The organism is Paenibacillus marchantiophytorum, assembly GCF_014640555.1.
GTDB lineage: Bacteria > Bacillota > Bacilli > Paenibacillales > NBRC-103111 > Paenibacillus_E > Paenibacillus_E marchantiophytorum.
The window spans coordinates 1-57,671 of the sequence record NZ_BMHE01000044.1 but is presented as its reverse complement, the minus strand read 5'-3'; the positions used below and the strand labels follow the sequence as shown (position 1 = coordinate 57,671).

48 protein-coding genes and 2 pseudogenes (1 of these 50 running past the window's edge) are annotated in these 57,671 nt (G+C 45.5%); 33 read left to right on the top strand and 17 right to left on the bottom strand.

Annotated features, from left to right (window positions below; all coding sequences use genetic code 11):
- A protein-coding gene (locus IEY34_RS28180; protein ID WP_189018388.1) for an ABC transporter substrate-binding protein crosses the window boundary here: on the top strand, positions 1 to 926 show its 3' portion. The gene continues 100 nt to the left of window position 1, outside the view; the window shows 926 of its 1,026 coding nt (coding positions 101-1,026); its start codon lies off the left edge, out of view; it ends in the stop codon at positions 924 to 926.
- Positions 927 to 1,050: 124 nt separating this feature from the next.
- Here IEY34_RS28180 and IEY34_RS28175 read toward each other — a convergent pair whose 3' ends face one another.
- On the bottom strand, positions 1,051 to 1,497 hold the full coding sequence (locus IEY34_RS28175; protein WP_189018385.1) for a bactofilin family protein: 447 nt from the start codon (positions 1,495 to 1,497) through the stop codon (positions 1,051 to 1,053).
- Entirely contained in the window at positions 1,494 to 2,507 is a 1,014-nt protein-coding gene (locus IEY34_RS28170) for a M23 family metallopeptidase (RefSeq protein WP_229757889.1), read from the bottom strand. The genes IEY34_RS28175 and IEY34_RS28170 overlap by 4 nt, the downstream gene beginning before the upstream one ends.
- Positions 2,508 to 2,736: 229 nt before the next feature.
- Here IEY34_RS28170 and IEY34_RS28165 point away from each other — a divergent pair, with 229 nt between their 5' ends.
- Both IEY34_RS28165 and IEY34_RS28160 read left to right on the top strand, forming a co-directional pair.
- Positions 2,737 to 3,933 carry a beta propeller repeat protein gene (locus IEY34_RS28165; protein ID WP_189018382.1) on the top strand — a complete coding sequence of 399 codons (1,197 nt, stop codon included), beginning with the start codon at positions 2,737 to 2,739 and terminating at the stop codon, positions 3,931 to 3,933.
- A gap of 157 nt (positions 3,934 to 4,090) precedes the next feature.
- Entirely contained in the window at positions 4,091 to 5,968 is a 1,878-nt protein-coding gene (locus IEY34_RS28160) for a DUF6583 family protein (RefSeq protein ID WP_189018379.1), read from the top strand.
- A 506-nt stretch (positions 5,969 to 6,474) separates the two neighbouring features.
- On the opposite strand, the gene IEY34_RS28155 is transcribed toward IEY34_RS28160, so the two are convergent.
- The 5 genes from IEY34_RS28155 to IEY34_RS28135 all read right to left on the bottom strand — a co-directional run bounded on the left by IEY34_RS28155 (position 6,475) and on the right by IEY34_RS28135 (position 10,837).
- Complete coding sequence (locus IEY34_RS28155) at positions 6,475 to 7,200, bottom strand: polysaccharide deacetylase family protein (RefSeq protein WP_189018376.1); 726 nt, start codon at positions 7,198 to 7,200, stop codon at positions 6,475 to 6,477.
- Positions 7,201 to 7,460: 260 nt separating this feature from the next.
- The gene (locus tag IEY34_RS28150) at positions 7,461 to 7,964 is read right to left on the bottom strand and encodes a hypothetical protein (protein WP_189018373.1); all 504 of its coding nucleotides are present in this window, start codon (positions 7,962 to 7,964) and stop codon (positions 7,461 to 7,463) included.
- A 25-nt stretch (positions 7,965 to 7,989) separates the two neighbouring features.
- Complete coding sequence (locus IEY34_RS28145) at positions 7,990 to 9,171, bottom strand: MGDG synthase family glycosyltransferase (protein ID WP_189018370.1); 1,182 nt, start codon at positions 9,169 to 9,171, stop codon at positions 7,990 to 7,992.
- A 64-nt stretch (positions 9,172 to 9,235) separates the two neighbouring features.
- Positions 9,236 to 9,814, bottom strand: coding sequence for a thymidine kinase (locus tag IEY34_RS28140; RefSeq protein ID WP_189018367.1), 579 nt, complete (start codon positions 9,812 to 9,814; stop codon positions 9,236 to 9,238).
- Between the two features lie 45 nt (positions 9,815 to 9,859).
- A complete protein-coding gene (locus IEY34_RS28135) occupies positions 9,860 to 10,837 on the bottom strand; it encodes an HD domain-containing protein (RefSeq protein ID WP_189018364.1) in 978 nt (325 codons plus the stop codon).
- Between the two features lie 299 nt (positions 10,838 to 11,136).
- Here IEY34_RS28135 and gltB point away from each other — a divergent pair, with 299 nt between their 5' ends.
- The 20 genes and pseudogenes from gltB to IEY34_RS28040 all read left to right on the top strand — a co-directional run bounded on the left by gltB (position 11,137) and on the right by IEY34_RS28040 (position 31,046).
- Positions 11,137 to 15,729, top strand: a complete 4,593-nt coding sequence (gene gltB, locus IEY34_RS28130; protein WP_189018361.1) for a glutamate synthase large subunit — start codon at positions 11,137 to 11,139, stop codon at positions 15,727 to 15,729.
- 53 nt (positions 15,730 to 15,782) lie between these two features.
- Entirely contained in the window at positions 15,783 to 17,267 is a 1,485-nt protein-coding gene (locus tag IEY34_RS28125; protein ID WP_189018358.1) for a glutamate synthase subunit beta, read from the top strand.
- Positions 17,268 to 17,534: 267 nt separating this feature from the next.
- Positions 17,535 to 18,887 carry a sensor histidine kinase gene (locus IEY34_RS28120; protein WP_189018355.1) on the top strand — a complete coding sequence of 451 codons (1,353 nt, stop codon included), beginning with the start codon at positions 17,535 to 17,537 and terminating at the stop codon, positions 18,885 to 18,887.
- 28 nt (positions 18,888 to 18,915) lie between these two features.
- Entirely contained in the window at positions 18,916 to 19,539 is a 624-nt protein-coding gene (locus IEY34_RS28115; RefSeq protein ID WP_189018351.1) for a response regulator transcription factor, read from the top strand.
- 213 nt (positions 19,540 to 19,752) lie between these two features.
- Positions 19,753 to 21,528, top strand: coding sequence for a hypothetical protein (locus IEY34_RS28110; RefSeq protein WP_189018348.1), 1,776 nt, complete (start codon positions 19,753 to 19,755; stop codon positions 21,526 to 21,528).
- A gap of 18 nt (positions 21,529 to 21,546) precedes the next feature.
- Positions 21,547 to 22,302, top strand: coding sequence for an ABC transporter ATP-binding protein (locus IEY34_RS28105; RefSeq protein WP_189018346.1), 756 nt, complete (start codon positions 21,547 to 21,549; stop codon positions 22,300 to 22,302).
- Between the two features lie 203 nt (positions 22,303 to 22,505).
- The gene (locus IEY34_RS28100; RefSeq protein ID WP_189018345.1) at positions 22,506 to 22,712 is read left to right on the top strand and encodes a circular bacteriocin, circularin A/uberolysin family; all 207 of its coding nucleotides are present in this window, start codon (positions 22,506 to 22,508) and stop codon (positions 22,710 to 22,712) included.
- A 36-nt stretch (positions 22,713 to 22,748) separates the two neighbouring features.
- Positions 22,749 to 22,955 carry a circular bacteriocin, circularin A/uberolysin family gene (locus IEY34_RS28095; RefSeq protein ID WP_189018343.1) on the top strand — a complete coding sequence of 69 codons (207 nt, stop codon included), beginning with the start codon at positions 22,749 to 22,751 and terminating at the stop codon, positions 22,953 to 22,955.
- A gap of 109 nt (positions 22,956 to 23,064) precedes the next feature.
- The gene (locus tag IEY34_RS28090) at positions 23,065 to 23,583 is read left to right on the top strand and encodes a stage II sporulation protein M (RefSeq protein ID WP_189018340.1); all 519 of its coding nucleotides are present in this window, start codon (positions 23,065 to 23,067) and stop codon (positions 23,581 to 23,583) included.
- Positions 23,584 to 23,602: 19 nt separating this feature from the next.
- Positions 23,603 to 24,322: a YIP1 family protein gene (locus IEY34_RS28085; RefSeq protein ID WP_189018337.1), complete on the top strand. Its 720-nt coding sequence runs from the start codon at positions 23,603 to 23,605 to the stop codon at positions 24,320 to 24,322.
- Between the two features lie 222 nt (positions 24,323 to 24,544).
- Positions 24,545 to 25,699 (top strand): efflux RND transporter periplasmic adaptor subunit, encoded by a 1,155-nt coding sequence (locus IEY34_RS28080; protein WP_189018334.1) that lies wholly within the window; start codon positions 24,545 to 24,547, stop codon positions 25,697 to 25,699.
- Entirely contained in the window at positions 25,683 to 26,366 is a 684-nt protein-coding gene (locus IEY34_RS28075) for an ABC transporter ATP-binding protein (protein WP_189018331.1), read from the top strand. The genes IEY34_RS28080 and IEY34_RS28075 overlap by 17 nt, the downstream gene beginning before the upstream one ends.
- A complete protein-coding gene (locus IEY34_RS28070) occupies positions 26,363 to 27,577 on the top strand; it encodes an ABC transporter permease (protein WP_189018328.1) in 1,215 nt (404 codons plus the stop codon). The genes IEY34_RS28075 and IEY34_RS28070 overlap by 4 nt, the downstream gene beginning before the upstream one ends.
- A gap of 32 nt (positions 27,578 to 27,609) precedes the next feature.
- Positions 27,610 to 27,735 (top strand): annotated as a pseudogene (locus IEY34_RS37945) (FAD-dependent oxidoreductase); the annotation flags it as partial.
- Positions 27,735 to 27,982, top strand: a pseudogene (locus IEY34_RS28060) (glutamate synthase); the annotation flags it as partial. The pseudogenes IEY34_RS37945 and IEY34_RS28060, both read left to right, overlap by 1 nt.
- Before the next feature lie 246 nt (positions 27,983 to 28,228).
- A complete protein-coding gene (locus IEY34_RS28055; protein WP_189018325.1) occupies positions 28,229 to 28,420 on the top strand; it encodes a response regulator in 192 nt (63 codons plus the stop codon).
- Positions 28,421 to 28,714: 294 nt separating this feature from the next.
- Positions 28,715 to 29,680 (top strand): signal peptide peptidase SppA, encoded by a 966-nt coding sequence (gene sppA, locus IEY34_RS28050; protein WP_189018322.1) that lies wholly within the window; start codon positions 28,715 to 28,717, stop codon positions 29,678 to 29,680.
- Between the two features lie 17 nt (positions 29,681 to 29,697).
- The gene (locus IEY34_RS28045; protein WP_189018319.1) at positions 29,698 to 30,162 is read left to right on the top strand and encodes an RDD family protein; all 465 of its coding nucleotides are present in this window, start codon (positions 29,698 to 29,700) and stop codon (positions 30,160 to 30,162) included.
- Positions 30,163 to 30,272: 110 nt separating this feature from the next.
- Positions 30,273 to 30,407 carry a hypothetical protein gene (locus IEY34_RS37395; protein WP_268240192.1) on the top strand — a complete coding sequence of 45 codons (135 nt, stop codon included), beginning with the start codon at positions 30,273 to 30,275 and terminating at the stop codon, positions 30,405 to 30,407.
- A 174-nt stretch (positions 30,408 to 30,581) separates the two neighbouring features.
- Positions 30,582 to 31,046, top strand: coding sequence for a hypothetical protein (locus IEY34_RS28040; protein ID WP_189018316.1), 465 nt, complete (start codon positions 30,582 to 30,584; stop codon positions 31,044 to 31,046).
- 211 nt (positions 31,047 to 31,257) lie between these two features.
- Here IEY34_RS28040 and IEY34_RS28035 read toward each other — a convergent pair whose 3' ends face one another.
- Positions 31,258 to 32,925, bottom strand: coding sequence for an O-antigen ligase family protein (locus tag IEY34_RS28035; RefSeq protein ID WP_189018313.1), 1,668 nt, complete (start codon positions 32,923 to 32,925; stop codon positions 31,258 to 31,260).
- 162 nt (positions 32,926 to 33,087) lie between these two features.
- On the opposite strand from IEY34_RS28035, the gene IEY34_RS28030 reads away from it, so the two are divergent.
- Complete coding sequence (locus IEY34_RS28030; protein WP_189018310.1) at positions 33,088 to 35,976, top strand: S-layer homology domain-containing protein; 2,889 nt, start codon at positions 33,088 to 33,090, stop codon at positions 35,974 to 35,976.
- A 157-nt stretch (positions 35,977 to 36,133) separates the two neighbouring features.
- On the opposite strand, the gene IEY34_RS28025 is transcribed toward IEY34_RS28030, so the two are convergent.
- Together IEY34_RS28025 and IEY34_RS28020 are read right to left on the bottom strand one after the other, a co-directional pair.
- Entirely contained in the window at positions 36,134 to 36,823 is a 690-nt protein-coding gene (locus IEY34_RS28025) for a response regulator (protein ID WP_189018307.1), read from the bottom strand.
- A gap of 132 nt (positions 36,824 to 36,955) precedes the next feature.
- Complete coding sequence (locus IEY34_RS28020) at positions 36,956 to 38,158, bottom strand: sensor histidine kinase (RefSeq protein WP_189018304.1); 1,203 nt, start codon at positions 38,156 to 38,158, stop codon at positions 36,956 to 36,958.
- A gap of 111 nt (positions 38,159 to 38,269) precedes the next feature.
- Between IEY34_RS28020 and IEY34_RS28015 the strand changes: the two genes are divergently transcribed.
- Together IEY34_RS28015 and IEY34_RS28010 are read left to right on the top strand one after the other, a co-directional pair.
- Positions 38,270 to 39,205 (top strand): ABC transporter ATP-binding protein, encoded by a 936-nt coding sequence (locus tag IEY34_RS28015; protein ID WP_189018302.1) that lies wholly within the window; start codon positions 38,270 to 38,272, stop codon positions 39,203 to 39,205.
- On the top strand, positions 39,189 to 40,133 hold the full coding sequence (locus IEY34_RS28010; RefSeq protein ID WP_229757888.1) for an ABC transporter permease: 945 nt from the start codon (positions 39,189 to 39,191) through the stop codon (positions 40,131 to 40,133). The genes IEY34_RS28015 and IEY34_RS28010 overlap by 17 nt, the downstream gene beginning before the upstream one ends.
- A gap of 73 nt (positions 40,134 to 40,206) precedes the next feature.
- Here IEY34_RS28010 and IEY34_RS28005 read toward each other — a convergent pair whose 3' ends face one another.
- The 3 genes from IEY34_RS28005 to IEY34_RS27995 all read right to left on the bottom strand — a co-directional run bounded on the left by IEY34_RS28005 (position 40,207) and on the right by IEY34_RS27995 (position 42,504).
- Positions 40,207 to 40,941 (bottom strand): HAD family hydrolase, encoded by a 735-nt coding sequence (locus tag IEY34_RS28005; protein WP_189018297.1) that lies wholly within the window; start codon positions 40,939 to 40,941, stop codon positions 40,207 to 40,209.
- Positions 40,942 to 41,027: 86 nt separating this feature from the next.
- Positions 41,028 to 41,480, bottom strand: a complete 453-nt coding sequence (locus IEY34_RS28000; RefSeq protein ID WP_189018294.1) for a bactofilin family protein — start codon at positions 41,478 to 41,480, stop codon at positions 41,028 to 41,030.
- A gap of 4 nt (positions 41,481 to 41,484) precedes the next feature.
- Positions 41,485 to 42,504 carry a M23 family metallopeptidase gene (locus IEY34_RS27995; protein ID WP_189018291.1) on the bottom strand — a complete coding sequence of 340 codons (1,020 nt, stop codon included), beginning with the start codon at positions 42,502 to 42,504 and terminating at the stop codon, positions 41,485 to 41,487.
- Positions 42,505 to 42,536: 32 nt separating this feature from the next.
- Here IEY34_RS27995 and IEY34_RS27990 point away from each other — a divergent pair, with 32 nt between their 5' ends.
- Positions 42,537 to 42,968, top strand: a complete 432-nt coding sequence (locus tag IEY34_RS27990; RefSeq protein ID WP_189018288.1) for an acetate and sugar kinases/Hsc70/actin family protein — start codon at positions 42,537 to 42,539, stop codon at positions 42,966 to 42,968.
- Between the two features lie 354 nt (positions 42,969 to 43,322).
- Here the strand turns inward: IEY34_RS27990 and IEY34_RS27985 are convergent, their stop codons facing one another.
- From IEY34_RS27985 to IEY34_RS27975, 3 genes are all read right to left on the bottom strand, one after another.
- Positions 43,323 to 44,693 carry a GerAB/ArcD/ProY family transporter gene (locus IEY34_RS27985; protein WP_189018286.1) on the bottom strand — a complete coding sequence of 457 codons (1,371 nt, stop codon included), beginning with the start codon at positions 44,691 to 44,693 and terminating at the stop codon, positions 43,323 to 43,325.
- 261 nt (positions 44,694 to 44,954) lie between these two features.
- Positions 44,955 to 46,127, bottom strand: coding sequence for a Ger(x)C family spore germination protein (locus IEY34_RS27980; RefSeq protein ID WP_189018283.1), 1,173 nt, complete (start codon positions 46,125 to 46,127; stop codon positions 44,955 to 44,957).
- Positions 46,114 to 47,790, bottom strand: coding sequence for a spore germination protein (locus tag IEY34_RS27975; protein WP_229757887.1), 1,677 nt, complete (start codon positions 47,788 to 47,790; stop codon positions 46,114 to 46,116). Before IEY34_RS27975 ends, IEY34_RS27980 begins: the two co-directional genes overlap by 14 nt.
- A 219-nt stretch (positions 47,791 to 48,009) precedes the next feature.
- Between IEY34_RS27975 and cls the strand changes: the two genes are divergently transcribed.
- The gene (gene cls, locus IEY34_RS27970; RefSeq protein WP_189018280.1) at positions 48,010 to 49,437 is read left to right on the top strand and encodes a cardiolipin synthase; all 1,428 of its coding nucleotides are present in this window, start codon (positions 48,010 to 48,012) and stop codon (positions 49,435 to 49,437) included.
- Here the strand turns inward: cls and ligD are convergent.
- Positions 49,429 to 50,316 (bottom strand): non-homologous end-joining DNA ligase, encoded by an 888-nt coding sequence (gene ligD, locus IEY34_RS27965; RefSeq protein ID WP_189018277.1) that lies wholly within the window; start codon positions 50,314 to 50,316, stop codon positions 49,429 to 49,431. The two genes, cls and ligD, sit on opposite strands and share 9 nt — an antisense overlap.
- Before the next feature lie 227 nt (positions 50,317 to 50,543).
- Between ligD and IEY34_RS27960 the strand changes: the two genes are divergently transcribed.
- The 5 genes from IEY34_RS27960 to IEY34_RS27940 all read left to right on the top strand — a co-directional run bounded on the left by IEY34_RS27960 (position 50,544) and on the right by IEY34_RS27940 (position 57,417).
- Positions 50,544 to 51,140 (top strand): nitroreductase family protein, encoded by a 597-nt coding sequence (locus IEY34_RS27960; RefSeq protein WP_189018274.1) that lies wholly within the window; start codon positions 50,544 to 50,546, stop codon positions 51,138 to 51,140.
- Positions 51,141 to 51,562: 422 nt separating this feature from the next.
- Positions 51,563 to 53,245: a hypothetical protein gene (locus tag IEY34_RS27955; RefSeq protein WP_189018271.1), complete on the top strand. Its 1,683-nt coding sequence runs from the start codon at positions 51,563 to 51,565 to the stop codon at positions 53,243 to 53,245.
- Positions 53,246 to 53,397: 152 nt separating this feature from the next.
- A complete protein-coding gene (locus tag IEY34_RS27950; protein WP_189018268.1) occupies positions 53,398 to 53,964 on the top strand; it encodes a sigma-70 family RNA polymerase sigma factor in 567 nt (188 codons plus the stop codon).
- 4 nt (positions 53,965 to 53,968) lie between these two features.
- A complete protein-coding gene (locus IEY34_RS27945; protein ID WP_189018403.1) occupies positions 53,969 to 54,784 on the top strand; it encodes an anti-sigma factor in 816 nt (271 codons plus the stop codon).
- A gap of 173 nt (positions 54,785 to 54,957) precedes the next feature.
- The gene (locus IEY34_RS27940; protein WP_189018265.1) at positions 54,958 to 57,417 is read left to right on the top strand and encodes a WG repeat-containing protein; all 2,460 of its coding nucleotides are present in this window, start codon (positions 54,958 to 54,960) and stop codon (positions 57,415 to 57,417) included.
- The last annotated feature ends 254 nt before the right edge of the window (positions 57,418 to 57,671 follow it).

The window sequence follows — 57,671 nt, the reverse complement described above, 5'->3', positions numbered from 1 at the left end:
TTCGGGTAGGTGTTTTTAAAAATGTTACGCATGCCGCGGCATATATCGCTCTGGAGAAAGGCTACTTCGCCCGAGAGTGGGGCAATGACGTGAAGATTGAAGTTACCGCCTTCGATAACGGCTCTGATTTATCGATTGCCATGGCGACGGGGGATATCGATGTCGGGTTTGTAGGTCCTGGGCCAGCGACGACCTTCTTTCTGAAAAGCGTGAACTACCGCGTTGTTTCTGGCTCCAATAACGGTGGGGCCGTCTTGGTTGCCCGCAATGGATCAGGAATTAACAGTGTGAAAGATTTAGTAGATAAAACAATTGCGGTTCCGGCCAAAGGAAACACGAATGAAATTTCCCTTCGTCTGCTGCTGAAGCAAGAAGGTGTAAGCTTGGGCCGTGGGGCCGACAATGCTCATCTTATCGTACGTTCTCCGTCGGACGCCTTGGTTTCCTTCCGACAGCAGGAGATTGATGCCGCGCTCGTCCCTGAGCCATGGGGCACGCAGATCGAGAAGGCTGGTCTCGGCAAAGTGGTTGTAGACTGGAAGGCGATCCCGCCGAACAACGGTGATTACCCGACCGTCATCATGGTCGCCAGCGACAAGTTCATTGCTCACCATCGCGACATGGTGAAGGGGGCAATTAAAGCGAACATGGATGGCATCACGTTCATCCAGAACAGCCAGGATCAAGCGTATGATCTCATCAACAACCAGCTGAAGAAATACAGCGGCAAAGGGATGGACAAAAGCTTAATTAAGGCCTCGTTAGGCAGATTGAAGCTCACCACGGACGTTGACGTTAAGGTGATGGAGGAGATGGCAAAAGTATCCATCGATGCCCGATATATTAAGGGCATTAAGGAGAATGAGCTGGACCTCAGCAATTTTGTCGATCTATCCATGCTGGCTGAAGTGAAAGCGGGTAAGTGATAGACGGATGGCAGTATCTTGCCCCTACGCTCTCGCTAACTGTAGAACCTCCTGTTAGACTTAACACATGATAAGAAAAAGAGGCTGCTCTCGAGGTTATGTACCTTGAGACAGCCTCTTTTTTTCAATTCCCGCCAGAAGCAGCTTGCTGCTCGCTCTTCTGCTGCTTGTGCGCTTTGGCGTCGATGACTTTGCCGCCGCCTTTCTCGCTGCCTGCGGCGATGTTCATCGCGCTGCTGCCTTGGAAGATCCCGCCCTCCTGGATGACGAAGGAGCGCACATCAATATTGCCGACCAGCACGCCTGAACTGGTGACGATAAGCTTGCCCTTGGTGTAGATATTGCCTTTGACTTTGCCGGCAACGATCACATCGCGGGCCTGGATGTTGGATTGCACGACAGCGTTCTCCCCAATGGTGATATCGCCTGCGCATTCAATGTCGCCGTTGAGTTGGCCTTCGATGCGAAGGCTGGCTTCGGACATAATTTTGCCTTCACAGATGGTGCTGCCGCCGATCAAGGTATCGGTTGTTTTGGCGTCGATCCGTCTTGCTTTCGAACTTCCTATCATGGTTTTTCATCCTTTCTATCCGTCTTGAGATATGGGTTGGGGTCGATGGGAACGCCGTTCTTCTGGACTTCGTAATGCAGATGAGAGCCTGTGCTTCGTCCGGTTGTACCGATGAGGCCGATCTTTTGACCTTTCTTTACTGATTCTCCGCGTTTGACGAGCATTTTATTCAGATGCATATACTCGGTTTGGAGTCCACGGGTATGATCGATAATAATGTGATTGCCGTGTTCGTTGTCGAAGCTGGCTTCTACCACTTTACCTGCAGCAGTCGCATACACGTCATCATTCATTTCGCCATCGAGATCGAAGCCTGTGTGCATCGACGGTTTGGAGGTAAAGGGATCGATGCGTACGCCGAAACCGGATGTAATACTGTGTGTTACCGTCGGCCAGAGGGTAGGGGTGATGCTGCTTACATACTGTGCTTCTTTCAGCTTAGCTTCCGATTCATTCAGATGAAGGAGCAGGGCATTAATATCTCCGACTAACGAAAAAAGTCCTTCTTTGGTGCTGTTCACCAAAAGAGAGACATCTTGCGAAGTAACGGGGACATCGCTGCCACCGATATCGGAGTTTTTGCCCTTAGGCTGCTGAGTGCTAGGTGCGGCGGTCTTTTTGCTTGTCCCTTTCGCTCCTTCCGTTTCGCTCATCAATTCGATCACATGATCGATTTTCTTGATTTCTTCCAACTTCAATTTAAATTCATTGGCCTGCTGGGATAAGTCAATCAAATTGGCTTGAAGTTGTTCCAGTTCGCTATTTTTATGAGTAATTTGATCAACCAGTTGGCGTTCTTGTCCATCGAACACTTGCTGCATGTTGTTTCTTGTTCGATGGGAGTGGGTATTCATGAAGTAGATCGTGACAAAAAAACCAATCAGCACGAGCAGGATCACGCTGGGCACAATATAGAGGCTACTGTGCGGAAGCTTGAATCTTACGGTACGGCGGTTGGCGCCCGGAATGATCATTAAGGTGAACTCTTTTTTACCCCAGATGAATCTCAACCGATCCTCTTCCTTTCCGTAACAAAGTCCCCCTCCTTGATTGGATTGTATTCATGTTAAGAGGGAGTCATGCCTATTTTCTCAATTTGAAAATCAGATCTATAGGTCTGGTTGATTATGGGACATACTAATTTTGCCATCCGTTTAATTGGTGAAGGTATCAACTTTTGCCGGAAAGCTACGTCTATAGAATTAGAAAGATTATTTTACACAAGAGAGAGGCGCAAAGATGATGATTAAAAAATATATGCCAATTGCAGCGATAACCCTATTCGCCCTAACAGGTTGCCAGTCATCGGGAGGCGCAAGCGGAGCAGTTGCCGTTACGGAATCACCGACTTCATCAGCGGCAGTAACAACAGCTCCTACAGCTCCGGCAGCAACCCCAACTGCGGCTCCAACCACAGTTCCGAACAAAAACACATCTGCATCGAACGTATCGATGTCTACGATAACCGCTGTGCGCTTAGCGGATGCCAAGTCAGGATGGATTGGCGGCAAAGGCTGGATCGCACATACGAATAATGGCGGGACTCAGTGGCAAGTTCAATACCAAGGGGCGGGGGATGCCAAACAGATTTTTGCCTTGAACGGTCAAGATGCTTGGGCCGTGTTTGGCGAGGAAGGCAAGCTGGTGAATACCAAAGACGGAGGTCAGCATTGGGCTTCCGTAGGGCAAATGCCGAATGCCGCATTCTTGCATTTCGTCACGAAGCAAGAAGCTTTTAGCGGTAATGCGCATACCGTTGACGGTGGTGTGAAGTGGACGAAGATGCCTGTGCCCGAAGGGACGGTCGGCGATGCTTATTTTCATGACGCCAAGAACGGTTGGGCTGTGAAGCAGGTGAAAGATGCGATTGAAGTAGACCGAACGCAGGATGGAGGCAAAACGTGGAAAGCCGTCCTGTCGCGTAAATCCGCAGTTGCCCCTACGGGAGCGGTGATTCGCTCTGCAGGTGCTGACGATGCCTGGGTCGAGCTGATTGGCGAATCAGGCATGACCCAAACTTCCTACTCGCTGTTCCATACGAAGGATGGCGGGAAGAACTGGCAGACGGTTCTGGCGAACAGCACCGCTGGCGGCGGACCTGCCCCTGGGTTCCCGGCAGGAGACAACACAGGGCCTAAGAACACGGGCACCAAGCCCGGACCCTTATACGTCGTCAGTCCTGACGTAGCCTTCATGGGCGGGCAGTGCCCGAGCTGCGACAAGCCGAATTCCGTCGGATGGACGAAGGACGGCGGCAAAACATGGGTGAACGGCCAAGAAACGTTCACTGGCTACGGCGAGCTGCTGCTGGCAATGGCAGACGTGAACCAAGGCTGGCTGCTGACGAATGATACTGCGCAGCCGAGCGTGATGTACACCACCGCTAACGGTGGTGTGAAATGGCAAAAGGCGCATACCTTCGATGCACCCAAATGATTGCAAAAGAGGCTGCAACTCTAGGTTTCATAACCTAGGGGGGCGGCCTTTTGTCCTATGTAAAAAGTAATGAAAACCAAATTATGGTATACAACGTAGCTAATTCCATGGTAAAGTGGGCTTTATGTCTGTTTCTAAACATGGAGGGATTACAAAAATGGCTACGTTTGACAATCAATTTGGGCAAGGTCCCACTCGAAAAAAGAATCGTCTCATCTGGCTGATAGCGGCTGTTATCCTAGTTGTTGTGCTTGTTGGCGGGGGCGGAATTGTCGCTTACGCGCAATTTGATGTTTTCAAAAGCACCAAGCTGATTTACTTGCAGTCTGAAATCAAACAAACGACAGGCGCTCAGCAGGCACTTTCCAAGGCCCTGGATATATACAGCAAGGAAATGGAACCTATGCTGAACAAACCGGTTCATTCTCTGCTCGAGATTTCCGATTTGACGCTGGATATGGCCAGCTCCGATGCAAAGACTAAAGCGATTCTGGACTTTATCAAGAAGAGCAAGCTTTCGGTTGATGCCCAGCAGGACAATTCAGCGCAAAAACAAGTCTACAACATCAAATGGACGCTGGATAACGCAGCTTTCCTAGATGTGGAAACGGCGATTGATCCAGAGCGTCTGGCGATCCGCATTCCGGCTTTTTATGACAAATATGCTTACGTCAATGTGAAGGACATGGAATCCTTACGCAAAGAGCTCAATTCCAGCAATATTCCTAAAAAGATACTGACTTACAACGATGTTATGGCGGCTGTCTCGATCAAAAAGGAAGAGCTAGAGAAAGCATTGCTGCCATATGCCAAACTCTATGCCGATAATTTGCAGGAAAGTCAGTTTCAGATTGTTAAAGACGGTCTCATGAATGAAGAGAATGCCAATATCAAGAGCCGCGAAATCACGATTACGTTCAGCCAAGAGGATGTAAAACGGATGGCGAACAGTTTATCAGACAAACTTGCCGCGGATACGGTATTGCAGGACATCATTTTCACGCGTGCCAAAAACATGGCTCAACTGTTGAACGATAGCGGTTATCCAACCGAGGCGATAACCCAAGAGAAATTTACGAAGTCTTGGAAAGACTTTGCCGACAAGATGAAGAAGTCATCTGAAAAAGGCGATTTGGGCGACGGCGGGAAGATGATTGTTTACATCAATAACGATCATGACATTTTGGAACGTAAGCTGATGTTTCATGTGAAAGAAAACGGCAAGAACAATGAAGTCGTGCTCAAAGCGGCAAGTTGGGAAGATAAAGAGTTCCCGCAGCACTTGCTGTTAGCGGCTAACGTGAAGGAAGAACAAGGAGCAACGACGGAACTCAAACTGCTGAACACATCCAATCTGGATGCGAAGGGCGGTAAAGGCAAATTAACGCTCAATGTGAACGAAACAGGAAGCAAGAGCACCGCAACAGCAGGAACGCTGCTTGTCGACTACGATTTGAGTCAAACGGACCAGAAGCAATCAGGCACTTATACATTTAAATTAACCGGCAGTGGTGAAGCAGAAGGAACGATGGAGGGCAAAGTTACAGGTTCCTCAGAGAAAAAAGGGAATGCAACAGATGCCAACTATGATATCAGTCTTACCTTCAAGGATGTCAAAGTAGAAAGCGATTTGAAGGCGCTGGCGTTCAAGTTGCATAGTAAGCAGGAGATAGGTGTGGAAGTAAAGCTTCCTGCTTATACGAAGGATAATGCCCTTGATGTCACGCATATGACAGACCAAGATCGTATGCAGTTTACGATGGATCTGATGGCAGGCGCTCAGAAGTTTATGGAGACGCACAAGGATCTGCTGCAGAATCTAGGCATTCCGCTTGGAGGCATGCTGCCAGGTGCAGATTATTACGGGTATGGCTACGAGGATGAGGAGCTTCCGTCAGATTGGGATTTGAATCTGGATACAGATAGTCTGCAATCAGAGCTTGCGGATTCGTTGCAGGATCTGACGCCTGAACAGCAGGAAGCACTGCTCGAAGCGCTGAAGATGATGGAAAAGCAAGGATTGAAAGCAAAGTAAGTTTACTGGAGTGACACCCCCCTGACAAGTTTGCGCTTTGAGCTCTTCACCATGATGGAAGGTGCGCTTTGAATTAAGGTAGCTGAAAGAGGTTGTCTCCCAGCGAACAATATAGTAAGTAGTAAGAAACCTTAAGAAACCTAGCCGTGGCTAGGTTTTTTCTTGTTTCAGCGTTAACGCTGAAAAACATCGTTAAAGCTAAGGCGGAGCGCATTTCCCCTGCTGTAAGACTGAAAAACAGTCTTAACTGTAGGGAACTGCACGCCGCCGCCGCAAAACCACGGATTTAACGCTGAAAAACATCGTTAAAGCTAAGGCGGAGCGCATTTCCCCTGCTGTAAGACTGAAAAACAGTCTTAACCGCAGGGAACTGCACGGCGCCGCACAAAACCACGGATTTAACGCTGAAAAACATCGTTAAAGCTAAGGCGGAGCGCATTTCCCCTGCTGTAAGACTGAAAAACAGTCTTAACCGCAGGGAACTGCACGCCGCCGCATGGGTCTAATTAATTGATTTTTGCCGGTATCGCTTTATTGTAGCCAAGCAGCTCCGATACGGTAATCATCCGGTATCCGCGGCTTTTTAACTCTGGCAAAATGATTTTCAAAGCGGCAATCGTTTGCGTAGGGCCTTCAATATAATCGTGAAAAAGCACGATGTTGCCGTTATTCGCATTATTTAATACTCGATTTACAATCTTATTCACGCCTGGCGTGTCCCAGTCTTTGGTGTCCAGCTGCCAGCTCCACATAATCATCTTGTAGCCTTCATCCCTGACGATTTGGACAAGCCTTTCATTATAGAAGCCTCCGGGTGGACGGAACAGCTGTGAACGCCGGCCTGTTGTGGCATAGATGAGGGCTTCCGTATCGTTGATTTCCTTCTTGATATTGTTTTTCTGACCCAAATAGGCGTGGCTGTAGGTGTGATTGGCGATTTCATGTCCTTCACTTAGGGTTTGACTGAGAACGTCGGGATATAGCTTGATTTTGTTGCCTACAACGAAGAAGGTGGCTTTGGCTTCATATTGTTTAAGCAGCTCTAGTATCTGAGCAGTGTAAGTCGGATGGGGGCCATCATCGAACGTGAGCGCAAGTACTTTCTCATCCGTCCTGATTTCCCAAACGATGTCTCCCCGTGTTTCGTAGTAGGCGCGATCCTTTTTCGGAGCGGCACTTACACCTGACTGCATCAAAAATAAACCGATACACAAAATTGCAATGATTCTCATGGGGTCTCCTTGGATGTTGTGGCTGCTAAGTTAGCGTCCCCAAATATGGAAATCCAATTCAGGATAACCTTGGGAGTGGATAGCATGGAGGGTATGGTGGTTTGGACGTGGTTGGTGTGGATGCCGGTGGTTTGGATTTGGATAGTTTGGATGTCGATGGTGTGCATGTGGATAGATGGATGCGGTTGATTTGAACGTTTATGGTTTGGATGTGGATAGTTTAGAAGTCGATGGTTTAGATACGAATAAGCGTCATGAAGTTACGGCAGAGGCTTGTCGCCGTTACCGCCGTCGTTGCCGTTACCATTGCCACCAGCGCCACCATTGCCATTGAAGAAGGTCGTCGTTAATGCCCGGATCTTCTCCATAAATTTGCCGTAGCCGAAGCCAGTTAAGAAGGCGACACTGATACGAGCCGCCATGGAATCGCCAACCTGCAGAAGCAGAATGCCGCTTTCGAACAGAACGATGGTGATAATAGCTGAGCCGAAGCAGAGCACAGGCCGCATGAGATACCAGTAGATCCACTGTGTAGTGAGATCGTGATAATGTTCGTGAAACATGCGCAGCCCGTATAACGCGCCTCCTAGAGCCCCTGCGAATCCGAAACAGGCATAGTCATGATACTGAACGACATCCATACCGAGCAGCTTGCCTTGAACCGTTCCACTGCCAAGCACGGCCATCATCCATAGACTGCCAACGAACCACACAAGTAAATACACGAAGATGAACAGTTTGCCGAATCGGTGAATGGGGTCCATATAGAAAACACCGCCCTATACATGGTTAATACCATTGTATGAGCGGTGTAGTTGTTGATGCCTGAATATAAGGTCGCTTCTCGGATAACTTCAAATATTGCATAATCGTTGAGGAGCAATCCTGCGCGCTGTATTTCTGATGGTTGCGAATCTTGCTTCTGCGCTGCGAAAGCTCGGGATATTGTTCAAGCAGCAGCTTGAACCAATGATCGATCATTGCCAGTGACGTAATCTTTTGACCGTAGCCTTGTTCCTGGAAATATTGGCAATTCTTCTCTTCTTGTCCCGGAATGGGGCTGTAGAACAGCATTGGGATGCCTTTGGCCATCGCTTCCGTACACGTCATCCCGCCTGGCTTCGTAATCAGCAGATCAGAGATATCCATGAGCTTGTTGATTTCATTGGTATAACCGATGAGATGAACATTGGGCTGCCGGAAAACCTCTTCCTCCAGCAGTTGCTGACGGGCTTTCTCATTCGTTCCCACACAGATCAGGAGTTGAATATCCTTGCTCCAGCTGGCTAAGTAGGTAAGGAGCTCTTCTTTTTCTTCCTTCTTAAAAATACCCCAACCGCCGCCCATCACCATAACGGTAGGCATCGCATTCAAGCCGAATTGTTGGCGGGTTTGTTCTTTGCTGTGCTCTAGTCGGAAATTAGGATGTACGGGAATCCCGGTGACCTCAATATTCGTTTCGGGCACTCCGCGGCCTAATAAGCGTTCCCTCACTAACGGGGTAGAGACCAGATACTTGTCCACTGCGGAATCAATCCACGTGCCATGTACATCATAATCCGTAATAACCGTGAAGAGGGGAACAGCAAGTCCCGCACGTTTCAAACGAGAAACAATAATGCTGGGAAATGGGTGTGTGCAGATGATGATATCTGGTTTTAATTGTTTGATAATCGCTTTGGTTTGAGAATAGAACATGCGATGCAGGAAAAGTCCAGCAAACCGGTTCAACGATTTCTCATATTGATTGCGGTAAAGCATACCCCAAAGTTTGGGTTGTGAAGTAACCGTGCGGCGGTATGCCGAGAAGATCCAAGGTGAAATGGTAGGATGCAAGAATGCGCCAAGCTCAATGACACGCGTGATGACTTCCGATGAACTTTGGCGAAGTTCGACGGAGAGCGCGTGAGCGGCTTGTGTATGACCTTTCCCGAAGCCCTCGGATAAGAGCAAAATCCGTTTTTTTCGCAAGGAACTCACCTTTCTTTTACAACCATCTCAATAGATTAGACGTCAGCCCCAGCGAAACCCTTCATTAGGCGTTCAACGAAGACTTGAGCTTGGAGGCATAACACTTGCGGCAAACCGGTACATAGCTTTCATTGCCGCCAATTTGGATCTGCTCCCCATGGAATATAGGCTCACCGTCTTTGCAGCGCATATTCATAATGGCTTTCTTGTCACAGTACCAGCATACCGTTTTGATTTCTTCGATCGTATCTGCGACGGCAATCAGCGCGGTGCTTCCTTCGAATAATTGCCCCATGAAATCTGCTCGGAGGCCGTAGGCGATAACGGGAATGTTCAAATCATCGACAATAACAATCAAGTGTGCGACTTGCTCTTTACTTAAAAACTGAGCCTCATCGACGAGAATGCAGTTAGGCTGCTCTGTTCGTGCCAGTTCAATCATATCGAGCGTATCGTCTACGACAATTGCGTTCTTTTGCATGCCAATGCGGGAAACGACTTTGCCCACGCCAAAACGGTCGTCGACAACCGGTGTAAGCAGCAGCACTTTTTTGCCTTGCTCCTCGTAATTGTGCGCCACGCGCAGAACTTCAATGGATTTACCACTGTTCATCGTGCCGTAACGGAAATATAATTTTGCCAAGATGGGCCAGTCCCCTCTGAAATTGTAATGATCACGAACAGTTTCCTATATTGTAAAAAAATAAGTAGCTGTTAATGTATCCAATTCCGCCAATTTGACGGCAGCTTGGAAACTCGTTTCGGATGCGGGTTTATCCCCGATGAGCGGCTGTTTTTTGTATACTTTGCGGATGTTTACTTCAATGCTGCCTGGAACCGGTTCGTCCGTTACTTGAATGCGCTGAGGCTCATAGAGCAAGACATGCATGATGTCGCGTGACGTCTGATTCTTGCTTTGGAGCAGATCTTGAATAAGCTCGTGATCCAGCAGGGAGGGGAGGCGTTCCCTCATGCCTGGTGTTGATTCACTGTGATGAGCGACAGCTTTAGCCAGGAGAGCATCCATAGCCAGAAATTGCGGCCCCAGGAAGATGCGGTGATCTTCAACAACGGCATGCACAAGCGCAGCAGCTGTATCTTCATCTGTTTCTATGTAAGGACCGCGCAGTCGAAGCTTTCTCACAAGTTCGGAGGGCGGCATGAGCTGTTGTCCGGCATAATACGTATCACGCAGGAAGCTATCCAGATGATCGAGACCCATAATGGATGTTTTGTTCGTTAAAGGACTGTCTTGATGTAAAATAGCGACGATCGAGGCAGGCGAAATGCCATGCTTGTTAAGAATATCCGCAACGGTTCCGTTAAGAATTAATTGCTCTGTATGGCTGTGATGATCATAGCCGAGCGTTTTCTCAACGGCATGGGAAAAAGGCAAGTGTCCAATGTCATGCAAAAGTGCAGCAAGGCGAAGCAGGAGTTCATCCGGGTAAAAATGGGCCATTAGTGACCACACGCCAATCGTGTGCTCCAACCGGGAATGGGTCATGGGCGAGAATAACGCCGATGCACCAAAGTGATGCAGAAATTTCAAACGGCGGACCGGCTGCGACCTGAAAAGCTCGGCTTCAACTGGGTGGGCCTGCATATGCCACCGGTACAAAGGCTCCCAAATCATCCCGCTCGAAAAAGTATGCTGTAGACTCAAAGCAGAGTTCCTCCTAGGCTGTGGAATCTGGGTGTAATGTTACATTGCAGCGCATTAGCTATCATAGCATGAAACATAGAAAGTTTGCTATCATGGGCAAATGAAAATGAAACGCCAAATATGGTTTGGACCCTGGGGAGCCCGAAATGAAGAATGGATCTGTTCCTATTAAAATGAAAACCTTTTCAAACTAATATTTTTCAATTGAACTATACGATTTCAAATGTTAATATAATATAAAAAATATTGCGACTATTCCATTAATTTCTACAAAAACCAGAAAAGAAAGGTTGCGCAACATGACCAAAAACGGGTTACCTCCCAAGCAAGGATTGTACGATCCTCAGTTCGAGCGTGACGCCTGCGGTATTGGCTTTGTAGCGAATATTAAAGGGGTTAAATCTCATGAAATCGTCAAGCAAGCGCTGCGTGTGCTTTGCAATTTAGATCATCGCGGTGGCCAAGGAAGTGAGCAGAATACGGGAGACGGGGCAGGCATTTTGATGCAAATCCCGGATACGTACCTGCAAGCAGCGTGTGCTGCGGACAATATCAAGCTTCCGACAGCAGGACACTATGGTGTGGGAATGGTCTATTTGCCTCAGGAGTTGGAGGCCCGACAAGCATGTGAGAGCATCATCGAGCGCATCGTTAGTGAGGAGGGGCAGCAATTCTTAGGTTGGAGAACCGTTCCAACGGACAATAGCTCTCTGGGAGAATCTGCGAAGTCAGCGGAACCTTTTGTACGCCAAGTATTTATTGGACAACAGGCAGGCGTGGCCAGCAATCTCGATTTTGAACGGAAATTGTACATCATTCGGCGTAGAAGTGAAAACGCTGTCATAAAATCGCGAAACGAGTCGCAATTTTATTATTCTAGTTTGTCTAGCAGAACGATCGTATACAAAGGCATGCTAACGCCCAAACAGGTAGATGCTTATTATCTGGAACTGCAGGATGAGAAAGTGGATTCGGCGCTTGCGCTTGTTCATTCTCGTTTCAGCACGAACACATTCCCGAGTTGGGAACGCGCACATCCCTATCGCTACCTCATTCATAATGGCGAAATCAATACACTCCGCGGTAACGTAAACTGGATGCACGCTCGGCAAGCGATGTGTGATTCCGACCTCTTTGGTGAAGACTTCAAACGCATTCTTCCTATTATTGATACAGATGGCTCCGATTCACAAATGTTCGACAACACGCTGGAGTTTTTGATGCTGGCGGGACGCTCCTTGCCTCATGCCGCGATGATGATGGTGCCAGAACCCTGGTCCAAACATGAGACGATGGACGATAAGAAGAAGGCATTTTATGAGTATCACAGCACCTTGATGGAACCATGGGATGGCCCGGCTGCAATTGCCTTCACGGACGGCAGTCAAATTGGTGCGATTCTGGACCGCAACGGGCTGCGTCCATCACGTTATTACGTGACAACAGATGATCTGATTGTGTTGGCTTCTGAAGTCGGCGTTCTGGATATTGAGCCAGAACGTATTCTCTACAAGGACCGTCTCAGACCGGGACGCATGCTGCTCGTTGATACGGTAGAAGGACGCATTGTGGCTGACGAAGAAATCAAGAGCCGAATCGCCGGGGAACAACCCTATCGCGATTGGTTGAATGAGCATCTTGTGTCGTTGGAAGAGCTGGAGGAAGCGCCGATCGTCCTTGGTTCTGATTATGACACGGTGCTTCAACGGCAGCAGGCTTTCGGCTACACCTTTGAGCAGCTGCGCAAAACCCTGGAGCCAATGGCCAAAACAGGCGTAGATCCGATTGGTTCTATGGGCACAGACGCACCGCTTGCTGTGCTGTCTGACCGACCGCAATTATTATACAATTATTTCAAACAATTGTTCGCACAGGTGACCAACCCGCCGATTGATGCGAATTTTGAAGAAATCATAACAGCGCAAGGCACAACAATTGGACCTGAGCGCAATTTAATTCATCCAGAACCGGAAAGCTGTCGTCAAATTCGCTTGAAATCTCCCTTCTTATCCAACGAAGAGTTGGCAAAGCTGCGTCATATTCAGCGGGATGGCTTCAAGACGGTGACGTTATCTACGCTATTCGAAGCATCCGAAGGAACGGAAGGTTTGGAGAATGCGATGAAAGCCCTGTATGCGGCTGCAGATGACGCGATTGGTGAAGGAGCTTCGCTGCTGATTCTTTCTGACCGTGGCGTGGATGTCCGCAAGGCGCCAATTCCGGCCCTGCTCGCGACATCGGGTCTGCACCATCATCTGATTCGAGAAGGCACGCGAACGAAGGTAAGCTTGCTTGTTGAGTCAGGCGAACCTCGTGAAGTGCATCACTTCGCTTTGCTGCTTGGCTATGGGGCAGGGGCTATCAATCCTTATCTGGCTCTTGAAACGCTAGACGATATGATCAGACGCAACCAGCTTGCGGGTATCGACCGCGAGAAAGCGACGTACAACTACATCAAAGCGGTAACCAAGGGCGTAGTTAAAGTATTGGCTAAAATGGGAATCTCCACGATTCAAAGTTATCGGGGGGCGCAGATTTTCGAGGCGATTGGCCTCAGCCAAGCGCTGGTCGATGCGTATTTCACTTGGACCCATACGCCGGTTGGCGGGATTGGCATTGACATTGTGGCGCAAGAAGCGCTTATTCGCCACAATCGCGCGTTCTCTGAGCAAGAGGGACGCGATAAGGTGCTTGATACCGGCGGCGATTTGCAGTGGCGACGAGATGGCGAAGACCATCTCTACACACCGGAGACGGTGCATGCTCTGCAAGCTGCTGTTCGCACGAACAATTATGCGATGTACAAGAACTTCTCGAAGCTGATTAAACGGGAAGATGAGAAATATATGGCGCTGCGCGGGCTTCTGAGCTTCAAGGATGGCCGCCAGCCAATTCCAATTGACGAGGTGGAACCGGTCGAAGCGATCTTCAAGCGCTTCAAGACAGGAGCCATGTCTTACGGCTCCATCAGCAAAGAAGCGCACGAGACGATTGCGATTGCGATGAACCGCATCGGCGGCAAGAGCAATACCGGCGAGGGAGGCGAGCATCCGGAGCGCTTCACCCCGGATGAGAATGGCGACCTTCGCCGCAGCGCGATCAAGCAGGTGGCCTCCGGCCGCTTCGGTGTCACGAGCCATTATCTCGTCAATGCCGACGAGATTCAGATCAAGATGGCGCAGGGCGCGAAGCCTGGCGAGGGCGGGCAGCTCCCAGGAACCAAGGTGTATCCATGGGTCGCTGAGGTTCGTGGCGTGACGCCAGGCGTAGGCTTGATTTCGCCGCCGCCGCATCACGATATCTATTCAATCGAGGATCTGGCGGAGCTGATCCACGATCTCAAGAATGCCAACCCACGGGCGCGGATCAGCGTCAAGCTGGTATCCGAAGTTGGCGTTGGCACAATCGCTGCCGGCGTAGCCAAGGGGAAAGCGGACGTTGTCCTCATCTCCGGTTACGACGGGGGCACGGGCGCGTCGCCGCAGACGAGTATTCGCCACGCGGGACTGCCGTGGGAGCTTGGTCTGGCGGAGACCCATCAGACGCTCGTGCTCAACAACCTGCGCAGCCGTATTGTCGTCGAGACCGACGGCAAGCTGATGACAGGGCGCGATGTCGTCGTCGCTGCCTTGCTTGGCGCAGAAGAGTTCGGCTTCGCTACTACACCTCTTATTACAATCGGCTGCGTGATGATGCGTGTCTGCCATCTGGATACATGTCCGGTTGGGGTAGCTACGCAAAATCCGGAGCTGCGCAAGAAATTTGCCGGTGATCCGCAGCATGTCGTCAACTTCATGACCTTCATCGCGCAGGATGTGCGCGAGATGATGGCAGAGCTGGGCTTCCGCACCATCGAAGAGATGGTCGGACGGACTGATGTGCTCGAGTCGAAGCAAGCTGTCGAGCATTGGAAAGCCCGAGGCGTCGATTTATCGCCGCTGCTGCATCAACCGGACGTGGGCGAAGACGTAGGCCGCTTCTGCCAAATGACCCAGGATCATGGCCTGGATCGCTCTTTGGACGTTACACAGCTGCTCAGCATCTGTGAGCCGGCCATCGAGCGCAAGGAGCATGTGCATGCGATCCTGCCCATTCATAACGTCAATCGTGTTGTAGGCACGATTGTCGGCAGTGAAGTGACTCGCCGTCATGGCGTAGACGGCCTGCCTCATGATACGATTCGCCTCCATTTCAACGGCTCTGCCGGTCAAAGCTTCGGTGCATTCGTACCGAAAGGCATCACGCTTTCTCTAGAAGGCGATGCGAATGACTACGTCGGCAAAGGGTTGTCAGGCGGTAAACTGGCGATATTCCCTTCCAGCAAGTCGAGTTTTGTGCCGGAGGAGAACGTCATCATCGGTAATACAGCATTCTATGGCGCAACGGACGGAGACGCGTATATCCGAGGTATTGCCGGAGAGCGCTTCTGCGTGAGAAACAGCGGGGTTCGCGCCGTGGTTGAAGGCGTGGGCGATCATGGCTGTGAATATATGACGGGCGGACGTGTCGTCGTGCTTGGCTCTACAGGCCGCAACTTCGCTGCCGGCATGTCCGGTGGTATCGCCTATGTGCTCGATGAGTCGGGAGACTTCAAGAGCAAGGTGAACCAGGAAATGGTTTACCTCGAGCAAGTCGAGGAAACGTTCGAAATGAACGAACTGAAAACAATGATTCAACATCATGCTACATTTACGGATAGCAGCGTTGCCCACCGGGTTATTCAGCACTGGGATGAGTACGTTTGGAAGTTCGTGAAGGTAATACCTAAGGACTACAAACGAATGTTTGATGCCATCGAGAAAGTTAAACGTTCCGGACTGAGCCAGCAGGAAGCCGTTATGGTTGCTTTCGAGGCGAATATGCGAGATGTTTCACGTGTCGGTGGAAACTAACCATTTAGAGCAGAATTTGCTTAAGCAAAATGCCTAGGAGGAATTAAACGGTTATGGGTAAACCAACTGGTTTTATTGAATATCGTCGTGAAGTTGCGTCTGAAGCTTCTCCGCTGGTCCGAATCGGCCATTGGAAAGAGTTCGCGACACCGCTGACAGAAGATAAATTGCAGACGCAAGGCTCCAGATGTATGGATTGCGGCATTCCATTCTGTCATACGGGTTCGCTAATCAGCGGGATGGCTGCTGGTTGTCCGGTGAACAATTTGATTCCAGAATGGAATGATCTTGTGTATCGCGGTCAATGGCGAGAAGCGCTGGATCGTCTGCATAAGACGAACAACTTTCCTGAATTTACAGGCCGTGTTTGCCCAGCGCCATGTGAAGGGTCTTGCACAGTAGGCTTGAAGGACTCCCCCGTTGCGATCAAAAGCATTGAAAAAGCCATTATCGACAAAGGGTTTGCCGAAGGCTGGATTACCCCGCAAACACCGGAAATTCGCACAGGTAAAAAGGTTGCTGTCGTCGGCTCGGGTCCATCCGGACTCGCGGCCGCCGCCCAGCTGAATAAAGCGGGGCACTGGGTTACCGTCTATGAACGAGCTGACCGTGTGGGTGGACTATTAATGTACGGAATTCCCAACATGAAGCTGGATAAGAAATATATTCAACGCCGTGTGGACCTGCTTGAAGCGGAGGGCGTTACCTTCATTACTGGCGCTCATGTCGGTGTGAACTATCCGATTGAGAACCTGCAGGAAGAGTTCGATGCCATCGTTCTCTGTGGTGGTGCAACGAAGGGCCGGGATCTGCCGATTGAAGGCCGCGAGCTGAACGGTGTTCACTTGGCGATGGAATTCCTCGGCAAAAACACGAAGAGCCTGCTCGATTCCGAGCATGCCGATGGCGCCTTCATCTCCGCCGAAGGCAAGGACGTGATTGTCATCGGCGGCGGGGATACCGGAACGGACTGCGTTGGCACTTCCTTACGCCACAAGTGTAAGAGCGTTACGCAATTCGAGATTATGCCCAAATCGCCAGATACGCGTCCATTAAACAATCCTTGGCCGGAATGGCCGAAGGTCCATAAGGTCGATTATGGACAGCAGGAAGCGGCGGCCTTGCAGGGTGAAGACCCGCGAACGTATCTCATCAATACCAAAAAATTCGTTGGTGATGAGCATGGCAACTTGAAAGAGCTGCACACGGTTCTGATCGAGTGGCAGAAAAATGACAAGGGCGCTTTCGTGCCTGTCGAAGTGCCTGGCAGCGAGAAAGTCTACCCAGCTCAGCTGGTGCTGATCGCGATGGGCTTCACAGGACCGGAGAACACGGTGCTGGATCAGCTCGGAGTCGCCAAAGACGAGCGTTCCAACGCGAAGGCGGAGTATGGCAAGTTCGCCACGAGCGTGGAGGGTGTCTTCGCAGCAGGTGATATGCGCCGTGGGCAAAGCCTTGTTGTGTGGGCAATCAATGAGGGGCGCGCTGCGGCTCGTGAGGTTGACCGTTATTTGATGGGATCGTCGAATTTACCATAGGAATCGCCAAATAAAGAAGGAACCTCTCGGGGGGCCTTCTTTATTTGGCGATTCTGCTTTGAAAGTGCTTTTGTCATTCAAGTCAGACGAATTCAAAGTACTAAGTATGTAAGTGAGAATAGGTCTCTTTTTTAGGTTTTTTTTACAAATAAACAACATTTTTCGACAGCTATTTCTAAATTTTGGATGTATAATATTGTAAACTAATAAAACGTATATTGTGTTTACATTAATGTGACGTCGATTAGAGAGGAGCATCGAGCACCGGTGATTTTTACATTCATTGTACTATGGCTGATTGCAATTATACTTATCATCAATAATCCTTACAGTGAGTCCACCCGTTGGGCGGCCTTTGTGGCATTTTGTGGGGGCGCTGGTGGATTCGCGCGGGCATTGATTGAGGATTTTTCACCTGTTATATCGCTGCATCATTTGATGGATACGGAACTTGAATCAATATTACAAAGTATTTATAATATAGGATCGTTTATCAATACCTATGGCTTACCTTATGGCTATCTAATATTTTGTCTTTGTTATTCGGAATTATTTGGAAGTAGAGAAAAAGCAATTTTGAAAGCTATATTGTTTGGACCCGTTATTATAATGTTCTATATTACTCCTCTGCTGCCTGAGATCATTCACAATTATCCCATCACCATCATATGGGTTGCTCCCTATATACTTATTGGAAGTGGGTTATTGATAGTCAGTTATTATAAAGAAACGAATCCTCTTCTGAAAAAAAGTAGACTATTTACGAATATGATCGCCCTCCCACCCGTACTCTTTCAACTAGTATCCAATTACACCCTACGCTTGTTCCGCTTTGACGAAGTATGGAGACTTAATGCAATAATGATGTTTTTCTTACTGGTACTGTTTATAGTTTTGATGATAAAATTCGATTTCTTTGGGGTGAAACTTAGATTTGAACGGCGCAGAATAGACAGCACTTTAAAAGCAGTGACTTCAGGAACGAGTTTTCTCAACCATGCAATTAAGAATGAAGTTGGAAAAATCAACATATTAGCAGAAAACATTCAGCATCTAACTTTCGATTTTAAAAACAAGGAAGTTAGCGCTAATGTGTCTCATATTATTTCTTCGACGGATCATTTGCTAGAAATGATAAATCGCATTCAACACCAAATTCAGGATATTTTATTGAGAAAAGAAAGAAATAATTTATCTGCTCTTTTACATGAATGTGTAGCCATGAATCAAATACTTTTGAACAAAAAAAGTATCAACATCGAAGAGCATTATGCTCTTTCAAGGACAATCGAATATGACAGCTTTCATTTGAAGGAAGTCATCAATAATTTATTAGCAAATGCAATTGATTCGATGAGTACTGGTGGACTGATGAGGGTTGAAACTTTTGAAATAAGAAATCAGGTATATATCCTAGTTAAGGATAACGGAATAGGCATTTCTAAAAGCCACCTTGAACATATTTTCAATCCTTTTTACACCACTAAATTGAATAAGAATAATTTTGGACTAGGATTATCATATTGCTTTAATGTCATTCGAAAACACGGTGGGAAGATTGAAGTTTTCAGTGAACTTGAAAAGGGTACAACAGTGAAGGTAAGCCTTCCTTTATCTTAATATTTTGAATGCAGGAAAAGGGGAAATCATGGCAAGTCTAAACATTCTTATTGTGGAAGATGATCCAGTATGGCTCAAGTGCATCTCTGATTATTTGGAGAGAGAGACTGATATGAAGGGGAGTCACAGAGCTTCTAGCAGAGAAGAAGCCATTCAGATATGCAGAGAAGTATATCCTGATGTCGTTCTAATGGATATCCATCTTTCTGATGGAAAGTTTGACGGTATTGATGCCGTGCTCGAAATAAAAACGATCATAGAAACGAAGATTATTATGCTTACTTCTTTTACTGATAAAGAAATGATTATAAATTCATTTGCTGCTGGAGCAGTGAGTTATGTGGCAAAGAGTGATTACAAGCAATTGCCAAGCGTAATCAGAGCTGCGATGTGTGAGATAACGCCAATCCAGACCTTGATGAGTGATTATTTGCGTTTAAGAAAAGAAGAGCAACTGACGGTACTGACAACTGCCGAGAAAGAAGTTTTCGGTCTTATCGAACAAGGGTTCACACAGTCTCAAATTGAAAAAAAACTCTATAAATCGAGCAGCACGATAAAGAATCAAGTCAACCGAATTTTGAAGAAATTTAATGTGCGCAGTTCTAAGGAAGCTATTGAGAAGGTCAAGAGTAGAAGGTTTTTTGAATAAGTTACCTTTCACATGAAAACGATGAAGTATATGTTCTGAAGGTTCTACAAAATTTGGTACTATTGGATTCTAGTGGGATAAATTATACTAATACAGAGGTCGAATGTGAGTGGAGTAAGGTTTACACTATGTTGCTAATTTTAGGAGCTTAGATGATTATCATTGTTTAATACAAAGAGTACAGTATATTGCACATCAGGGGCTGAGGCATGAATGCTTTTTCAATGGATAAAGTGGAAGTTTTATATTCGCTGGAGAAATGAATGGGGGAAAATGACCTCTATTTATGTGCTTATTATTTTGTTAGATGTGCTGAAAATGCTATCGTACTTTTTAGTTTCGTTAATTGGCTTCCGACTTCTTATCTTCTCCCCTGCCCAAACATCGGAGTTCCTTTCCTCTATCGGGGGGGGGATATTTCAAGGGGTATTCGAGCTAGTGACAAACTTTAACCTAAAAAGCAAACTATATTATGTCTGGGTATTATTGTTTATGCAGTTAACAATCTTCTCAATTTTTTCAGGTATACAAGCTTCCAAATGGGAGTTAAGCAGCTGTGAAGATTTGCATATACAGAACCTGCCATGGAATGAACGGCAAAAGAAGCTACTTCTGTACAGCGAACAAATGTTGTGGGATATAAAGCAGCTAATAACTGGATATCTCCCATTTGCTTTTGCACTTGTGGTAGCTGCTCAATACGGGTTATTCCAGAGTCTATGTCTTGTGGTGATAGTTACCATTACGTATCTTATTCAAAATCACTTTGTGGCTTCGTTACATAATGCAATCACCACAAGGAAATTGTTTAGTGGAAAATACAAAATAATTTTATTATTACAGGCTCTTTTATGCAAAATGGCAATAGCTGTCTTGGGCTATAGTTTGGGTAAAATATTTTCACCCTGGATAAACGCATTTCCTGTTATTGGTTCGCGTGTAGATGCCTTGGCGTATGAGCAGTGGCTGTTATACGGTAAGCAACTTTTGTTTCAGGAAACATCTTATGTTTTTCTGGTTTTGTTGAATGAGAACTGGCTACATACCATTTTGGCACGAGTAGCTGTTAACAATTCTGGTTGGGAGCTATGGTTGATTTGGATGGGAATTTTATTGCTACTTGGTATATTACTGCCGAGTTTGAATACAAACCTTTTACGTAAGCAGTCAGTGAGTGATGGTAAGTTTCTTGAAATGCCATATCTTATTATCAGCAAATGGTTTGTCAGTGCCTCCAATCGTTTGATAATGACAAGAATAATCATTATGTGTCGAGCACAGCAAGTGCAGCAACGCCCCTCAGTCTTATTCGGAGGGTTAATTATTTGGGGTGTAATTGGACTCGTCGTTTTTTTTATAGGTCATACTCAATCCCAGAAAGTGTTCTACTTGGTCATAACAATGTGTATGTACATACTGATTTACTTTCTTTCCACCCTTTTGTTCGACGATTTATCAGGGCAATTCTCATTTGAAAGTGATGGGAGACTACTGCCGATGTATCTGGCTAATGGAGCAACGCTATGGCATATCTTCACACAGAAACTTCAATTATTTTTAATCGCTTCCGTCCCAATGTTTGTATTGATACAAATTGTATTTATCTGTGTTGGCAACATACATGGCTTTTGGTTTGCCATACTGATCTTGGTTGGACAGGCTATAAATTATACTTCTTTTGCGGTTATTAACTATATTCCAAGTTTGGTATGTCCTCATTTTAACTTTATTCATATAGAACAGTTGGACGAATTCGCGGATAAAGGTATGGTTAAAGCGATCGTTCGTATTATCATGTTGGGGGTTGCAATTCCATTGTTGATGCTCCCCCTTGCCTTTTATTTGTCTGATGAAATTAGTGAAATGCAATTTCTGTGGATACAAATGGGGGGGATACCTGTCGTTGTTCTAACTATGTTCTTTACCGGAATGTGGTTTATAAAACGGCAATATGACCGATACCACAGCCTCGAGGAACTAAATATTTAATTAAATGAGGATAAGAAAATGAACCTTAGTAGCTCAAACTTGCGGATGTCAGGAATCACTAAAGTCATCAATACCAAAAACATTATTAGTGATGTAACGTTTGAAGTACCAAAAGGCCGAATTGTTGGATTTTTGGGGCCGAATGGAGCTGGGAAAACGACTACAATGCATATAGCGGCGGGTTTAAGCCGTCCAACGACTGGTGAGGTTTGGATTGGGGAAATCCTCATGAATAATAACTGGAAGAAGGCTAAGGAGCACATTTCCTTTATTCCTGATTATCCAATGCTCTATGATGAATTGACTGGGGAAGAGTACATTAGATTTACTCGGGATTTATTCAAACTAAGGGTGACCGAACGCGAGCTTGCAAAAGAAGTGGTAAAGTTTCAGCTTGAAGCCGATTTTAAAAAACGCATCAAGCATTATTCTCTAGGGAACAAAAAGAAACTAGTGTTGCTGGCTTCTTTGCTTAGGCAACCGAGTCTGCTGCTTTTAGATGAATATATCTCGGGGTTGGATCCTATGAATTCAATATTAGTACGTTCAATTCTTACCGAATATGCTGCGAACAATGGCTCCATACTATTGTCAACGCACCAGTTGGAAGTGGCTGAAAAGTTTTGTGACGAATTCATTCTTATCCAAGACGGATGCATTGTAGATTCGACTTCATTGGAAGAGGTACTAGAACATAATTCATCCCTTGAGACATACTTTGTTGATCAAGTACAACGAGCACGAAATATCAGTGGAAAAGGTGGGTCTACATGAACAAAATAAAATTATTGGCTACTATCATGATTCTGTTGTTTGGTCTGCCACCTCTAGGGTATCAGATTTACTTTGGAAAGTGGCTTTACTCAATATTTCTAATTGTATGTATTGTAGTAATGCTCGTTATTACACGATCAGCTGTGAAAAATAAATAGCTTGCACGAAGTGTGCAAGCTATTTATGAAAGGAGGTGAAAACAAATGTTAGAACTTTTAGTTGCTGATTTAGCAGCGTACACAGGAATTTCTACTGCTTGGGCTACGGTAATCGTTAACGCGATCAACGTAGGGTCAACGGTAATTGCCCTTGCAGCGATCTTTGCATCGGTTGGTTTGAGTGCAGGACTAATCTTAGTTGTTAAGCAATTCGTACTAAAGAATGGTACTAAAGCAGCAATTGCATGGTAATAGGGTTGCGATGCAATGAGAAGGAGGTGAATACATATGTTAGAACTTTTGTTTGCTGATTTGGCAGCGTACACAGGAATTTCTACAGCTTGGGCTACGGTAATCATTAACGCGATCAATGTAGGGTCAACGGTAATTGCCCTTGCAGCGATCTTTGCATCGTTTGGTTTGAGTGCAGGACTAATCTTAGTTGTTAAGCAATTCGTACTAAAGAATGGTACTAAAGCAGCAATTGCATGGTAATTAGGGATAGCATGCTATTGTAAGTTACATGAATTGAGATAAGATAAGAATGTTTATTTTTTATCTTATCTCAATACTAATCATTAGTAAAGTAGGTTAAAGTGGAGCGATGCAAACTTACTTCTCAAAGAATCGTTACTTATATATGGGCTCGGCATTTTGTCTAACGATTGGTGGCTTATTTGGTATGCTTATGGTCTTAGCTATATCTCAAGAAGCCTTGCCAATGTCAGCAGATGTCCTTGTAAGTCAAGATAGGGGATTTGAGGCGGCATGGCACATTCTTTTTCGAAATGCAGCAGTGGCTCTCTTGATGATCTCAGGGTTATTTTTATTTGCAGTGCCCACACTGATCACTCTTTTCCTAAATGGACTTTGGATAGGAGCAGTGATTACGAGCAGATTGTTAGACGGAGTTCCATTTCAACAAATCGTTATGAAATTACTGCCACATGGCATTTTTGAAATTCCTGCCTTAGTGCTAGCGGGGGCGATCGGTTTAAAGGGGCTTTACTTTTATTTTATGCCGAAGAAAGAATGGGCCAGCCATTTCCGCTTCATTGGCTATACTGCCGGTTTATTAATCGTAGGCGCTGTAGTGGAAGGGTATATTACCGCAAGATTGTAAATAGAGGGGAGTGTAAGATGTGAACCCAGCAGAGGCCTCGGCAAACTTAACATCAACGCCACAGCGTCGACAGAGTTTGTTAGATTTGGTTAAGATATTTTATGCTCCGATTAAGACTTATGCAGCCTTAGATGTCCAGTATCGTATACGATGGATATTGTTGATATTATTTGTATTACATGTGGGCTTCTACTATGTTGTGTCCGATCATTTGATCTCTATGGTTGAAATCCAAGAAATGCTAAAACAAACAGAAATAGTTATTCCTAAGTTAGCCACTCAAATTCTTCAAGTAGTCATCATACTATTTTCAACCGCTATTTATTTTGTAACGCTGCTCATATTACTTGCTTTACTGTACGTGTTTTCAAAAATATATAGAACTACAGTCAACAGAAAATTACTATTTGCTATTATTTTGTTGTCACAGGGACCGACACTAATCGGCAAAGCCATAAAGCTTATCGTATCTACGCCGGCTTTGGTGAACACAAGGGAAGTTACATTGAATCAATCCGTTACCAGTCTCGGTCAGATTGTTTCTCAATTTACACAACATCCTTTGATAGTCAAAATGGCTTCTGCTGTGGATCTGTTAGAGTTGTGGAGTTACGCATTGATCGGACTTGGTATTGCTGTGGTATCCAAAAAATCCACAGGTAAAGGAATGATGACGTCATTTACTGTTTGGGGATTATTTTTTGTGGTGAATATTTTGAGCACCCTATTAATTACATAATGTTGATGCCTTGCAGGAGCGGAATTTCTATCAGCAGAAAGCAAGAAAAAACGGAATGAACGATTAGGCTGCTCTTCGCTCCTGCACCTTGTTTGGGAGTGGAAAGAAGCCTTTACTACGTAGTACGGAATGCAATCTTAATCGACTTATGATCTGATTACGCAAGCACTGATTATGAGGCTGGGCAGTCTATATAATAATGATAACCTTGAGGGGATATAGATGAAACAAAAATTAATTCTAACTATAGGCATACTAACTATAGCTGCAATTATTTCAATTAATGTTGTTTCAAGTAAAAAGAAATCCTATTTATCAAATTCACCTTCTGTAAAGATTATACATGTGAAAAAGGAACGGATCTCCGATACTTTAATAGCTTCAGGTGTCATAGTTCAGAGAGAAGAAGAAAAAAAATATTATGATGAAACGAAAGGGCAAATCACACATTGGTATGTATTTGAAGGACAACAAATATTGAAAGGCACAGCACTATTTCAATATGATGGTGAAGATTTAAAAAAACAAAAAAAACAACTTGAAATCACTGGATCACGGTTAGTTCTTCAGATGGAACAAACTAATAAAAAGATTAAATATTTGAATACTCAATTTAAGGAAAGTGTAAAAGATTCCACTAGCTTGGATGAAACTATTAGTAAAGTAGCAGAGCAAAAAGACGATTTAGAGAGGGAATTAAAGCTATCAGAGCTGGAAATACAACAAAATGACATAGAAAAAGATTTATTAGACAAAAAATTAGATCAATTAGTGGTAAAAAGCACGATTTCAGGGATAGTTAAGAAAATTACTATTCCAAAAGCTGGGCAATCCGAGTTAAATCAACAACCTTGTATAAATATAGTCTCTGGTACATTTCAAGTACGAGGAAGCATCTCCGAATTTGATTCCGTTTACGTTAAAGCGGGTCAGCAAGTCTTAGTGAAACCAAAAGTATTATCAAATCAGGTGTGGAAAGGCGTTATTAAATATATTGAATTGGCTTCAATAACTAACAACTCGACAACTGCTTTAGACAAGGGTAGTCCCGTTACCTCATATCCCTTTGTTGTTGAGTTAATAGATACACAAGATGGGCTCCAGGATGGTTATCATGTTGCACTGGAAATCCACATAAAGGAAAAAGAGGGCGTACTGACAATACCAAATGATGCGGTTCTAATCCAAGATCAAAAAGAAATTGTCTACATAGTTGAAAATGGAAAACTGTATAAGAAAAATATAGAGACAGGCTTTACAAATGATTTGATTAAAGAAGTTACGGCCGGGGTTCGCGAAGGTGATGTTGTTGTTCGTAATCCACTTCCTGGGTGGAAGGACGGAATGGATGTGCTGACAGATGATACAACTGATTGATGTACATAAGAGTTACCAACTTCATTCAACTGAAGTGCCTGTTCTGAAGGAGATTACACTTACGATTGATAAGGGAGAGTTTGTGTCCATTATGGGTCCGTCGGGTTCCGGAAAATCAACACTCATGAATATAATAGGTCTTCTCGATAAGATAACCTCTGGTATATATAAATTAAACAGACAAGATGTATCGTTCTCTGATGATTTTGAACTTGCCTCGTTTCGAAAGCGTTACATCGGATTTGTATTTCAACAATTTCAACTTCTTCCAAGATTGAATGCGCTCGCTAATGTTGAACTTCCTCTTATTTATGCCGGAGAAAAGAAAAGAACTCGTTTAGAAAAGGCACACGCTGCTTTAGAAAAGGTTGGGTTAGCCGAGAGAAAATCCCATTATCCTAATCAACTGTCTGGTGGACAAAAGCAGCGCGTTGCCATTGCTCGTGCGATTGTTCATCAACCCGAGGTAATTCTTGCAGACGAACCAACTGGCTCTCTTGATTCCAAGACAGGAGAACAAATAATGGAACTATTAACTTTACTTAATAAAGAAGGAAAAACGATTGTACTTATAACTCACGAGAAGGAAGTCGCTAGCCGAGCCTTCCGACAAATTTATTTAAGAGATGGAGAAGTAGTCGAAGACCGGAGGAACACTACAATATGAACCTTGTTGAATGCACAAGGATGGCGTTATCTTCGTTGTACGCACACAAGTTGAGATCGCTTCTTACGATGCTAGGTATCGTCATCGGTGTTTCCTCTATTATTGCTATTGTAGCCATTGGAAAAGGAGGGGAGGCAGTTCTGAAATCTAAGTTCTCTGGGTCAGGAAACAATACTGTAGAAATACTTTATCGCATGAAAAATATTGACGATGGTTTGGAACAAATAAGCTTGGAGACTCAATCCTATTTCTCTAGCAGCGATATTTCCGAACTCCTAAAAGTACCAGATATCAGTAGAGTCATTACCTCCAATTCATCAACTGCATCTATTTACTATTACAAACAAAAAGTGAACTCTCAACTCATTGGAATTAGTGATGGTTACTATGATGTTAATCCTATAGAAATTATAGAGGGCAGGGCCATTACTAGCAAGGAAATTGAACAGGGTCGAAAGGTTGCATTGATCAGCGAAGATCTGGGTGCAAAAATAAATAAAGAGAGGCATGTTGTTGGAGAGTTTATAGAAATGGAAGGAACATCTTTTAAGATTATCGGTGTTTATAAGGATGCTAAGAAAGGTCTGTTTAATATTGATTTTAAGAAGGTAATGGTTCCTCTGACGATTTGGCCTTCACTTTATGGTACTGACGATATCCAGTCATTAATTATTCAATCAACTAATGTGAATAATTTGAGGCAAGTTGGAGAACATGCTGTGGATTTACTAAATATGAAATACAAGAGGCTTAATAGCAATGATGGTGAATACTATATTCTAAATCTAGAACAGATCCAACAGTCTATCTCCACAATCACCAATATCATGACAGGAATCATTGCTGGTATTGCAGCCATCTCTTTAATCGTTGGAGGTATTGGCGTCATGAATATTATGCTTGTATCCGTGACTGAAAGAACAAGAGAAATTGGTATCCGGAAAGCCCTTGGAGCTACAAGAAAGAATATTCTAACCCAATTTCTCATTGAATCCATAACACTTACTACTCTTGGAGGAAGTCTTGGGATCTTAATAGGAGTAGCGGGCGCTTATAGCGTAGCCCTTTTTAGTAAATTTCCTCCGCTCATTTCGTGGCAAGTTATTGTTGGCGGCGTATTATTTTCCATGTTCATAGGCATTTTATTTGGGATGATCCCCGCAAACAAAGCTTCAAAATCAGAACCAATCGAGTCTCTTAGATATGAGTGAAATTATGTCTATATCACGCCTAGGTAGCCTGGAAAAAGGTTGTTGTCGTCGGCTCGGGTCCATCCGGACTCGCAGCCGCCGCCCAGCTGAATAAAGCGGGGCACTGGGTTACCGTCTATGAACGAGCTGACCGTGTCGGTGGGCTATTAATGTACGGCAGCTGGTGCTGATCGCGATGGGCTTCACAGGACTGGAGAACACGGTGCTGGATCAGCTCGGAGTCGCCAAAGACGAGCGTTCCAATGCGATGGCGGAGTATGGCAAGTTCGCCACGCGTGGAGGGTGTCTTCGCAGCAGGTGATATGCGCCCGTGGGCAAATCCTTGTTGTGTGGGCTATTAATGAGGGGCGTGCAGCCGCTCGTGAGGTTGACTGGTATTTGATGGGATCTTCGAATTTACCATAGGCTTTGTTTGAGAAACTGCTTGCAAGTAGAGATTCTACTTGCAAGCAGTTTTTTTATCACAGTGTTTAATGAAGCAAGCTGATGGGCAGTGGAAAATAGCCGATAGTATTCACTTGAATTTATGCAATACGATGTGGGACATAAGTCCACATTTGTCATACCGCCGCTATTAATCTTCTTACTGAGCAGTATTGAGCAGTTTTCTATTGATCAGACATAGCCATTTCAAGATTAGAGATTCTTATTGTGGAAGATGATCCAATATGGCTCAAGTGCATCTCTGATTATTTAGAGAGAGAGACTGATATGAAGGGAGGTTACAGAGCTTCTAGTAAGGTAGAAGCCATTCAGATATGCAGAGAAGTATGTCCTGATGTCGTTCTAATGGATATCCATCTTTCTGATGGAAAGCTTGAAGGTATTGATGCTGATTATTAATTCATTTGCCGCGGGAGCAATGAGCTATGTGGCAAAAAGTGATTATAAAAAATTGCTAAGCGTAATCAGAGCTGCGATGTGCGAGATAACACCAATCCAAACCTTGATGAGTGTGCGCAGTTCTAAGGAAGCTATTGAGAAGGTCAAGAGTAGAAGGTTTTTTGAATAAGTTACCTTTTTAGTTCAATTGGTACTATAAAATTTGGAACTACTGGATTTAATAAGGTGAAAGTATACTGTAGTAAAGTTTATTTGAAGGCACGTAATGAATGTGCAGTTCACAGGAGGAGTTTTATGGGTAAGAGGGGTTGGGCTTTGATAATTGTAGGTGCTCTGCTAATAATTATGGTTCTTATTCTGGTTTTTAAAACAAAAGATTGGAATGAAGCGGTTAGTACTGAAAAGAACAAATGGCAAGAAGAAGTTATCTCAGGCAAGGGGAAGAATAAGCTTGTTCAATTAGATGTGGAGGGTGTTATTGCTGGGAAGCCTAGTTTTTCCAGCAGCTTCAGTACTGTCGCTTTTCTCTCCCAATTAGATCAAGTTAGCAAAGATCCCAACGTAAAGGCACTGGTAATAAGAGTTGATAGTCCTGGAGGCGAAGTGGTTGCATCGGATGAAATTCACCAGCGCATAGAGCATGTGAAGAAGGCTGGGAAAACCGTAGTTATCAGCATGGGAGCCGTAGCCGCTTCAGGAGGATATTATATATCCGCCCCAGCGGATTATATTTTTGCCAATCGCTCAACGCTTACAGGAAGTCTTGGCGTTATCTTCGCGCTGCCTAATTATGAGAAAACTGCAGAGCTGCTCGGGTATAAGCAAAACACTATCAAAAGCGGCGAATTTAAGGACATTGGAAATCCTCTTCGTGAGTTAACATCAAAGGAAAAGGATATCTTTCAATCTCTGGTAAATGAGAGCTACCAACAATTCGTATCGGTTATTGAAAAAGGCCGCAAATTATCTCGTGATGAGGTTTTGAAAGTGGCAGATGGGCGAGTATATTCGGGTCAACAAGCTAAAACATTGGGGCTTATTGATGAATTTGGTACATTGGACGATGCGAGGGAGTATGCGAAGCAAACGTTAGGATTGAAAGATGTGAAAGTTATTAAGTATTCGCAGAAGTTATCTTTGTTCTCCGTGTTGGACGGGCTTAGCCAAAAGATGAAGTCTCCTGCAGCACAGGTGATGGAGCATGTATTGCCGACTGCATCTACTGCCGGACCCCGTTTGTTATATTTATTTCAACCATAATAAGAGGAGGAAGTAATATGGAACACAACATAGAAGTAAACCAAAGTAAGGGTGGAAGTGTGAGTTCAGAAATTAGGACTAATACGGAGCTGCAGTATGCGGGCTTTTGGATTCGTTTTGTGGCGGTTTTACTAGATGGGATTGCAATACAGGCTGTCTTTGTACTCCTTAGCTTTATTGTGAATATAAGTCCGTTCAAGCCAAACTTGGGCATGTCTGTACTGCAGTATGCGATAAGCTGGTCTTATTCTGTAATCTTGACAGTTCTTCTTGGTCAAACACTCGGGAAGATGATTATGGGAATTCGCGTCATACGTAAAGATGGGTTACCTAATACGTGGGGTTCCATCTTGTTGCGAGAAATTATAGGGAAGATCGTTTCTACGATTATTCTGTGTATCGGTTACATCATGGCTGGAATTGATTCGGAAAAACGCGGTCTACACGATCGTATGGCTGGCACGCGTGTTGTAAAGAAGTAGGACAAGTATAGAGGATGATTGATGATGGAGCATGATGTCTTTAGACACTGCTCCTTTTTTACAAGAATGGGTTACAATTACTAATTGGTCAATCCATAAAAGGGGACAAGGTGGCTGATCTTGGAGATATACCAGATGCCTTCTATCATGTTGCTGCCCTGGAGGTACCTGAGAATGAAAAGGAAACGCAACAAACATTGAAGAAGATTGATTTATTCCCTTATCAGTTAAGTCTTTCTACGTGATGAAGAGTTTATAACGCAAGCAAGGGGTATAGAAGATTGATTACAAGTAAGCCGGTCAGCTGGTTTGCCTCATTAGAATAGTTAAACGTGAACATTTCCCGAACTTCATGTACAATAAGATGAAGAAGCAGTCAAGGTTAAGGTTGCAAGATGTACGGGGATGGAGGAAAGCACATGAAGAAAGAAGATCTCATTACGTCAGCAGAACTGCACGCTCTGCTAGCTGAGAATGGGGAGTACCCAGAGGGGTTAGAGTTCCATGAACCGATCGGGGCACAGCATCTGAATTCTTTGCAAAAAGCCATCGTGCTTCTTTCCAAGCAAGTAGAGGTACTTCAGTCGCAGCTTCATGAGCAGTTTGAACTTCAGAACAGACAGCAGGAGCAGTTGCTTAGGCAATTCAGGCATCAACTTGAAAACAAGCTTCATGAGGATTTAGTTCGGACGATTGTTGTCCAGCAGCAGTCTGCGATTCAAGAAGAAACAATGGAGGTAGACGAGTCCTCCGAACTAGCGCCGGAAGCAACTGAATCCAAGACACAAGCGGATGAGGACATGCAGGCGCCTTACTCCAGAATGAGAACCTACAGCAAAATTCGAAAACGGAGAAAAGGCTTCCTGGAGAAGCTCTTTGAGTAGCTTAACTGGAAAACCTCCAGTTCGATGTGCCGTTTCTTCACTAGCAAGACTAACTAGAGGAAAAGCTCCTGTTAATTCTGCCGTTTCTCGCTTAAAACGAGAGAAAGGGCTGAATTATAGGAGCTTTTCCTTTTAAGTGGGCACTATTCTTTGTTTGCGGCACAATTAGCTGGAGGAAATCCTGATAGCATGGATGGGGGGTTGCACCTTTTTATCGAACTGTCCATTTAGCATATTCGTCTCGTATGTCTGCACGAAAAGGGAATTGCTGCTGCAGTATTCTTAATCGCTCTACGGCATTAACCTTGTTACCTATGACATAATCAATTTGCGTTTGCAAGAAAAGCAGATGAGGATCCTTGGGATTTATCGCTAAAGCTTGATTAGCCTCCATCTCTGCTCGTTTGATATCTGTCGTTGAGCTTTTATTTGCGAGGTAGCGGATTAGATATAGGCTGGCTAGTTTGTCATGCTGATCTGCCGGGAAGAGCGCATAGTTGCTGCTTTGCTCAAGCAAGAGGATAGCTTCTTTGCTGTTTTTTTGAGCAGCGTAGCGTTGATCGGCTTTAATAAGTAACGACTCTGCAATCCCCAAACGAATACTGACAAATGAAGCCGTAATAAAGATAAGGACTACAGATAGCCGTACAGAAAGATGACTCGTTAATCTTGGTGTACGATCTGTTGTTTCGAGCGGTTGTGAAATGGCTGTCCATTGTCCGAGAAGCACCCAAAGACAGAAGAGCAGCGGATAGCTGAAGGTGAAATCAACTGTACTATGAATCAAAAGCCCGCAGCTTGCGAGTAAACAACCCAAAATCCAAGCTTTGTCTGAACTTGTCACAAATTTGTATTGGGTGATAGCTTGTCTGAAGGTTAGAAATATGAGAAGAACGATCATCAGCACACCGATTAGTCCTACGTCAATCCAGGTTTCTAACCAGAAATTATGTAAATATCTCACGGAATAAGCGGCAGTCTGAAACTGATATTGCAAAATGTTCCAAGATCCTCCTCCGTAGCCGACAAAGGGGGAGCCTGTGATGATTCGCCAGGCATCCCGGTAGTATCCAAGACGTGCTTCCCACTCAGAAGCATGAGGGCTGATAGAGGTGAACCTATTCAACCATGTAAGATTACGGCTAATGGCTAATGCACAAATCAGTGTGATAAGTGGTATGGCAAAAAGGTAGAGTGATCTTAGTTGCATTTTATGTAACCATGGTTGCAGCGAGTTTTTTTTCAGTATGAAGAGTTGTATCGGAATTAGAATGAGGGCAATTAAGAAGACTGTGCGGGAGCCTGTCAGTAATATGCCAATGAGCAAGATGGCTGAAATCCAGTAATCCATTTTGTTCTTGCTAATTGCAGTTAAGGAGATTTGCATGATCAGTGCTGTGAGTAACAAAGCCCCCCATGAGTTGGCATATTCTAGCGTTCCTTCAAAACGCCCCTCGCGAAACTGCTTTAACAGCCCACCAATCAACACCCATCCAGCACTTACATAAATCAATAAACGCATGAGCAATACTCGGTAGCTGTGTGTTAGTTGAGCTCCGAGAATAAGAAATGGGATGGCTAAAGCTAGTTTCCCACTAGCTGAGATCGCATTTTGCGGATTAATGGCATAAAAAGTACTTAGGACATACCAACCAACTAGACAAACTGCTACATAGAAGTAGGGGTGAGAAGGTAACCTGCCCATGATAAGTGCAGCACTTGCACCTAAATATAGAAGCACGCCAATTAACCAATACTCTGGCTTAAAAAGCAGTCCGTGCTGTAAGAAAGCTATGACCATGAATAAACTTAACAGATAGAAAGAGAGTCTAGCATTTCGATTAGTTGATAGGTTTTTTTGCTGTTTTTGCAGAGGCATGCTGAATGTTAGTCACTCCATATTTAAATTTAGTCAAAACTTAATGTTTTGTTCTTATGAATTTCGTATAAATCTAGGATTTGATCATTGTCGAATAATGTCATTTCTTATATGATAATGAAGATAATTATAGAGAATGGAAATGCAAGGGGAGGAATTGTATTGTTAACGAAACAAGAAAGTTTTGCAAGATTTGTAAGTCGTTTTTCAGCTGTATTGGTTTTGTTCTTAATGCTGAATGTATGTAGTCCATTAATTGCATCTGCAGCCAGCATTTTTAGTTTTCAGTTTCTGCCTGCGTCGGGTGAAGTTTACGGATATATTTATTCCGATAAACCAACCTTGTCAGTGAGTGTGAATGATGAGACTTATGGGACGAGATCGGTTGTTCAGAATTTAAGACCTACATCCCAAGATTGGCAAGGGCTATTTTATTATAACTTGGACGGGATAACCAATAATGGACTTAAAAATCTTATGCCTGTTACAGCAACAGTCTATGAGAACTCGATTCCCCTGTACTCCACTTTAAATAATGTAATCGGGAATGTCTATACATATGAAAAAAGTACTGTGCCTTCTCCTCCAACGGGACTGCATGCCACGATTAGTCATGGCCAGTGGTTAGTTTCTTGGGATTCAGAGAATTCCCCTTTTCAGAAATCAATAAGAGCCTATTGGGGAACATCGGGTAATTACGGTGAATCTTGGATACGTAGCAGCCAAAAGGAACTTTCTTTATCTTATGTATTTGGTGCTGGTCCTATTGAATATCAATTCAGTTCCATTGATGTAATGGGCAATGAGTCTGCAAAGAGTGAAAAAGTAACTTTAGAAACTGCCGCTCATCCTGACGGGTATCACTATCAAGGGAATTTACATTTTAAAGGGATGACTTCGGACGGCACCAAAATTATTGTAAAAGATAAAGAGAATAATATCATTCAAAGCTTGGTCTTCCATGACAAAACTATCTCAGGGCAATCCCAACTGGGGAGATACTCTATTGAGGGTTACAGATGGGGAAATAGCGATTTTCCTGGGTATGATAGTCTTGTTTATCAATTTGACTTACCAAATACTGATTATACGATTGAAATAATTAATTCAGAGGGAGATTCATATGTTCCCAAAACTGATGTTTGGAATTCTGCAGCTTATCTGGATTATGAAGGGAAATTCGCTACCGTAAATTTAGAAACTATCTCAATGGCGAGTAATTTTCAAACCAATCCAACGTTGCAATTTAGTAACAAAGAATCAGGTCATTGGCTAGAGCCAAAAGAAGATATTGTTGTGTTTACACCAACGAAAAGATCGAAAGTTATTTCTGTATACTTTCCATACGATAGCTGGCCAATTTATGGCATAGGTGAACATAACACGACAACTGTTCAAGCTGACAAACTATCTATTTCAGACTTTCAACTAGAGAAAAAATCGAATGGTTCATATTTGGGGATTTCTAAATGGTCGGAATCAACGGCGCGGAAAGGCCTTGTTTCCTTTGAACTAGAATATCCTCTTGAGGCAAACCAACAGTACGTTCTAAGGATGTCTCCTACAAGTGGAAAGAATGAGATTAGATTGCCAGTATGGAGTGGTTCCAAATTTAGTGCAGGTGTTGCTACCTCCAACGTTGCTCTAACCTATTTTGAAAGTTATGAATCTATTGTTCACCAATTATATGAAGAAGTACGAACTGTTAATTTAAAAGCTCCAAGTGTTCCAAACACGATACCAACACCTGTTATTATGGGAGGAGGCGGAGGAGGCTTCATCTCCAGCGACCACGAATCTACCAATAACGGTGTGAAAATGAAAGAAAACGCATCAACAGTCAAAAAAGAATCAGGAGCAGACGGCAAAGAAATTTCCCGAGTTCTGCTGAAAGCAGATTCCTTTAGCAAAGCAATTGACGCACTTAAAGCAACGGATAAAGACAGCAAAACACTCACTTTAGAGATTAAAGATGCAGCTAACGGAGCTAAGATTGATATACCGGCATCCTCTATGAAAGAGGCTATAGCCGATAAATCAAAGATCATTCTTAATATTCAATCAGATGTGGGAAATTATAATGTGCCTGTGAGCATTTTCAAAGATTTGGCGAGCAAGTTGAATAAAGATCTGAATGATGTGACCATAACGATCTCCGTGACGAAGGCTTCCGAGAAATCATATGAAGCACTTCAACAAGCCAACCCATCAATTAAGACACTTTTGGCGAATCCCATTGAGTTTACGATTACAGCCCAAACGGCATCCGGCTCGAAGTCGGAGGTCAATGATTTCAACGGAACGTATGTAGAAAGAAAGATTATTGTTCCGAATACGTTAGATACGAATACGACAACGGTTGTTTCCTATGATCCGGAAACAGGTAAAATGGTCTTTATTCCTGCTACGATCACTCAGGTAAATGGTAAATCAGAGATTACTTTTAAATCGTCACACAACAGTATTTACACAGTCGTGGAACTGAAGAAATCGTTCGACGATGTCAAAGAACACTGGGCTAAAAGTGACATTGAGTTGTTGGCTTCAAAATTCGTTGTTCAGGGTACTGGCGAATCCACTTTTGGACCAGAACAACAGGTAACCCGTGCTCAGTTCGCCTCTATGCTTGTAAGTGCATTAGGATTATCTCCGGATGCGAGCAGTGCGAAGTTCAAGGATGTAAACGCAACGGATTGGTTTGCAGGTGCTGTTGGCACCGCAGCCAAAGTTGGATTGGTTGAGGGTACTGAGGGTGGACTGTTTGAGGCAGACAAAGATATCTCCAGAGAGCAAATGGCGATCATGATCGCCCGCGCTATCAAACTGGCCGGTAAAGAAACGAAATCCATCAATGAAGAAGATAAATTGGCTCGTTTTGGCGATGGTTCTGCCATTAGTGAATGGGCTAAAAAGGCTGTTGCTCAGACAATTGATGCTAATATTGTTAATGGACTGACGGAGCAAACATTTGCTCCACAAGCGAATGCGACAAGAGCACAAGCGACTGTGATGATGAAAAGATTTTTACAATATGTTCAATTTATCAACTAATTGAATTTGTAGATACAACAGAAAAAAGACTTTGGCGTAATTGGCCAAAGTCTTTTTCTGTTCCCTTCCCAAATCTGCGCTGTGGGATCTCCATCATGATGGAGGATTCGATGCGCTGAGAAATAAGGCGGCTTATGTAGCTTGCTTAGCTAGCCAGCTACAGCATCCCTTCCTCATGCGCCTTCTTCGAAGCCTGGACACGGTCGCGAACATCCATTTTGGAGTAGATGCTGGAGATGTAGTTCTTCACGGTGCCTTCGGAAAGAAATAGCTTCTCAGCAATTTCTTTGTTGTTCAGGCCGTCGGCGATGCAATGAAGCACTTGAACTTCGCGCTCGCTAAGTCCATAGGCATCGATGCGAGCAGGCTCTTCGGCGACGGGCTTCTGACCAGCGTCAGATGTAGTTGATTCGGCAGCGCCTCGGGCTTGCTGCACAAGCATTTTGGCGATATCCTGCGGAATGAGGGTACCGCCTTGATGCACCCATTTGATGCCGGCTGCAAGATCTTTGGGATGAATGGCTTTGAGCAAATAGCCTTCGGCCCCGGCCCCCAGCGCGTCAACGACATAGCTGATTTCTTGGAAGGTGGTCAAGATAATGACGCGAATATCAGGCCAGGTGGCTTTGATTTGCCGGGTAGCCTCGACGCCGTCCATGACAGGCATGTGGATGTCCATCAGCACGACGTTAGGCTGCTGCTCTTCGCATTGCTTGAGAGCGACGCGGCCGTTCTCTGCCAGACCTACGACTTGAATATCCGGATCCATGTCGAGTACGATATGCAGGCTTTCTCTAATTAAATCCTGATCATCGACCAGGAGCAGTTTGAGTGGGGTGGTGTTCATGGCAGACGCCTCCTAAGCGTTTATCGCCAGCTAGCTGGCATGATGGTTACAGCTGGGTATTCAGGCTGGGTATTTCAGACTAGAATGGCAGCAGCCTCATTGTACCACGCGGACACAGGGGTCGTGAAATGTCTATAGAGAAGACAATTGTTTGGCAGGAATAGAGCAAAGAACGATAGTGCCTTGACTTAAAGAGGAGCTGACTTGCAGTAATCCTTGTACGGCAGTTATACGTTCCTGCATAGCATTGATGCCGAAGCCAACTTTCAGGTGATCGGTGCCGACACCATCGTCTTCGATCCGAATTTGGACTTGATCAACGGTGTAGGACAGTGCGATTTCGACGGAGGCGGCTCGGCCATGCCGCTTGGCATTGGTCAGCGACTCCTGCAAGCAGCGAATAAGCGTCAGTTTGGTTTGCTTAGGAATGTCGTATTCGTCGCCGCTTGTTGTGAATTTGATCTGGGTCCCGGTATGGAGGGCGAATTCGTTAGCGAGTCTCGTCAATTGTTGGGAGAGCTGCAGATCTCCCTCTTTGGGGACCATTTGATGAATGCTTCGGCGTACTTCTTCAAGCCCGTTGCGGGTTACGCCCCTTAGAACATCCAGTTTTGCTTTGGCTTTGTCCGGCGCAGCTTCGATCAGATAGGAGACGGCGTCCATCCCCATAATCACGGAGGTGAAGGTGTGTCCAACGGTGTCGTGCAGTTCCCTGGCCATCCGATTGCGCTCCTCCAGAAGCGTTAGCTGTTCAATTTGGTTGGCGTACTGTTCAAGCGCATTATTTTGCTCATGGATCAAAAGGTATTGACGTTGGTTTTCGGCTAAAAGCTTTTCGGTTTTCTCGTTCGAGGTCACGACGCGCTGCAAGCTAAGTCCAATGGAAAAAAATAGGATCGCATTTAAAATAATGCTGAATAATTGCCCAATCCCCATTCCATTGTGTAGGATGAAATAGTAGGCTGCTGGCATGGCGACTATGAAGACCGGAGCGGTCCACCATGCATTTTTTCGATCAGTGAGGAATCCAATGACCATTAATGGGCAATTAATAGTAAGATAAGCATCCACTTGCATCCAGGATAAATAGATTTGTAGTGGAATGCCTGTTAGCAGCACTGCAATGGGATAGCAAGTTGAGTTGATATAATTGGGTCTCCAGAATAAAAACGGAACGCCATAGGAGAGGAGAATCGCTAATATTGTTTGGATGGTGGTAATGGGTGCGTGTTCACTCATATGCAGAAGCGCATACAACAAGCCAAGCAGCACAGATCCGGTTAAAACGATAAATAAGGACCATTCGACACCGTGCCACGGTCTTCTTTGGATCATAAAAGGACTCCTTTGCACAAGATCATATGAGATCATTGTACATAAAATTTGCAGAAAACCATAGTGAATGCAGTCATATGACTTATTCACAGCAGGAGAGGAGAGAGTGAAATGGCCGTTACAACAGACGCTGGAGCGCCGATTGTTCAGATCGAGCGCATTACGAAGCGTATCGGTTCCAAAACGATTATTGATCAACTCAGTTTTGAGGTTCCACGCGGCGAGGTTTTTGGCTTCCTGGGCCCCAATGGGGCGGGGAAAACAACAACAATTCGGATGATGGTCGGGCTGATGTCCATTACTGAGGGGGATATTCGGATTGGGGGATATTCGATTCGAACCCATTTTGAACAAGCGATTCGTCATGTTGGCGCGATTGTAGAGAACCCGGAAATGTATAAGTTTATGAGTGGCTATCACAATTTGGTCCATTATGCGAGAATGTTCCCCGGCATCGGGCAGGAGCGAATTCAAGAAGTCATTGACCTGGTCGGAATGGAAAATCGCATTCATGACAAAGTGAAAACCTACTCGCTGGGCATGCGTCAGAGATTAGGGATTGCGCAAGCGCTATTGCATAAGCCGGAGGTGCTCATTTTGGACGAGCCCACGAATGGATTAGATCCGGCAGGGATTCGGGAGTTGCGGGATCATTTGCGACAGCTTACTCGGGAGGAAGGGATATCAGTTATCGTGTCCAGTCATTTGCTCGCGGAGATGGAGCTGATGTGCGACCGAGTTGCCATTATTCAGAACGGGAAGCTCGTGGATGTCAGGTTGATCAAAGATTTCGCGCAGGCGGATGGCAGACAGCAGGTGGCCTTTGAGCTGGATGCGATCGATCAGGCGATTAAATTGGCAGCAAGTCATGATTTGAGAAACGAAGTTCAGGGGAATGTCCTTATTCTGACGCTGGACAAGCAAGAAACAGCAGTTTGGAACAAGCGATTTGTAGAAGCTGGTCTGAATGTTTACAGTATACGGGCTGCGACGAAATCGCTGGAAGATCAATTCTTAGAAATGACGGGAAGTGACCCGATTGTTTAATTTAATTCAAAATGAGCAAATGAAAATCTATCGCCGGCTGCGCACATGGATTCTTGGCGGGCTGTTGATTGCGATTGTTGTGATGGCTTCCATATTTTCGCATCCGAATAGCGATACATCCGATAAATGGAAAGTAAGAGCTGCTGAAACCATTGAACATAATACGAGGGAATTGCAGAATCCGGATCTGCCGGACAAAATAAAGCAGGACTTGAAAGAAGAATTGGCTGAGCAGCAATACAGGTTGGATCATAATTATCAACCGCTCGAAAATACGCTTTGGGGCGGTGTTCTAGGGACTTCAGGGCTCATCATGCTGGTAACGTTGTTCACCGTTATTATTGCGGGCGATATGGTAGCGGGGGAATTTACATGGGGGACCATCAAGCTTCTGCTAATCAGACCAGCGAGTCGAGCCAAGATTCTCTTATCCAAATATGTGACTACCTTGTTATTCGCGGCTACGCTCTTAGTCGTGCTTTTTCTAAGTTCGCTTATTGCAAATGGATTTCTCTACGGCTTTCAAAGTCTCAGTCTCCCGCATCTGACGGTGAATGCTGCTGGTCAGGTGCAAGAGAAAAGCATGCTTGTGTTTGTGTTTGCGACGTATGCCCTGAAATTGATTGAGCTTGTGATGATTGTCACCTTGGCTTTTATGATTTCCACGGTATTTCGCAGTGCATCGCTCGCTATTGGGCTTAGCATTTTCATTATGTTTGCGGGTCAGATCATAACGCTGCTGTTGATGAGATATAGCTGGGGCAAATATTTCTTATTTGCCAACACGGACTTAACGCCATATTTGGCTGGGCAACCGATGGCTGAGGGCATGACGCTGGGCTTCTCGATTACGGTATTGCTCTTCCACTTCGTGTTGTTTAACGTGCTTTCTTGGGAAATATTTCGGCGGCGCGATGTCGCGGCTTAAAGGATAGGTAAGAAGAACCACAACAAAACCCCTCCCACCCGAAACTTAGGTTGAAGGGGTTTTGTGTATCAGCTTATTTCAAAATATACGATTGAATCGTGGTTGGAACTTCCTCCAACGAATTGAGTTGGAAGAATGCGCCTTGTGGAGCGACATCAATCGTTCCGGTGTTGTATTCCCAATCCTTGTGAGCTGGAATATGGATGGAGTGGATGCCTGCATGAAGGGCGGGCAGCACATCTGTTTTGACCGAATTCCCGATCATCCAAGTATGTCTGCGGTCAAAGCGCTGCTCCTGCATGATCGTCTCCATGAATTCCCTCGTCTTGTGGACGGTGACGAAGATGCGGTCTTCGAAGTAGGCATCCAGGCTGAGATCCTTCACTTTTTTCATTTGAATGGAAGCTTCGCCACCGGTGTACAAGTACAACCGATGCCCGGCATGTTTGAGCTGATCCAGGGTTTCATTCATCAGTGGATAAGGCTCAGCCGTGTAGGCGTAGACCGTATGTCCTAATTCCATGAGCCAAGACTCTTCCTTAGGACTGGTCGGACGGTTGTACTGCGCTGCGAACCAGTGGTAGGTTTCAACGAAAGATTGAGGAAAGCGGTCTGGCATGAAACCGTGGACCTGGATGCCGGCCAGGTCAATCTGCAGTTGCCTTTGCTTGATGTCCTGAGCGTGCAGCCCGTGCCCGGAATACCAGGTCAACATCAGGTCTACGAACTGCTCAATGACGAAATCGAAATATTTATTGCAATGAACCAAAGTATCGTCGAGGTCAAATAGTATCGCTTGTTCTTTCATAGGCCTAATCTCCTGCATCAGTTAGTTAGAAATGAATTTCCAACTAGTATATCATGTCAGCCAGGCAACTCCTAGGGCAGAGCTGATTACATAGCAACTGTATTTCCTTTGAAAGCGCTATTCTGGTTAGACGCGGGCATGCCGCCATTCTCTTGCTCGTTAGTATGCAGGGGAGCGGCAGACACTGATTTGGTATCCATTTTACTGTTTCCTTGGAACAGGCCGCCTTCTTCAATGATGAAGGATGCAGCATTAATATTGCCTTGCAATGAGCCTGTTGAAGTAATGGTCAACTTACCTTTGGTTGTAACGTTGCCTTGGACATTGCCGGCAAGCACGACATCTCTCGCTGAGATATTAGACTTCACGAGACCGCGTTCTCCGATGATCACGTCTCCGGCGCATTCGATGTCGCCTGTGATGCCGCCTTCGATGCGGATGCTGGCTTCGGAATTGATGCGGCCTTCGAAGGTGGTGCCTTCTCCGATCAAGGTATCTGTCATATTTGGATTCAACAAACTTTTCTTGGTTTTAAACATGTGATTATTCATCCTTTCGAATCGCTTTGAGATAAGGTTTAGGATCGATGCATTCCCCGTTCTTGAGTACTTCATAGTGAAGATGGGGGCCTGTGCTGCGGCCGGTGGTTCCGACGAGACCGATTTTATCGCCTTTTTCTATGGGATCGCCTTTGTTCACCAGAATTTTATTTAAGTGCATATACCAAGTGCGCAGTCCTTTAGTATGCTCGATAACGATATTGTTGCCATGGTAGATATCGGAACCGGTGCTGATCACTTTCCCATCCGCTGTTGCGTAGACAGGATCATTGGCTTTGGCACCGAAATCAATACCTGAATGGAAGCTTGGCCGATGGGTAAAAGGGTCTGTGCGGTATCCGAATGTGGATGTAACCAGTTTGGTGGATGTTGGCCACAGGGTAGGGGTTATCCGCAGCAATTGCTGCTTGTCCGCTACTTTTTGTTTGGTTTCCGTCAGGCTGGTTTGGAGATCTTTGACCTCGCTGTTTAGAGCTGTGAAGGAAGCTAGCGTCTCTTCACCTAACTTAATAATGTCATCCTGTGAGACAGGATTGGGACTCCCGCCGACACCGCTCGCCACAGCAGAGTCTATTTCTACATTAGTTCCGTTGAGGGCGCCAGAAGACGAAGAGCTGGCAACGGCTTTACCCGTTGTGTTTGTATCAAGACCTGCAATGGTTTTGAGATCATTTTCGAATTTTTTCATTTCTTCAACTTGTGCTTTTATTTGTTCAGCTTGCACGGATAGTTGAATTACTTCGTTATGCAACTGCTCGATCGTCTTGTCCTTGGAGGTCAAGGCAGCGCTCCACTGTTGATTGGCTCCGCTTAACTTGAACTGCAGGTCACTGGCTTGTAGTGAATGTAAAACATAAATCGTCGTCGTTATGAGCAGCAGTATGGCTAAGCAAGCGGCTGCGATGTAAGCGATTAAATGGGGAATTCGAAATCTGACGACCGATTGATTGGCATCGGGTATGATGACTAGTGTCAGTTTTTTGGCTTTCCATTTGAACTTCATAAAGGCTTATGTATCTCCTATCATGGTTGAATTTGGCGAAGTTCATCTACAACATTCGTCATTATCTGATAAAAACCTTGCAGCGGCTGCTTGGTGAGCATGAAGTGACGTTCCTGTCGACGCCGCATTTCCAAAACCGCAAGATCAAGGTAGCCATCCGCAAAGTGGCTGTTTCGATTGAAGGTGCTGCGGCTATGTTTCATCTGGCTACACATGACAGCCTGCTGGTTAAGGATGAAGAGATCTACAATGGCTGCATCGGTGTTTGCGAGATTGGTGCGCTGACAACAGATTTCCCGGTTATCAAACGGATGGCCATTGATAATCACTTCAGCCATGGTGAGCAAATCGGGATCGCAACCTATCTGGACGCGGTGATTCGCGATGTCGAAGATGCTTACGGCTACGCAAGTACCCTGATATTCAATGCTTCTATGTCATTGGGGGAGGCGCATCTGCCTTAAAGCCTTATATTCAAGAGGCAGCAGGCTCATTGAAATTGCGTTTCGCGAATGAAAGCGAATTTCTGAATATGTATGAACGCGGAGTTACTCCAGCTGCCTCCCGCGGACGTAAGGGAACTACGATGCGCTATTTTAGCCAAAAGTGTCATTTTCGGGAGGTTGAGGGAACTACAGTGCGCTATTATGCTGTTTCATGGAAATATCAATGCTTTTTGTGGAAATAAGACCCTGTAGTTCTGCTATTACCCTCGCAACCCTACTTTTTGCCTAATTAGCGTCCCCTAGTTCCCTCTTACTAGGTTTTTCCGCTAAGAAGAGATTGATCTCTCAGGGCGGCCAAGCTGTTTTTTTAAATTATTTGCTCGTTTCAGCTTGTTTAAGTACACTCACCTCCATGTAGGTTGTCACCCCTGTCAGGAATAAACAGCAGGCAAATCCAAACGCGCAGATCGTTCCAATAGAAGGATGATATTTGCTAAATACAAGACCAATGAGCAAGCAAACGGTCGAAATAATCATTAGTATATTGCCTCCCCATAGCCATTGTTTGTAGGATAAGCGTCCGCTCATTTTGGCGACCTTCTGTGTAGGCTTCTCTTTGGGTTCCGTATCGGGTACCGTCGAGGTCGTTGTATTCTGCTGTTTGCGCTGCTTTCTTAAAGCAGCAAGCAATAATAGAACAACGACTAATGGCTGGTAAGCCAAAACAATAACTGGCGAACTATAGTTGGAGAAAGACAACAGTTCGGTTGTACTTTTGAAAGATAGGTAAGTGGTTATGGCCATAAGCAAAGAAACAGGCTTGTTGATCGTCGGGTAGTTGCGCTTGTTAAAGAGGGAGCTGATCCCAAGAAGAAGCGCCATATAGATCGCAATAATTTTGCAAGTCACTGTCGGATACCAAACCATTAGCATTATCAGATCCACGCGATCGAGAAAATCAGTCACATGAATCATTTGGACCAAATTGTAAGTGGGATATAGGAAGTTTCCCGGCATTTTCGGCCCTAGCACCACGAGTATGGCAAAAATGAGATAGGTGAGCAGAAACAGGCCTAACAGCGAACCATGGCGGATAGATGATCGAACCTGATTAGCGTTGTACATCATATGAAGGAAAGCGCCCAGAATGAAAATATCCCCTGCACTGCCAATGGTCAGCAGGCTGCTCGCAGCTATGTGCTGGAGCGGCATGGTCATCGCCGGCGTAATAAGACGAATATAAATTTCGTTGGAGAGCAGCAGAGGCATGCTCAAGGTGGCAATGACGAAGAGTGGATAGAAGAGGTCATTGACACGAGCGATGACTTCTACGCTGCTTTTGCCAAAATAGATAAGCAAGAAGCATGGCAATAAGATTAAAATTTCCAAGGGTGTGTCATGCAGCAAGAGCGTGGAGCTGAAACGAGATGCCGCAGAGATATCTCTGGTTACAATTTGCCAGAAGTGAAACAGGATGAAGAGATTGACAATGGTGCCTCCCCAATGCCCTAACAATTCTTTGGAGATTTCGAAAATATTTCTTGCTGGAAACACTTTTGCCAAGTAGCCAAAAAAACTGGCCACCCCAAAGACGTAAAAGACGGATAGCAAGTAACTGTACCAAGCATCCATTTGGCTGATGCGGATCAGCACATTTTGCAAGGTGAGAATGCCTCCGCTAGTAATAACGGAAGAGGCTAACCAGGAAAGCTGTCGCTGATTAATCACTTGTTTTCGATCCACGGGACATGTCGCCTCTTTTCTTAGATACCGATGATACGTTTAAACCAAGGTGAAACCGTGTGAATGAAGAAGCGCGATGGCATAAGAATGGGCCAATGCATATATTTGCTGACGAAGAGTACGATGCTTAGCAGGATGAAACCCCCGTACGCCATCCTTATGCTTTTTTTTTCTTTCATCAACATCCTTCGATCTACGACCACTGAGAGAACTAATGTGACTACAAAACTGAGCATGAAGATGCCATTCATGAGATAAGGTTTACATCCCTTCTTTAATGACATTGTTGTTAATAAGACCAGTCTCTGGGATAGAAGCATTGACGGTAATAACGAATTTAGCTTCCTTGAACATCTCCTCCCACTTCGCTTCAAGGTTATTTCTCCAGGCATTTGGCTGATTTCGCCAGACGATCAAACCGAGTTGAGCCGAATCGGTTCCTGCTTTTTGCATCTGCTGAATAGAGGCTTCTATGGATTTCTTTACTTGTTCGGCAAACTTCAGCTCCACCTTGTGCAGGGTTTCTGATTTATTCAGATCCTGATTGGATTCATCCTCTCGAACCGTGCCGATAGCATCCACAATCACTTGGAAAATAACTTGGTCCCCTTGGAGCTTAGGTCTTATTTGAGTCTGCCCGTTGGTCACTTGAATAGAGATATCTTTGCCTGGGAGCAAGGCAAAGGTAATCAGATGCTCCCTCACTTGATTGCGGAGCCACAAGAGACCATCCGCTTCACGATTGCGGTAAATACCAACTAAACGGTCACCTTTGAATTGACCATAGCCGAGCATTTGAATTTCATGTGAAGGTTCCTTGGCAGCCTGTCCCTCTTTGGGCTGAAAGTAGCTTAAAACGGGGTCGCTGTTAAAGCTTAGGGTCATCCCTATATCTTTGGTCGAGGTCGCCATGGATTGTCGGGATTTGGTTAATTCGCGAATAACTTCAGCCGGAAATCGCTCGAATTTGGGCTCCGTGTTGAGGAGGTCATAGCCCTTGCCTTTCGTGACGACGAGGAAAGAAGTCATCCGGCTCTCGGGTGAGCGCGGAACCGTATCGAACAGGACGGCGATGCCGGCTTTCGCAAATTGTTCGCCAATGACGATAGTTCGACGATGAGAAAGGAAAATGCGGCGGGACATTCGCTTCTGCAGCCTTTCATTTGCTTCGCGCAAGGTGACCCCGGTATCGGAATCAATATAATAGCTCTTTCCTCCCGACGTACCGCCTCCGCCTCCGCTGGCTCCCCCCATGGAACCTGGGAGGGGAAGCATATAAGAGACGCGATACCTTCCGTCATCTTCGAGATCTACGGACGATGTCAGGACGAATGCGATGTCATTGGTCTCGGTTCGGTCCCAGCATCCCGAAAGACATAAGCACACAAGAGCTATCAGTATGGCGAGCAGAAGATGACGATTAGGACGTCCCATTCTGATTTCCCTCCTCGCTTGCTTTATGCTTGTGGGCAATGGAACTGCCATCGAGTCCTCCGTCCTTCATGATCTGCTGAGGCAGCTTCTCATCCATCCGCTGCACATCCTGGATATCCAAGAATTCAGCGCGCTTGTCCATTTGCCACAAGGGCGCGCGTATGAAGACATCCTTAATATCGTTCGCTGACAAGGGGCCTAGTGGCGATAAGTAAGGAATGCCGAATGAGCGCAAATTCGCCATATGGCCGAGCAGAATCATTAAGGAGAAGAAGATGCCATAGAACCCGAACAGGGAACCGGCCATTAGAATCGGGAAGCGCAGCATCCGGATCGCGATCGCGCCATTAAAGCGCGGAATGGTGAACGAAGCGATACCGGTAATGGAAACCACGATAACCATTGGTGCGGATACGATTCCTGCTTGAACCGCTGCTTGTCCGACCACAAGTGCGCCAAGGATGGATACGGCGGAACCGACGGCTTTGGGCAGTCGGATACCGGCTTCCCGCAAGGCTTCGAAAGTGATTTCCATAATGAAGGCTTCCACCACGGCCGGAAAAGGGATGGCTTCTCTGGAGGCAGCAACGCTCAGCATCAAGGTTGTAGGCAGCAGATCTTGATGGTAGGTCGTAATTGCTACGTATAACGCCGGTGTCGTAAGGGACAAGAACATGAATACATATCGAAGCAGCCGCAAGAGAGAGCCAATTTGAAATCGTTCATAGTAGTCCTCGCTCGTTTGCATAATTTGGATAAAAACGAAGGGGACGATCAGTGCAAAAGGTGTGCCATCGGTCAGGATGGTGACGCGTCCCTGCAAGAGAGCCGCGGCTACGACGTCAGGACGTTCCGTGTATTGCATTTGCGGAAAAGGTGAATAAGCATTATCTTGAATCAGCTCTTCAATCATGCCGGATTCCAGGATGGCATCGATCTTGATCAGTTCAATCCGCTTGACCACCTCTTCAATCAGGGAGGGCATGGCCAGGTCGTCGAGATAACAGATGACGAGATTGGTGTTGCTCTCCTTGCCGACGCTCATCGATTTCATCTTGAGGCGAGGCGTCTTGAGCTTGCGGCGGATCATGGAGGTGTTCGTGCGGATACTTTCCACGAACCCTTCCTTGGGTCCGCGCACGACGGTTTCCGTCTCCGGCTCGCCGACGGAGCGCTTCTCGGTTCCGCGGATGCCGAGCAGGATCGCCTTGGCGTTGCCCTCAACAAGCAGCGCGGCATCGCCTCCTAACACCGAGACGAGCAGATCTCCGTAATTATCGGAGATCTGGGTTTGCGATACCGGAAGTATTGTTCCTACGATGCGCTCAATCGACGTTTCGCCGCCGCCGAGCAGCATCAGCGATTTCATCGTATCGTTAAGCAGCTGGGTATTGGTGAGCCCATCCACGAAAAGCAGCAGAGCAGGAATATGGGGTTCGATCTCAAATTCACGGACCACGATGTCCGAACAGTCTTTGAAGATAGCTTTCATGAATTCATGATTTTCATCAAGCAGAAGGGATAGCTTCGTTTTCTTGAGCTCTTCGATGAACTGATAATCCAACGAGTCGCTGAGTGCAGATTGCTCATTGATCTCATCGGGCTTGTTAGATGCGCGTTTACGCAGGATGCTTTTCATCAATTGTTTGGATGTCTTGACCATGCGAAGGGCACCTCCTGCCGGGTTCGGGATGAAGATCATAGGAATGCGTTTATTATTTTTCTCGAAATGAAGGATTTTATTACGAAAGTTGGAAAATTTTAATTATTGAGGTGGAGGACAGGGGCTGCAACCATGAAAGGTATAGATGGGAAGCACTTGGCAAAAGCTAACGGGACAAGGGATTTGGCGTTGGCAAGCGTGGGACGAGGGAGGTAGCTTATGCTTTGGCTGGTCATTATTTTGCTTCTTTTTATTTTTCAGACAGCCACGATCCTGATCGGGGAGTATAAAAGGCCGGCCAAAACGGTAGCATGGCTGCTCGTGCTTTTCATTTTTCCAATTATCGGCTTCATCATGTACTATTTCCTCGCCAAGGAATACTCACAACGCAAAATGGTTCGCCGCAAAGGGCGCCGCAAGATGGCGGAGATCAAGCATCAGTGGATAGGCTTTAAAGGTACTGTGTCCGAAGAGGGCGAAGCGGATTATGAACTTTACGAGGATACTAGACTTTGTGGATTGCTCTATAACATTCCAGGCTCCCCCATTACGCCGAACAATCAGATTGAAGTCCTGACGAATGCGGATGTTACCTATGAAGCCATGCTGAATGCCATTGCCGCAGCGCAAAAACACATTCATTTTGAGTTTTACACGATCCGTGATGATCAAATTGGTATAACCTTTCAAGATGCCTTGATTCGGAAGGCCAAAGAGGGCGTCAGCGTGAGAGTGATTTACGATGGGGTAGGAAGCTACGCCTTGTCACAAGCGTACATAAACAAATTCAAACAAGCTAATGTGCAAATCTATCCTTTTTTGAGGCCGCTCATCGCCTTCTTCGATAAACGAATGAACTATCGGAATCATCGTAAAATTATCGTGATTGATGGCTTGGTCGGCTTCCTGGGCGGGATTAATATCGGTGATGAATATTTGGGGGCTGACCCTAAACTGGGATTCTGGCGAGACACGCATCTTAAACTCTATGGGGATGCCGTTTATTATTTGCAGCAAACCTTTATAACGGATTGGATGTTTGTGAGTAAAGATCGTCTGTCGGATTCTACATTTTTCCCCGAGCATGGGGTACCTGCCTCATCGCTTGCCCAGGTGATCTCAAGTGGTCCTGACGCACATTGGGATGCGATTCAGGAAATGTTTTTTGCGGGGATTGTGGCGGCAAAGAAGCGCATTTACATGACAACACCCTACTTCATACCGGATCCGAGTATCACGATGGCGCTCAAAACAGCCGTTATTAGCGGCGTAGATGTGCGCATTATTTTACCCTATCAAGCAGATTCCAAGATTGTGCAGTACGCGTCCCGTTCTTATCTATTGGAGCTCATGCAAGCAGGTGTTCAGTTCTATTTGTATCGCAAAGGATTCATTCATGCCAAAGTCATGCTGATTGATCATCTGATGGCGACAGTTGGAACTGCCAATGTGGATATGCGCAGCTTTTTCAGCAATTTTGAGCTGAATGCCGTGATGTTCAACAAAGATGTAATCGGACGGCTGGAGGATGACTTCTTAATGGATTTGAAGGATTCGGATGAGTTGAAATTAGTGGAGTTCGAACAAAGATCCCGCATGGAGAAGGGGAAGGAGATAATAGCTCGCCTACTCTCTCCTCTATTCTAAACGGGTTAGAATAGCATCCAAATTCTGCAGGGGGACGGTTTGGATGAGGTCGCCAACCTTGCTCAGACGGTCCACAATGTTAAGTAAATTGAAATCGCGAGGGTCAGGCCGCTGCTCGACTTCCTTCCAGAGAAGCGGCGTAGAGACGGACGCATCTTTTCTTGCTCGGGGTGTATAAGGTGCGGAAAGTGTCTTCCCATACCAATGCTGCAGGTAGTCGATGTAAATTTTATCGCCGCGATTCTTTTTCAAACGCTCGATGGTGAACAGGTTCGGATATCGTTTGACGACGTAGGAAGCAATGAAAAAGCCAATCTTCCGCAATTGCTCGAAGGTGTAGCCCATCTGAATAGGGATATAGATTTGCACGCCTGTTGCGCCAGAGGTTTTGGCGATCGACTGAATACGCAGGGAATCCAGCACCTCGCCAATAATATGCGCGGCCTCCATAATTCGTGGTTCTTGCTCCAAGGTAGGGTCGATATCGATCAGCCACTCTGCAGGCAAGGTTTCACCGATGCGGTGGAAGGAGGGATGAAATTCCAAGCTAGCCAAATTTCCCAGCCACAGTAGGGTGGGCAGCGAGTCGAGATTGACGTAGTCAATGCCGTCAAGCGGCGCCAGCTTAACGAAAGCGGGTACTGGATTGGGGGCATTTTTTTGATAAAAGGACTTTTGGTGATAGCCGTTGGGAAAGCGAATTGTTGTCAGGTGCCGATTGTGGCAATAGCGCAGCAAATAGGGGGACAGTTCCGTTAGTTTGGTGATGTAGTCTGCTTTGGTGATGCCCATTTCGGGCCACAACGGTTTACCGGGATTCGTAATGGTCAGCTCATGGCCTTCTACGATTAGTGTACCTTTCGTTGTTGCAACTGTCATCAGAGTCGCCTCCTGCTTAGGATGTATCCCGATTATTCCCTGTGAGCAGAATTTCCAAACATTTTACTAACAAAATGTTAGTGAAATTGATTGACAAAACCTCGAAATAGTACGATAATAATAAAATTTAATAACATTTAGTTAGTAACATTTAAAGTTATAGTTAGTTCTGTTTCGTGATTTTGGGTGAAATTATTGTTTATATAAGAAAGCGGAGGAGAATCCCTATGAGCAACTTTTTAACAGCGGTGAAAGAAAGACGTACGTTTTATGGTTTAAGCAAAGAGGTGGTCGTTTCCAACGACCACATTCAAGAAATCGTGAACGAGGCTGTGAAGTATTCCCCAACATCCTTCAATTCACAAAGTGCGCGAGTGGTCGTTCTATTCGGTGAGCAATCCGATACATTGTGGAACATTACGAAAGAAACGCTGCGCAAAATCGTGCCTGCGGACAGCTTCGCGGCTACGGAAGAAAGAATCAACAGCTTCGGCGCTGGTTCCGGTACCGTTCTGTTCTTCGAAGATCAAACGGTGGTCGAGCAGCTTCAGGCTCAGTTCGCAGCCTATGCGGATAATTTCCCAATCTGGTCCAACCAATCTTCCGGGATGCTGCAATTCGTTGTATGGACGGCTTTGGAGCAAGAAGGACTCGGAGCATCCTTGCAGCACTATAACCCATTGATCAACGACGAAGTTGCCCAAACGTGGAACCTGCCAAGCGAATGGAAATTGATTGCCCAAATGCCGTTCGGCAAACCGACTTTCGTGCCTGGCGACAAAGAATTCCAACCGCTTGAAAGTCGTGTGAAATTCTTTCAATAAGAATAAATAGTTGTGGGAGCACCGCGATTGTAGAGAACCCAGCCGCCATAGGCTGGGTTCTTTTTGAGTTGCCCCCTGCTGCCTCTGGTGGGAGGGAACTACAGGGCGTTATTGTAGATAAAAGTGTCATTATTTCAATTTTGAGGGAACTGTGGTGCGCTATTTTGCTGTTCGAAGGGAAATTCAGCTCTTTTTGTGGATATAAGACCCTGTAGTTCCGTTAAGACTCTCGCATCCCTGTTATTTGCCAAAATAGCGGACTACAGTTCCCTCCCTAGGATTTGTCGCCATAGAAGAGGCTCATTTCTCAGGGCGACAAAGCCGTTTTTCTCATGGATTACAAATAATTCGTGAGAACGATCAAACCGCTTGCTATTCCTCATCGTTTACTTCATTAGAAACGTTAAGGAGGAATAGCAAGCATGAAAACTATCAAAAAGGGTATCCTGTCTTTCTTTGTGCTAACAGGTCTGGTGGCGGGGGCAACAGCCTTTTCGGCAGCGGCTGCTGAGCCGCTTAAAGTTAAATCCGAAACCGATCTGGCTGGGGATTTGGGCATTCTCCAAGGCGAGGGCAGTGGTCTGACGGCGGAGTACCTGAACAAATCAACGACGAGATTGCAAGCCGCGGTCATGTCATTACGGTTAAAAGGATTGGAAGCAGACGCCTTAGCCTATAAAGGGATGGCCAGTTTCAAGGATGCGAGCCGTGTATCGCAAGAGAATCAAGCTATTCTGGGCTATTTGAAAGACCATCCGTCGTTAGGTTGGCAGGGTACGGGCGATGATACATTTGAGCCATTAGCCGCTATTACTGCACAGCAGTACTACAAGGTTCTGTTGGAATCCTTAGGCTATCTGCAAGGAACGGATTTTGACTACGCGGGTGTCATCCCCTTTGCTGGCAAAAATGGCTTATCCCAAATTGCCGATGTCAAAACATTCAAAAACCTACATATTGCAGCAGCAACCCTCGAGGCGCTCAAGGCGCCTATCAAAGGCACAACGAAGACACTGGGTACCGATCTGGTTGAAAAGGGTAAAATCAGCGCAAGCAAGCTGGATGCATTAGCCAAACCAGCGCTTTCCTTGAAGCAAAGCAGTGCGCTAGGCAGTTATCTCACGGATGATAAGGGCATGACGCTGTACTATTTTACCAAGGATGTCGCGAATGTTAATTCCTGTGTGGAACAATGCTTGACCAATTGGCCTATCTTTGGTCCCCATGATTTCACGGTTCCTGCTGGATTCAGCGCAGCGGATTTCCAGATCTTCACTCGGGCCGACGGCAAGGAGCAGGTGACTTACAAAGGCTGGCCTTTGTATTACTTCATTAAGGATCAAAAACCGGGGGATACAACAGGAGATAATGTCGGTAAAGTCTGGTTCGTGATTAAACCTGCGAATGGCGGCATAGCCTTGGGCACCAAAGCTGAACTCGGGAATTATTTGACGGATGCGAGCGGTAGAGCGCTTTATTATTATGACAATGACACCAAGGGCGTCAGCAATTGCTCAGGTAAATGTTTGGAGAAATGGCCTGTCTTTGCTAATGCTGCGATTGCAGCGCCAACTGGTGTTAATTCTGCTGATTTTGGTACTTTGGTTCGTGCGGATGGCAGCGTGCAAACGACTTATAAAGGATTTCCGCTTTACTACTGGGCTGGCGATACGAAGATGGGCGACACTACCGGGCAGGACGTAGGCCATGTCTGGTATGTCATTGATCCAGCGAAATTCACGGGTACGAAGGCTGCTAATACGTCTGTAAAAACAAGTAAATCCGATGCTTTAGGCACCTATTTGGTCGATGAGAACGGGATGGCTTTGTATCTGTTTACCAAAGATCTTGCAGATCCGAATTCATGTGTGGGACCCTGTTTGGTCAATTGGCCGATTTTCTATGATGAGAATCTCACGGTATCTGCTGATCTCACGGCCAGTGATTTCGGCGTTCTAACGCGTAATGACGGAACCAAACAAAGCACCTACAAAGGTTGGCCACTGTATTACTGGATCAAGGATCATAACCCTGGCGACACCACGGGACAAAATGTAGGCAAGGTCTGGTTCGTCCTTGATCCGTCCAAAATCACAGCGAGATAAAGGATATCTAAATCGTTATTTCATCGCGCTCCGACTTGCTGAATCGTTCAGCGGTGTTGGGGCTCTTTTTCTATAAATCTATTGCCAAGACATCTTGCTGGAGATAAGGTAGAAGGTAATACAACTTTATTTCGACTCGGGGTGTGCTGGCTATGCGCAATCGAACGGATGGGGAGCTGATGAAGCTCGTCATGGGAAAAAACCATCTGGCTTTGGAAGAACTCTATGATCGCTATGCGAAGCTTGTTTATTCCTTTGCGCTCAAGTCGATGAAGGAAGAACAGGCCGCGCGCGAAATTGTTCAGCTTGTTTTTACACGCCTATGGACCACGGAAAAAGGGTTCGACGCAAGCAAAGGCGCATTCGTGAATTGGGTGATCACGGTGACCCGCAATATCACGATTGATTATTTAAGGCAGAAGCGGAAACTGGATCAAGTCATCCGTTTTGAGCCCAAAGAATGGGAAAATGAACTTGTTTCTGGCGATCCTGATCCAGATTTGATCATGACACGTAAGTGGATAGGAGAGCAAATTCACGAAGCGTATGTCCATCTAAGTGAAAGCCAGATTCAATTGATCGACATGATGTATTGGCAGGGTTATTCGCTGAGCGAAATTGCGACCCGGATGAACGAACCGCTGGGTACGATCAAAAGCCGGCTGCATCAATGTTTAAAAATACTAAGGAAGCATCTGACAGCTGTGAGGGAGGGATGACGTTATGAAAGAACATGAAACGGTGGACTGCAGTTACTTGGTCAACTATTTGACAGGCGACTGCACGGAATTGGAGCGCGCGGCTTTCGAACGGCATCTGCGAACTTGTGTCACATGCCGTGAGGAGTTAAGCGATTTACAAGAGGTTTGGCAGGCGCTGCCTTTTGAGATGGAGGAAGTGGAAGTTCCTGCTGATTTGAAGCAGCAGGTGATGCAGTCCATTATTCAGCTGCCGAGTGAAGTGGAGAATAATACTGAAGAACGGGCGAGTGTGCCTGAGCTGACACCAAAGATGATACCAGAGCAGGCGGCAAAGATAATACCAAAGATGACACCAAGTCAGCCAGCGAAGCGATCCTACAATTGGGTGTATGGCGCAGTTGCCGCCATGGTATTGGGGCTCGCAGTGGGGATGTGGTGGAATGATCGTCAGAATCAACCGAACCTCGCAGCCAATCCTGGCTTACAGCAGCCGGCTGAAATTGTGCGTACCTTCCAGTTGAAATCGTTCGAAAGCACATTGCCTAACGCCTGGGGTACCGCCTATGTGCTGCAAAATGGCGATGTCCACAACGTGGTCATCAACGTGCAAGGACTCAAAACTACGCAAGGAGATTCCGCTTATCAGGTTTGGTTCAACCGCAGCGGAAAAAGATACAACTGCGGCACACTCCGCGTAGATGAGAAAGGCACGGGCGTGCTGACGTACAGCATCCCTGTGAAAGTAAAGGACTTTCAAATCGATTCCTTCGGCATAACGCTTGAACCCGATGCGAATGGCTTGCAGCCACGCGGGAAGAAAGTCTTGGGGACAACGTAGGCTAGCTGGGAGCTAACACGACTTTCTCGTGATGATAATCACGGGGGAGTCGTGTTTTTTTAGTCGCGGGGTTCTCACGCCAGGGCTTTTTCATGTAGTTCTTTTTAACTAGGCGTGGTAAGATAGATGAGGAATATTTTACAAATTTCTACAAAATAGTAGGGGGAGTAGCATTGTTTAAAAAGATGATAAGTTTGATTGCCGTTACATTGATGCTTTGGCAATTTGGTTCTGTCGTATACGCCGAACAAAAGGTTGAGATTAAAGAAAATGGGGAAGTATCATTTGAGTATCTTACGGTACTAGGGGAAAAAAAGTCACTTGACATGACAGGTGCCATCATCATAAAAGACGGGCGCCCTATGGTTCCAATATTCGCGTTAGAACGTTATTACCATTCCGACAGCGCATTTGAATTGTTGACTACACAGAAAGGCAATGTAGTTTCGGTTCTAGATCTTCGCAATGAAATTAGGTATCAGATGAAAGTGGGTTCCAAGAAAGTAAATGTACTTGGGAGTGATGAAGTAAAGCTGCGTGAAGAGACATTATCGACGGAGGTTTCTGTACATTTGGAAGGCGATAATGTGTATATCCCGATCGATATTTTTCAGTTATTGGGGTATGAAGCTGTTTTGGCAGGAGAGAAGAAATTGAAGATCAATTTTGCACAAAAGGCTAATGTATCTAACGGTACTAACGCAACTGGATCTGCAGCCAGTAGCTCCCAAACGTTATATCCCGTTAAAATAGGTAAACAATACGGCTTTATGGATCAAGTTGGAAAAGTCGTCATAAAACCTCAATTCGAGGAAGCAGGAGAGTTCGCGGAAGGCTTTGCTGCTGTGAAAGTGAAAGGAAAATGGGGGTATGCAGATTTAACTGGTAAAATTGTCATTACTCCCGAGTATCATTCTGCTTCTCGTTTTTCTGAAGGCTATGCGATCGTAAGTAAAGAAGACCGAGATGGTGTTAAGTTTGGATATATCAACTCCAAAGGGAAACAAGTCGGAAGTATCATGTATGAATTTGCATTGGCCTATAAAGAAAATTTTGCTCCAGTCGTCACGGGAACTCATTTTGCCTTTCTAAATCGAGATGGCCGTATCCAAATTTATAAATTTCACGATGATGCGGGCTCATTTTCAGAAGGCTTAGCGAGAGTGCAATTAAATGGAAAATACGGGTATATCGATAAAAAAGGGGAGGCCGTCATTCCTTATCAGTATACGAAGGCTACGGATTTTGCCGGGGGACTCGCTGCGATAAGTATAGATAACAAGTGGGGGTACATAGATAAAGAAGAGAATCAAATCATTAAAGTGCAATATGAAGATGCGACCCCTTTTTCTGAAGGTCTTGCAGCGGTGCAAACAGGCGGAAAATATGGATACATTGATTCGACCGGAAAAACGGTCATTTCACCTAATTTTGAATATGCTGGAGCCTTCAAGGCAGGCTATGCTCCTGTGAAAGTACTCGGTAAGTGGGGGTTTATTGATCCAAAGGGCACTGTCGTCGTTAGTCCTAAGTATGAGTATGCGTATGAAGTAGCCGGGACTTTATTTCAAGTAAAAGATGCAGGGAAAACGCTGTATTTAGATCAAAAAGGGAATCCCGTTAAACCGTTAAATGACAATGGCAAAGAGATTAATCTTGTTGCTGTCGCAGGGAAAGTCATTGAGGTTAACGGTTCTATTTTAGATCTGGACGTACCGCCCGTTCTGGTTGAAGGGAGCACACTAGTACCTCTTCGTTCCATATTAGAGAGCTTGGGTTTACATTTGGAATGGAATAGTGAGACTAAAACCATTAAGGCAACGAAGGATGGCACAAATATGGTCCTGCAAGTGGATAATCCGGTTGCAACCGTGAATGGCAAATCGGTTACTTTGGCGGTTTCACCCAAAATTATTAATGGTGCTACCCTGGTTCCGATTCGTTTTATTTCTGAAAGCGTTGGCGCTCAAGTTGACTATGATTCCTATCAGCCTACGGAAGTAAATAACACGGCCTTGTTAAATGGTTTAAATCCTTCCTTTGCAGCTAAGCTTCGTGTTTATGGGGAAGCTTCGGACACCTTACTGAGAGCGCATGAAGGGAATTCTGGGAATTTGGAAGCAGCCACGGCAGTGTGGGAACAGGCGGCGGATAATCTTGTCCTTATCAAGGATGCCTTACTTAAGGATATGCATAGAAATTTCGATGCTATCACGAATGCGGCACCCAATGACGCTGATAGTTATTTGCAGCAAGCCATGCTGATCGAAGAGCTTGGTTTGTTATACGAAGATAAAAACTTGGCCTCCGAAGCCGAAATGCTAGCTATAGAAGCTGGAAAAATAGATCAGAAAGCTTTGTTGTTTTATCGCTTGTTTATAGCTGATCTTTCTGAAGATGCTAAAGAGAAATCTAAGCGATATGCAGAGATAGCCGCTGTAAATCCTTACGTCGTGTTAAATCATGTGCAGAAAAATGGGAATTACTATGATGCTGGGGAAGCGTTTAGTCGTAGTGAGAGTTTACAGGATTACGCTATATTTGCATTAAAGAAAGCAGCATCTTCAGGAGATGAAGGTACAAGGAACCAAGCAAAGAAACTGTTGAAAGATAAATACAAAGTGCAATTATAAGTCTATCCTTAATTAGAAAAAGTAAGAAAAAGGGCTTCGCCGCCCTGAGATATATCCGTCTCTTCTTAGCGTCTAAACCGTGTAAGGGAACTAGAGGACGCTAATTGGGCAAAAAGTAGGAATGCGTAGGTAATAGCGGAACTACAGAGACCGTCGATTAACTCCTTAAATTTAGCAAACATCGGGAGGAGTAGGTTTCGTCTATTCCTCTCCCCCCCCAATGAAAACCCCGAATTTACTTTAAAATGACTATT

Bases quoted from the DNA above. Each gene is read 5' to 3' on its own strand.
- IEY34_RS28160 (WP_189018379.1), top strand. From the start codon at position 4,091: ATGGCTACGTTTGACAATCAATTTGGGCAAGGTCCCACTCGAAAAAAG.
- IEY34_RS28045 (WP_189018319.1), top strand. From the start codon at position 29,698: ATGGAACACAACATAGAAGTAAACCAAAGTAAGGGTGGAAGTGTGAGT.
- IEY34_RS27980 (WP_189018283.1), bottom strand. From the start codon at position 46,127: ATGGGACGTCCTAATCGTCATCTTCTGCTCGCCATACTGATAGCTCTT.
- sppA (WP_189018322.1), top strand. From the start codon at position 28,715: ATGGGTAAGAGGGGTTGGGCTTTGATAATTGTAGGTGCTCTGCTAATA.
- IEY34_RS28000 (WP_189018294.1), bottom strand. From the start codon at position 41,480: ATGTTTAAAACCAAGAAAAGTTTGTTGAATCCAAATATGACAGATACC.
- IEY34_RS28075 (WP_189018331.1), top strand. From the start codon at position 25,683: ATGATACAACTGATTGATGTACATAAGAGTTACCAACTTCATTCAACT.
- IEY34_RS28090 (WP_189018340.1), top strand. From the start codon at position 23,065: ATGCAAACTTACTTCTCAAAGAATCGTTACTTATATATGGGCTCGGCA.
- IEY34_RS28165 (WP_189018382.1), top strand. From the start codon at position 2,737: ATGATGATTAAAAAATATATGCCAATTGCAGCGATAACCCTATTCGCC.
- IEY34_RS28095 (WP_189018343.1), top strand. From the start codon at position 22,749: ATGTTAGAACTTTTGTTTGCTGATTTGGCAGCGTACACAGGAATTTCT.
- IEY34_RS28020 (WP_189018304.1), bottom strand. From the start codon at position 38,158: ATGATCCAAAGAAGACCGTGGCACGGTGTCGAATGGTCCTTATTTATC.
- IEY34_RS27975 (WP_229757887.1), bottom strand. From the start codon at position 47,790: ATGGTCAAGACATCCAAACAATTGATGAAAAGCATCCTGCGTAAACGC.
- IEY34_RS28035 (WP_189018313.1), bottom strand. From the start codon at position 32,925: ATGCCTCTGCAAAAACAGCAAAAAAACCTATCAACTAATCGAAATGCT.
- IEY34_RS28175 (WP_189018385.1), bottom strand. From the start codon at position 1,497: ATGATAGGAAGTTCGAAAGCAAGACGGATCGACGCCAAAACAACCGAT.
- IEY34_RS28150 (WP_189018373.1), bottom strand. From the start codon at position 7,964: ATGGACCCCATTCACCGATTCGGCAAACTGTTCATCTTCGTGTATTTA.
- gltB (WP_189018361.1), top strand. From the start codon at position 11,137: ATGACCAAAAACGGGTTACCTCCCAAGCAAGGATTGTACGATCCTCAG.
- IEY34_RS28015 (WP_189018302.1), top strand. From the start codon at position 38,270: ATGGCCGTTACAACAGACGCTGGAGCGCCGATTGTTCAGATCGAGCGC.
- ligD (WP_189018277.1), bottom strand. From the start codon at position 50,316: ATGACAGTTGCAACAACGAAAGGTACACTAATCGTAGAAGGCCATGAG.
- IEY34_RS28105 (WP_189018346.1), top strand. From the start codon at position 21,547: ATGAACCTTAGTAGCTCAAACTTGCGGATGTCAGGAATCACTAAAGTC.
- IEY34_RS27960 (WP_189018274.1), top strand. From the start codon at position 50,544: ATGAGCAACTTTTTAACAGCGGTGAAAGAAAGACGTACGTTTTATGGT.
- IEY34_RS28155 (WP_189018376.1), bottom strand. From the start codon at position 7,200: ATGAGAATCATTGCAATTTTGTGTATCGGTTTATTTTTGATGCAGTCA.
- IEY34_RS28040 (WP_189018316.1), top strand. From the start codon at position 30,582: ATGAAGAAAGAAGATCTCATTACGTCAGCAGAACTGCACGCTCTGCTA.
- IEY34_RS28005 (WP_189018297.1), bottom strand. From the start codon at position 40,941: ATGAAAGAACAAGCGATACTATTTGACCTCGACGATACTTTGGTTCAT.
- IEY34_RS28070 (WP_189018328.1), top strand. From the start codon at position 26,363: ATGAACCTTGTTGAATGCACAAGGATGGCGTTATCTTCGTTGTACGCA.
- IEY34_RS28100 (WP_189018345.1), top strand. From the start codon at position 22,506: ATGTTAGAACTTTTAGTTGCTGATTTAGCAGCGTACACAGGAATTTCT.
- IEY34_RS28080 (WP_189018334.1), top strand. From the start codon at position 24,545: ATGAAACAAAAATTAATTCTAACTATAGGCATACTAACTATAGCTGCA.
- cls (WP_189018280.1), top strand. From the start codon at position 48,010: ATGCTTTGGCTGGTCATTATTTTGCTTCTTTTTATTTTTCAGACAGCC.
- IEY34_RS27995 (WP_189018291.1), bottom strand. From the start codon at position 42,504: ATGAAGTTCAAATGGAAAGCCAAAAAACTGACACTAGTCATCATACCC.
- IEY34_RS27955 (WP_189018271.1), top strand. From the start codon at position 51,563: ATGAAAACTATCAAAAAGGGTATCCTGTCTTTCTTTGTGCTAACAGGT.
- IEY34_RS28025 (WP_189018307.1), bottom strand. From the start codon at position 36,823: ATGAACACCACCCCACTCAAACTGCTCCTGGTCGATGATCAGGATTTA.
- IEY34_RS27945 (WP_189018403.1), top strand. From the start codon at position 53,969: ATGAAAGAACATGAAACGGTGGACTGCAGTTACTTGGTCAACTATTTG.
- IEY34_RS28115 (WP_189018351.1), top strand. From the start codon at position 18,916: ATGGCAAGTCTAAACATTCTTATTGTGGAAGATGATCCAGTATGGCTC.
- IEY34_RS28125 (WP_189018358.1), top strand. From the start codon at position 15,783: ATGGGTAAACCAACTGGTTTTATTGAATATCGTCGTGAAGTTGCGTCT.
- IEY34_RS27950 (WP_189018268.1), top strand. From the start codon at position 53,398: ATGCGCAATCGAACGGATGGGGAGCTGATGAAGCTCGTCATGGGAAAA.
- IEY34_RS28110 (WP_189018348.1), top strand. From the start codon at position 19,753: ATGCTTTTTCAATGGATAAAGTGGAAGTTTTATATTCGCTGGAGAAAT.